This is a genomic window from Xanthomonas vasicola (assembly GCF_000772705.2).
Lineage (GTDB): Bacteria > Pseudomonadota > Gammaproteobacteria > Xanthomonadales > Xanthomonadaceae > Xanthomonas > Xanthomonas vasicola.
On the sequence record NZ_JSBW02000029.1, the window covers coordinates 1 to 56,461 of the forward strand.

Annotated in this window: 49 protein-coding genes, 1 other RNA gene and 4 pseudogenes (1 of these 54 cut by a window edge); 28 read left to right on the top strand and 26 right to left on the bottom strand. The window is 64.9% G+C overall.

Features of this window, described 5'->3' with window-relative positions:
• The first annotated feature begins 325 nt into the window (after window positions 1–325).
• Window positions 326–694 (top strand): hypothetical protein, encoded by a 369-nt coding sequence (locus tag NX05_RS07020; RefSeq protein ID WP_039432090.1) that lies wholly within the window; start codon window positions 326–328, stop codon window positions 692–694.
• Between the two features lie 95 nt (window positions 695–789).
• Here the strand turns inward: NX05_RS07020 and NX05_RS25160 are convergent, their stop codons facing one another.
• Window positions 790–924, bottom strand: coding sequence for a hypothetical protein (locus tag NX05_RS25160; RefSeq protein ID WP_261380743.1), 135 nt, complete (start codon window positions 922–924; stop codon window positions 790–792).
• Window positions 925–1,069: 145 nt separating this feature from the next.
• Between NX05_RS25160 and NX05_RS07025 the strand changes: the two genes are divergently transcribed.
• Both NX05_RS07025 and NX05_RS07030 read left to right on the top strand, forming a co-directional pair.
• Window positions 1,070–1,615 (top strand): glutathione peroxidase, encoded by a 546-nt coding sequence (locus tag NX05_RS07025; protein WP_039432089.1) that lies wholly within the window; start codon window positions 1,070–1,072, stop codon window positions 1,613–1,615.
• A gap of 19 nt (window positions 1,616–1,634) precedes the next feature.
• Entirely contained in the window at window positions 1,635–1,904 is a 270-nt protein-coding gene (locus NX05_RS07030; RefSeq protein WP_039432087.1) for a hypothetical protein, read from the top strand.
• A 316-nt stretch (window positions 1,905–2,220) separates the two neighbouring features.
• Here the strand turns inward: NX05_RS07030 and NX05_RS07035 are convergent, their stop codons facing one another.
• From NX05_RS07035 to NX05_RS07060, 6 genes are read right to left on the bottom strand one after another with little or no spacing between them, the layout of a single operon-like run.
• Window positions 2,221–3,276: an MlaA family lipoprotein gene (locus tag NX05_RS07035; RefSeq protein ID WP_039432085.1), complete on the bottom strand. Its 1,056-nt coding sequence runs from the start codon at window positions 3,274–3,276 to the stop codon at window positions 2,221–2,223.
• 10 nt (window positions 3,277–3,286) lie between these two features.
• The gene (locus tag NX05_RS07040) at window positions 3,287–3,577 is read right to left on the bottom strand and encodes an STAS domain-containing protein (protein ID WP_039432083.1); all 291 of its coding nucleotides are present in this window, start codon (window positions 3,575–3,577) and stop codon (window positions 3,287–3,289) included.
• Entirely contained in the window at window positions 3,567–4,229 is a 663-nt protein-coding gene (locus NX05_RS07045) for an MlaC/ttg2D family ABC transporter substrate-binding protein (protein WP_010364909.1), read from the bottom strand. Before NX05_RS07045 ends, NX05_RS07040 begins: the two co-directional genes overlap by 11 nt.
• Window positions 4,226–4,777, bottom strand: a complete 552-nt coding sequence (mlaD, locus tag NX05_RS07050; protein WP_010364912.1) for an outer membrane lipid asymmetry maintenance protein MlaD — start codon at window positions 4,775–4,777, stop codon at window positions 4,226–4,228. The genes NX05_RS07045 and mlaD overlap by 4 nt, the downstream gene beginning before the upstream one ends.
• 11 nt (window positions 4,778–4,788) lie before the next feature.
• Window positions 4,789–5,538 (bottom strand): MlaE family lipid ABC transporter permease subunit, encoded by a 750-nt coding sequence (locus NX05_RS07055; protein ID WP_039432081.1) that lies wholly within the window; start codon window positions 5,536–5,538, stop codon window positions 4,789–4,791.
• The gene (locus NX05_RS07060; protein ID WP_039432079.1) at window positions 5,538–6,332 is read right to left on the bottom strand and encodes an ABC transporter ATP-binding protein; all 795 of its coding nucleotides are present in this window, start codon (window positions 6,330–6,332) and stop codon (window positions 5,538–5,540) included. The genes NX05_RS07055 and NX05_RS07060 overlap by 1 nt, the downstream gene beginning before the upstream one ends.
• A 187-nt stretch (window positions 6,333–6,519) precedes the next feature.
• Between NX05_RS07060 and recC the strand changes: the two genes are divergently transcribed.
• The 7 genes and pseudogenes from recC to xopQ all read left to right on the top strand — a co-directional run bounded on the left by recC (window position 6,520) and on the right by xopQ (window position 19,467).
• Window positions 6,520–9,933 (top strand): exodeoxyribonuclease V subunit gamma, encoded by a 3,414-nt coding sequence (gene recC, locus NX05_RS07065; protein ID WP_104607758.1) that lies wholly within the window; start codon window positions 6,520–6,522, stop codon window positions 9,931–9,933.
• Window positions 9,930–13,994 carry a UvrD-helicase domain-containing protein gene (locus NX05_RS07070; RefSeq protein ID WP_039432078.1) on the top strand — a complete coding sequence of 1,355 codons (4,065 nt, stop codon included), beginning with the start codon at window positions 9,930–9,932 and terminating at the stop codon, window positions 13,992–13,994. The genes recC and NX05_RS07070 overlap by 4 nt, the downstream gene beginning before the upstream one ends.
• 187 nt (window positions 13,995–14,181) lie before the next feature.
• Window positions 14,182–16,422 (top strand): exodeoxyribonuclease V subunit alpha, encoded by a 2,241-nt coding sequence (gene recD, locus NX05_RS07075; protein WP_039432076.1) that lies wholly within the window; start codon window positions 14,182–14,184, stop codon window positions 16,420–16,422.
• Window positions 16,423–16,523: 101 nt separating this feature from the next.
• Window positions 16,524–16,803: pseudogene (locus tag NX05_RS22010) on the top strand (type II toxin-antitoxin system RelE/ParE family toxin).
• Between the two features lie 17 nt (window positions 16,804–16,820).
• Window positions 16,821–17,111, top strand: a complete 291-nt coding sequence (locus tag NX05_RS07080; protein ID WP_010364340.1) for a HigA family addiction module antitoxin — start codon at window positions 16,821–16,823, stop codon at window positions 17,109–17,111.
• 147 nt (window positions 17,112–17,258) lie between these two features.
• The gene (locus tag NX05_RS24810; RefSeq protein WP_230597740.1) at window positions 17,259–17,603 is read left to right on the top strand and encodes a hypothetical protein; all 345 of its coding nucleotides are present in this window, start codon (window positions 17,259–17,261) and stop codon (window positions 17,601–17,603) included.
• 469 nt (window positions 17,604–18,072) lie between these two features.
• The gene (xopQ, locus tag NX05_RS07090; protein ID WP_026112228.1) at window positions 18,073–19,467 is read left to right on the top strand and encodes a type III secretion system effector XopQ; all 1,395 of its coding nucleotides are present in this window, start codon (window positions 18,073–18,075) and stop codon (window positions 19,465–19,467) included.
• Window positions 19,468–19,568: 101 nt separating this feature from the next.
• On the opposite strand, the gene NX05_RS24380 is transcribed toward xopQ, so the two are convergent.
• The 3 genes from NX05_RS24380 to NX05_RS07095 form a co-directional block, all read right to left on the bottom strand.
• A complete protein-coding gene (locus NX05_RS24380; protein WP_172645723.1) occupies window positions 19,569–19,757 on the bottom strand; it encodes a hypothetical protein in 189 nt (62 codons plus the stop codon).
• Between the two features lie 230 nt (window positions 19,758–19,987).
• Window positions 19,988–20,062, bottom strand: a non-coding RNA gene (locus tag NX05_RS22015) — sX9 sRNA.
• 51 nt (window positions 20,063–20,113) lie between these two features.
• Window positions 20,114–20,452, bottom strand: a complete 339-nt coding sequence (locus NX05_RS07095; protein ID WP_010364330.1) for a hypothetical protein — start codon at window positions 20,450–20,452, stop codon at window positions 20,114–20,116.
• A 214-nt stretch (window positions 20,453–20,666) separates the two neighbouring features.
• Between NX05_RS07095 and NX05_RS07100 the strand changes: the two genes are divergently transcribed.
• Both NX05_RS07100 and NX05_RS07105 read left to right on the top strand, forming a co-directional pair.
• Window positions 20,667–21,017, top strand: coding sequence for a hypothetical protein (locus NX05_RS07100; protein WP_010376500.1), 351 nt, complete (start codon window positions 20,667–20,669; stop codon window positions 21,015–21,017).
• A gap of 169 nt (window positions 21,018–21,186) precedes the next feature.
• Window positions 21,187–21,664 (top strand): annotated as a pseudogene (locus NX05_RS07105) (nuclear transport factor 2 family protein).
• A 169-nt stretch (window positions 21,665–21,833) separates the two neighbouring features.
• On the opposite strand, the gene xopAV reads toward NX05_RS07105, so the two are convergent.
• The 4 genes from xopAV to NX05_RS07125 all read right to left on the bottom strand — a co-directional run bounded on the left by xopAV (window position 21,834) and on the right by NX05_RS07125 (window position 27,506).
• Window positions 21,834–22,532, bottom strand: coding sequence for a type III secretion system effector XopAV (xopAV, locus tag NX05_RS24815; RefSeq protein WP_230597742.1), 699 nt, complete (start codon window positions 22,530–22,532; stop codon window positions 21,834–21,836).
• 328 nt (window positions 22,533–22,860) lie between these two features.
• Window positions 22,861–24,525 (bottom strand): ATP-dependent nuclease, encoded by a 1,665-nt coding sequence (locus tag NX05_RS07115; RefSeq protein WP_039432069.1) that lies wholly within the window; start codon window positions 24,523–24,525, stop codon window positions 22,861–22,863.
• A gap of 123 nt (window positions 24,526–24,648) precedes the next feature.
• Entirely contained in the window at window positions 24,649–25,485 is an 837-nt protein-coding gene (locus NX05_RS07120) for a restriction endonuclease (RefSeq protein ID WP_039432067.1), read from the bottom strand.
• A 470-nt stretch (window positions 25,486–25,955) separates the two neighbouring features.
• A complete protein-coding gene (locus NX05_RS07125; RefSeq protein ID WP_172645722.1) occupies window positions 25,956–27,506 on the bottom strand; it encodes a choice-of-anchor Q domain-containing protein in 1,551 nt (516 codons plus the stop codon).
• A 359-nt stretch (window positions 27,507–27,865) separates the two neighbouring features.
• On the opposite strand from NX05_RS07125, the gene NX05_RS07130 reads away from it, so the two are divergent.
• Window positions 27,866–28,756 carry a pseudouridine synthase gene (locus tag NX05_RS07130; protein WP_039432063.1) on the top strand — a complete coding sequence of 297 codons (891 nt, stop codon included), beginning with the start codon at window positions 27,866–27,868 and terminating at the stop codon, window positions 28,754–28,756.
• Between the two features lie 30 nt (window positions 28,757–28,786).
• Here the strand turns inward: NX05_RS07130 and NX05_RS07135 are convergent, their stop codons facing one another.
• Complete coding sequence (locus tag NX05_RS07135) at window positions 28,787–29,032, bottom strand: helix-turn-helix domain-containing protein (RefSeq protein ID WP_010364309.1); 246 nt, start codon at window positions 29,030–29,032, stop codon at window positions 28,787–28,789.
• 111 nt (window positions 29,033–29,143) lie between these two features.
• Between NX05_RS07135 and NX05_RS07140 the strand changes: the two genes are divergently transcribed.
• Window positions 29,144–29,467, top strand: coding sequence for a hypothetical protein (locus NX05_RS07140; protein ID WP_039432061.1), 324 nt, complete (start codon window positions 29,144–29,146; stop codon window positions 29,465–29,467).
• Between the two features lie 22 nt (window positions 29,468–29,489).
• On the opposite strand, the pseudogene NX05_RS07145 reads toward NX05_RS07140, so the two are convergent.
• A pseudogene (locus NX05_RS07145) lies at window positions 29,490–29,922 on the bottom strand (hypothetical protein).
• Between the two features lie 321 nt (window positions 29,923–30,243).
• Between NX05_RS07145 and NX05_RS07150 the strand changes: the two are divergent.
• A complete protein-coding gene (locus tag NX05_RS07150; protein ID WP_039432096.1) occupies window positions 30,244–30,642 on the top strand; it encodes a DUF2384 domain-containing protein in 399 nt (132 codons plus the stop codon).
• 112 nt (window positions 30,643–30,754) lie between these two features.
• Here the strand turns inward: NX05_RS07150 and NX05_RS07155 are convergent.
• The 3 genes and pseudogenes from NX05_RS07155 to NX05_RS07165 all read right to left on the bottom strand — a co-directional run.
• Window positions 30,755–31,021 (bottom strand): annotated as a pseudogene (locus NX05_RS07155) (enterochelin esterase); the annotation flags it as partial.
• Between the two features lie 47 nt (window positions 31,022–31,068).
• Window positions 31,069–32,181: a type II toxin-antitoxin system RelE/ParE family toxin gene (locus NX05_RS07160; protein WP_039432058.1), complete on the bottom strand. Its 1,113-nt coding sequence runs from the start codon at window positions 32,179–32,181 to the stop codon at window positions 31,069–31,071.
• Window positions 32,168–32,374, bottom strand: coding sequence for a hypothetical protein (locus NX05_RS07165; protein WP_010364297.1), 207 nt, complete (start codon window positions 32,372–32,374; stop codon window positions 32,168–32,170). The genes NX05_RS07160 and NX05_RS07165 overlap by 14 nt, the downstream gene beginning before the upstream one ends.
• A gap of 274 nt (window positions 32,375–32,648) precedes the next feature.
• Between NX05_RS07165 and NX05_RS07170 the strand changes: the two genes are divergently transcribed.
• Window positions 32,649–33,155, top strand: coding sequence for a CcdC protein domain-containing protein (locus NX05_RS07170; RefSeq protein WP_039432094.1), 507 nt, complete (start codon window positions 32,649–32,651; stop codon window positions 33,153–33,155).
• Window positions 33,156–33,170: 15 nt separating this feature from the next.
• Here NX05_RS07170 and NX05_RS07175 read toward each other — a convergent pair whose 3' ends face one another.
• The gene (locus NX05_RS07175; RefSeq protein WP_039432056.1) at window positions 33,171–34,436 is read right to left on the bottom strand and encodes a phospholipase D-like domain-containing protein; all 1,266 of its coding nucleotides are present in this window, start codon (window positions 34,434–34,436) and stop codon (window positions 33,171–33,173) included.
• Window positions 34,437–34,563: 127 nt separating this feature from the next.
• Here NX05_RS07175 and NX05_RS07180 point away from each other — a divergent pair, with 127 nt between their 5' ends.
• Both NX05_RS07180 and NX05_RS07185 read left to right on the top strand, forming a co-directional pair.
• A complete protein-coding gene (locus tag NX05_RS07180; RefSeq protein ID WP_039432054.1) occupies window positions 34,564–35,112 on the top strand; it encodes a YdeI/OmpD-associated family protein in 549 nt (182 codons plus the stop codon).
• A gap of 113 nt (window positions 35,113–35,225) precedes the next feature.
• The gene (locus NX05_RS07185) at window positions 35,226–36,587 is read left to right on the top strand and encodes an MFS transporter (RefSeq protein ID WP_010364289.1); all 1,362 of its coding nucleotides are present in this window, start codon (window positions 35,226–35,228) and stop codon (window positions 36,585–36,587) included.
• Window positions 36,588–36,691: 104 nt separating this feature from the next.
• Here the strand turns inward: NX05_RS07185 and NX05_RS07190 are convergent, their stop codons facing one another.
• The 5 genes from NX05_RS07190 to NX05_RS07210 form a co-directional block, all read right to left on the bottom strand.
• Window positions 36,692–39,007 (bottom strand): FUSC family protein, encoded by a 2,316-nt coding sequence (locus NX05_RS07190; RefSeq protein WP_039432052.1) that lies wholly within the window; start codon window positions 39,005–39,007, stop codon window positions 36,692–36,694.
• A complete protein-coding gene (locus NX05_RS07195; protein ID WP_039432051.1) occupies window positions 39,004–40,452 on the bottom strand; it encodes an efflux transporter outer membrane subunit in 1,449 nt (482 codons plus the stop codon). Before NX05_RS07195 ends, NX05_RS07190 begins: the two co-directional genes overlap by 4 nt.
• Complete coding sequence (locus NX05_RS07200; protein ID WP_039432049.1) at window positions 40,449–41,372, bottom strand: efflux RND transporter periplasmic adaptor subunit; 924 nt, start codon at window positions 41,370–41,372, stop codon at window positions 40,449–40,451. Before NX05_RS07200 ends, NX05_RS07195 begins: the two co-directional genes overlap by 4 nt.
• Window positions 41,369–41,587 carry a DUF1656 domain-containing protein gene (locus NX05_RS07205; RefSeq protein ID WP_017114550.1) on the bottom strand — a complete coding sequence of 73 codons (219 nt, stop codon included), beginning with the start codon at window positions 41,585–41,587 and terminating at the stop codon, window positions 41,369–41,371. Before NX05_RS07205 ends, NX05_RS07200 begins: the two co-directional genes overlap by 4 nt.
• 89 nt (window positions 41,588–41,676) lie before the next feature.
• On the bottom strand, window positions 41,677–42,129 hold the full coding sequence (locus NX05_RS07210; RefSeq protein WP_017121816.1) for a MarR family winged helix-turn-helix transcriptional regulator: 453 nt from the start codon (window positions 42,127–42,129) through the stop codon (window positions 41,677–41,679).
• A gap of 128 nt (window positions 42,130–42,257) precedes the next feature.
• On the opposite strand from NX05_RS07210, the gene folE reads away from it, so the two are divergent.
• The 4 genes from folE (at window position 42,258) to NX05_RS07230 (ending at window position 49,332) form a co-directional block, all read left to right on the top strand.
• The gene (folE, locus tag NX05_RS07215; RefSeq protein WP_010381258.1) at window positions 42,258–42,860 is read left to right on the top strand and encodes a GTP cyclohydrolase I FolE; all 603 of its coding nucleotides are present in this window, start codon (window positions 42,258–42,260) and stop codon (window positions 42,858–42,860) included.
• A gap of 19 nt (window positions 42,861–42,879) precedes the next feature.
• A complete protein-coding gene (locus NX05_RS07220; protein WP_039432044.1) occupies window positions 42,880–44,349 on the top strand; it encodes a DUF3375 domain-containing protein in 1,470 nt (489 codons plus the stop codon).
• Window positions 44,336–45,040, top strand: a complete 705-nt coding sequence (locus NX05_RS07225) for a DUF4194 domain-containing protein (RefSeq protein WP_039432042.1) — start codon at window positions 44,336–44,338, stop codon at window positions 45,038–45,040. Before NX05_RS07220 ends, NX05_RS07225 begins: the two co-directional genes overlap by 14 nt.
• A gap of 275 nt (window positions 45,041–45,315) precedes the next feature.
• Window positions 45,316–49,332, top strand: coding sequence for an SbcC/MukB-like Walker B domain-containing protein (locus NX05_RS07230; RefSeq protein ID WP_039432040.1), 4,017 nt, complete (start codon window positions 45,316–45,318; stop codon window positions 49,330–49,332).
• Window positions 49,333–49,407: 75 nt separating this feature from the next.
• Here the strand turns inward: NX05_RS07230 and NX05_RS07235 are convergent, their stop codons facing one another.
• On the bottom strand, window positions 49,408–50,190 hold the full coding sequence (locus NX05_RS07235; RefSeq protein ID WP_039432038.1) for a sulfite exporter TauE/SafE family protein: 783 nt from the start codon (window positions 50,188–50,190) through the stop codon (window positions 49,408–49,410).
• Between the two features lie 428 nt (window positions 50,191–50,618).
• Between NX05_RS07235 and NX05_RS07240 the strand changes: the two genes are divergently transcribed.
• The 6 genes from NX05_RS07240 to bphP form a co-directional block, all read left to right on the top strand.
• Window positions 50,619–51,008: a YchJ family protein gene (locus NX05_RS07240; protein ID WP_080764591.1), complete on the top strand. Its 390-nt coding sequence runs from the start codon at window positions 50,619–50,621 to the stop codon at window positions 51,006–51,008.
• A gap of 226 nt (window positions 51,009–51,234) precedes the next feature.
• A complete protein-coding gene (locus tag NX05_RS07245) occupies window positions 51,235–51,432 on the top strand; it encodes a hypothetical protein (protein ID WP_039432037.1) in 198 nt (65 codons plus the stop codon).
• A gap of 177 nt (window positions 51,433–51,609) precedes the next feature.
• Window positions 51,610–53,772 carry a lytic murein transglycosylase gene (locus tag NX05_RS07250; protein WP_039432035.1) on the top strand — a complete coding sequence of 721 codons (2,163 nt, stop codon included), beginning with the start codon at window positions 51,610–51,612 and terminating at the stop codon, window positions 53,770–53,772.
• 274 nt (window positions 53,773–54,046) lie between these two features.
• Window positions 54,047–55,312 (top strand): TCR/Tet family MFS transporter, encoded by a 1,266-nt coding sequence (locus NX05_RS07255; protein WP_010380087.1) that lies wholly within the window; start codon window positions 54,047–54,049, stop codon window positions 55,310–55,312.
• A 99-nt stretch (window positions 55,313–55,411) separates the two neighbouring features.
• Complete coding sequence (locus tag NX05_RS07260) at window positions 55,412–56,005, top strand: biliverdin-producing heme oxygenase (protein ID WP_039432033.1); 594 nt, start codon at window positions 55,412–55,414, stop codon at window positions 56,003–56,005.
• A protein-coding gene (gene bphP / locus NX05_RS07265) for a bacteriophytochrome BphP (RefSeq protein WP_039432031.1) crosses the window boundary here: on the top strand, window positions 56,002–56,461 show its beginning. The gene runs 1,445 nt beyond the window's last position; 460 of the gene's 1,905 nt are visible here — the first part of the coding sequence; its start codon is at window positions 56,002–56,004; its stop codon lies off the right edge, out of view. Before NX05_RS07260 ends, bphP begins: the two co-directional genes overlap by 4 nt.

The following is a 56,461-nucleotide window of genomic DNA, read 5'->3' on the forward strand; positions in this document are numbered from 1 at the left end:
CTGGATACCGTGCGGACACCCAGGGCCAGCAAGTACAGATGCAGAGCCGATCTACGATACAAGCTCGAAGCTTCAGGAGCGCATGGGCTTCTTGCATCTGCTCCGATGATCAGTCGGAAGACATACCGCTGTTCGGGGGTGGTGTCCAGATACAAGGAGCGCACCTGGGCGCGATGAAGCGTTATCGGTAAAAGCTGGTCGCGCCCGGGTGCGCTCCTGACGAATGCAGGGCTCCGGCATGTTCTCTTGCGCTGATAGCCAGCACATCACGCAGACATCGCCATCGCGATGCTTGCCCCCACCTGGTCAAAACGAGATTCTCCACATGGCGAGCCGATGGATCCACGCAGTGCTCTGCGCGCTGCTGCTGACCGCATGCAGCAATACTCCGGCAACCAGGCCGGCCGCCGCGGCGAACGCCGCGCAAACAAGCGCCGACGCTGCTGCATGCACCGCAAAAGGTGGCCAAATGCGCCCGGTTGGCCGCATGCAGATTCCGCGCTGCATCGTGCCGTATGCCGATGCCGGCAAGACCTGCAGCGACAATGCGGACTGCAGTGGCGACTGCCTGGCCACCAGCATCGTGCCCACCGGCGCCGCGACCACCGGCACCTGCCAGCGCGACAGCGATCGCTTCGGTTGCCGCCAGGAGGTGGTCGGCGGCAAGGGCCAGGTAGCGTTGTGCATCGACTGATGTCCGCGTGAGGCTGCCGATCTGATCCGGCGTTTCGAACACTCGCTAAGCCAGCACCAGCGTCAACTGGTGCGGAGCGACATCGGCATCGCAGATCATGGCGATGTCGATTCGCCGCCCTGTCGCACTGCGTCGATGTCTTCGGCCGTGTGACGCAACCCGCCGGCACCCAGACGCGAAAGGTCGAGCAGGCCGTCGAGTACTTCTTCGGTGCGCGGCGACGCATCCACGCGTTCGTGAAGCTGCGGGGTAACAGGCCAATACGTGCACACACATCGTCGCCATCACGGCGACCGCGCTGGACGCCGATATCGGTATCGCACTCGTCTGCGCGGGCTTATGCTCGGCGTTCTCTACGGATAACAGGATGCACGCATGAGCCAGACGCTGTACGACATTCCCGTGACCCGCATCGAAGGCGAGCCGGCCACCTTGGCCGACTACCGCGGCAAGGTTTTGCTGGTAGTCAACGTCGCCTCCAAGTGCGGCCTGACCCCGCAGTACGAAGGGCTGGAAGCGCTGTATCGCGACAAGCGCGCACAGGGCCTGGAAGTGCTGGCATTTCCGGCCAACGACTTCAACGGCCAGGAGCCGGGTAGCGAAGCGGAGATCGCGCAGTTCTGCCAGCTCACTTACGACGTCACCTTTCCGATGTTTGCCAAGATCGTGGTCACCGGCGACCAGGCGCACCCGCTGTATCAGACACTGACCAGCACGCATCCGCACACCACCGGCGACGGCCCGATGCGCGAGAAACTGGCCGGCTACGGCATCGCACCCAACCCCGCGCCCGGCGTATTGTGGAACTTCGAAAAATTCCTGATCGGCCGCGACGGCAAGATCATCGACCGCTTCGCCCCGGACATCCCCGCCGACGATGCACGCTTGCGTGCCGTGATCGATGCGGCGTTGGCGGCATAGCGGCACAGGTCGAGTTGCCATGCTGCGCAAGGTGCTTCTTCGTGCCAGTGTTCTGATGCTTGCCCTGAGCAGCATTGTTGCCTGCGTCACCGCTCTGGCGCTGTGGTATTACAGCCGGTTGGTCGGTCCCTGTCCGACCGGCACCGTACCCAATAGCGATCCTGTCAACTGCTACTACCGTGTCGAATGGATGCCAGACCGGCCAGCGGCTGCTGTCGTATTTTTCGCTGGCGCGTCGTTTTGCCTATTGGCTTCTTGGGTGTCATTCCAATTCAAAAAGACCGGATAGGCGGGCTGAAACGCTTGAGTTCTTGGTCGATGTCTCCCGGCTGCTTGTCGAGGTAACTCATCGAACGATCAGCGGCACTGTCGTTGATCGATGCCCGGCACTGCAGTATGCGTAGGAGAGGGTGACGGTCAGGACCTGCAATATCGTTCCAGCTTTGGATACGTGTTGTTCCACGACGTTCGTGAAAGGTTTCCGTTGCATCAACTTGCATTGCGCACATCGTCAGCGCGTCGATCACACAAGACCAAGATCAACAAGAAAGCCCGGGATCACTCCCGGGCTTTTTACGTGCATCACTCACCAAAAACCCAACCGGTCAACGCACCCAGTTCGGGATCGGCATCGCATTACCCGGCACGGTGTTGTCCTTGTCCTCGCGCAGGTAGTCCGGCAGCTCGTTGTTCTTTTCGTTGTGGCTGCGCAGATCGCGGGTGATCTGGTAATTGCGGCGCTGCATCCACGCATCGCGGGTCAGCGCGTATTCGTCCGGTGCCTGGTCGCGCAGCGAATCCAGCGACATCAGCTGCGCGCGCGTGTCCACCAGCTGCAAGCCCTGCAGTGCGAAGCGCGCACCGCTGTCGTCCACATGGCGAATCCACGACAGCGGAATATCGCCAGCCAGCCCGAAGGTGTCGCGCACGGTGCGCGGCCCGAACAGCGGCAGCTCGAAGTAGCGCGAGTTGCGCCAGCCCCACGCGCCCAGCGTCTGGCCGAAGTCTTCGCTACGCCGCGGGATGCCGGCCGCCGAAGCGGGGTCGAATAGACCGGCCACACCCAGCGTGGTGTTCATCACGAAGCGGCCCAGCGACTGCGCTGCATAGACCGGGTGGCCCTGCAGCAGCTGGTTGACCATGGTCAGCGGCGTGCCGAGGTTGTCGAAGAAGTTGGTCACACCAAGACGGGCCGGGCTCGGCACCACCTTGGTATAGGCCGTCGCCAACGGACGCGCCACGCCACGGTCCACCGCCATGTTGAAGCGGTGCATGCCGCGGTTGTAGCGCTCCCACGGGTCGTAGGCCGGCGCCGCGCCTGGTTGCGCCGGTGCGCCATTGGCACCTGCTTGCGGGGTCGTCGAGCCATACAACGCGTCGAAATCGCTTTCGGCATCGGTCGGCGCGCCTGCAGCGGCGGTGTCGGTGCCCGCAGTGGCCTGCGGATCGGCAGGAGCAGCCGCGCTGGCCGGCATTGCGTCCGGGGCGGCCATACCGGCGGTGGCCGGTTGCGCGGTTACCCCAGCGTCGTCGCGTACGGGTGCATCGGCAGCAGGCGCGATGGCAGTGCCGTCCGACGGCGGTGCGGATTTGGGTGCCTGGCTGGCGCACGCACCAAGCAGCAGGCAGGCCAACACTGGAAGAGAACGGAACTGGGTCATGGGGTGGCGCTCAGGCCTGAAAATCGAGAGTGGGGGACAACCGGTAGGCAGCGCGCAATTCGTCCAGACCGGACGCCTCGCCCACTACCGCGCCGCTGCCGGTTTGGCGTAACCGGGCAGCTAGTTCGGCCAGCATTGCAACGCCGGCACTGTCCAGACGTTGTACACCCGCCAGGTCCAGCGCGCGCGCGCCATCCAGTTGCGCAATCGCCTGCGGCCAGGCCGCAGTGACTGCCGCACGGTCGAGCACGCCGGTGATGACCAGCGTGTCGCCCGTACGTTGCACGGTATTACTTGCCATTGGCCGGTGCCGCACCGACCTGCAGGTTGCCGCTACGCAGCTCGGCGGCGACCTTGGCGATGCCCTTCTCGCGCAGCGGGCCGTCGAACTGGGTCTTGAAGGTCTGCACGTAGGAGATGCCTTCGATCATCACGTCGAAGATCTTCCACTGGCCACCGACGTTACGCATCATGTAATCGACCGGGGTCGGGTCGTTGCCGGCGCGCAGCAGGTCGGTGGAGACCTTGACGCCGCGGTTGCCCGGCAGCGCACTCTCGGACTTGGCGCGGAAGGTCGGCTTGCCTTCGAAGTTGAGCAACGCGGTGCCGTAACGCTGCATCAGGTTGTCGGCCAGCGCATCGGCAAACAGCTTGACGTCCGCATCGGAGGCGCCGCGGCCGTTCACGCCCAGCACCAGACGGGCCGAATAGTCGCGGTCGAAGGCCTTGTTCAATTCGCCATTGATGAACTGACGCAGCGCCGCCGGGTTGCTGCGGAACTCGGCGCGGCGTTGGTCCAGCGTGCTCAGGATGCGGGTGCTGCTGTCGATGACGGTCTTGGTCGCCGCGCCCTGCGTCGGCGCGCTGGCAGCCGCCGGCTGGGCCAGCACGGTGGCCGGTGCGCACACCAGCAGGGTCGAGGCCAGGACAGCGGAAAGCAAGGTGGTTTTCATTGGTGTGGTTCCGTAGAGGGAGGAGCGGTCTGGGCAGGCGCGGGCGCCTGGCCATTGGCGGCGGCCGGGGCATTGGCACTGCTGCCGCTCCCGCCACCACTGAACATGTATTTGCCGACCAGCTGCAGCAGATCCACTGCCGGCTGGGTAAAGCCGATTTCGTCGCCCGGTTTGAGGGTGTCCGGGTCGCCGCCCGGCTGCAGCCCGATATAACTCTCACCGAGCAAGCCGCTGGTGAAGATGCCGGCCGAGGTATCGGCGGGCAGATCCTTGTATTTGGTGTCCAGCGACAGGGTCACGATCGAATCGAATTTGGTCGGGTCCAGGCTGATGTCGGAGACCTTGCCGATGGTTACGCCGCCGATCTTCACCGGCGCCTGCGCGCGCAGCTGGCCGATCTGGCTGAAGCGGGCGGTCAGCGTGTACTGGCTGGAGCCAAAGCCCCAACGCTGGTTGGTCGACGCCACCGCCAGCACCAGCAGCGAGGCCAGGGTCAGCAGCAAAAAGGCGCCGACGGCGAATTCGAGTCGTGGTCCACGCATGGCCATAATTATTCCACTCACCTAAACAACATTGCAGAAAGGACGAAGTTGAACATCAGCACCAGCAACGAGGCATTCACCACCGCGCGGGTGGTGGCGATCGAGGTGCCTTCGATGGTCGGTTCGGCATGGAAGCCCACATAGGCGGCGACCAGTGCGGCGGTGCCGCCGAAGATCGCCGACTTGAGCATCGCCACGCCGAAGTCGTCCCAGAAGTCCACGCTGTTGCTCAGCCCGGACCAGAACGTGCCATTGTCGATGCCTAGCACGTGCACGGCTTCGAAGTAGCCACCGGTGATCGCCAGCGAGCAGAACACACCGGTCAGCAGTGGCACCGTCAGCACCGCCGCCCAGAAGCGCGGCGCCACCGCCTTGGCGACCGGGTCGATGGCCATCAACTCCAGCGCCTTGATCTGATCGGTGGCACGCATCAAGCCGAGCTCGGCAGCGATCGAACTGCCGGCACGGCCGATGAACAACAACGCAGTCAGCACCGGCGCCAGTTCGCGGTACAACGACAAGCCCAACAGCGTGGACAACGCATCCGACGCGCCGTAGGTGGTGAGCGTGCGGTAACCCTGCAAGGTGAGCACCAGGCCGACGAAGGCGCCGCCCACGGCGATGATCGGCAACGAGCGCGCACCGACCTTGTAGATCTCGCGCACCAGCTCGGCAATGAAATCGCGCGTGGGCAGCGAGCCGCGCAGCACCGTGAGCGAGAACAGTCCGGCTCGGCCAAAGGCGCGAACGAAATCGGCGAAGGCCATCAGGCAGCACTCCGGTCGCGGCGCGGGGCGGCATCGAAGGCGATTGGGCCATCCGGCTGGCCATGCAGGAATTGCTGCACCAGCGGGTCAGTGCTGTCTTGCAGCTGCGTGGGCGTGCCGGCGAACACGATGCCGCCATTGGCAATCACCACCGCCTGGTCGCAGATCGGCAGCGTCTCGTGCACATGGTGGCTGACGATGATGCTGGTCAGGCCCAGGCTGTCGTTGAGGCGCTGGATCAGGCTCATGATCACGCCCGAGGCGATCGGGTCCAGCCCGGTCAGCGGCTCGTCGTAGATCATCAGCGGCGGGTCCAGTGCCAGCGCACGCGCCAGTGCAACACGCCGCGCCATGCCGCCGGACAACTCGCGCGGCCACGCATCGGCTGCGGCCAGCAGGCCCACTGCATGCAGCTTCATCTGGACCAGGCGCTGCAGCACAGGTGCCGGCAACCGCGTGTGGGTGCGCAACGGCAGCGCGACGTTGTCGGCCACGCTGAGGTCGGTGAGCAGGCCATTGCCTTGCAGCAGCACACCGACGTTGCGGCGCATCTCCAGCAGCGCGCGGCTGCCGCTGGGAATTGCATTGCCGAACAGGGTGACCGTGCCGGCCACCTGGCGCAGTTCGCCGGTCAGCGCCGCAAGCATCGTGGACTTGCCACTCCCGGATGGACCGAGCACGGCCGTAATGCTGCCGTGTGGCACATCCAGCGAGACATCGCGCAGGATCGTGCGCCCGCCGCGATCGATGCGGACACCGGACAACTGCACGACAGGGGAAGCGGAAGCCGTCATCGGTGCCTTTAACAAAATTCCAACGCGATAGAGTAGCCCGTGCACCGCTGAATATAACCAGACTGGCGCGTGCAGTATTGTCGCATTGCGAAGCCTTGAACACCGTGCGTCGCAGTACGTTTCTGCGCAACACAGCATGCCGTGCCACACGCTGTTCTCGCCGGTTACGACTGCCCTGCGGCATCATGTGTTGATGACGCCAGCGCCCGATTTCCGTCTCTATCCATCCAACGCGCTGGATACCTTGGCTGCCTTGCTCGCGCAGGAGTTGCGCCGGCCGGTGCCTGGGCAACCGTTGCTGCAGCCGGAGGTGGTGCTGATTCCGCAGGTGGCGATGCGGCGCTGGCTGCAGTCCACGCTGGCGGCCGAGCACGGTGTTGCGGCCAATCTGGAATTTCTCACACCCGGCGAATTTGTCGCGCGTGCGCTGGAGCGCAACCTCGGCGCGGCCGACGACGACCTGGACATGGCCACCACGCAGTGGCGCTTGTACGCCGCGCTGCAGACCGACCTGGGCAGCGATGCGGCCCTGGCGCCGCTGGCCGGATACCTGGCCGATGGCGATGCGCTCAAGCCGTGGGCGCTGGCCGGCGAGTTGGGCAGCGTGTTCGAAAAATACCAGGCATGGCGACGCGACTGGCTGCTGCGCTGGGAAGGCGGCGCTGATCCGGATGACCCGCAAGCCCGGCTGTGGCGCGGTATCGCCAGCGGCCGGCAATACCGCGCGCGCCGCATCGGCCAGTATCTGGATCGCTACGCGCGTGCCGATGGTCCGGTGCCGCAAGGTCTGCCGCAGCGCTTGTTCGCCTTTGCCATCTTGAATATTTCGCCGGATGTCTTGCGCGTGCTGGCCACGCAGGCGCGTGTGGGCACGCTGCATTTCTATCTGCCCACGCCCACGCAAGGTTACTGGGGCGATCTGCAGACCTTGTGGCAACGCCGGCGCGAAGACGGCGCCGTGCAGCTGTTCGCCGAGCAAGTACAGGAAAACCCCTTGCTGCAGGCCTGGGGCGCGGCCGGGCGCGATTTCATGGCGTTAGTGGGCGATTACGAAGTGGTGCACCCGCTAGCCGAAATTGCGGCGTATGCCGACCCGATCGACTCCGGCCGTCGCACGCTGGCAGATGGCGGGTTGGGCGACAGCTTATTGCGACGCATGCAGAGCGATCTGTTCCATCGTCGCGCACCGCTGGTGCCTGCGTTGTTGCCTGCGGTGAATCTGCACGACCCCAGCCTGCAGGTGCACGCCTGCCACACCCGGCTGCGCGAGTTGCAGGTGTTGCACGACCAGCTGCGCGCGCTGCTCGACGACACGCGCTTCGATCCGCCACTGCAGCCGCGCGAGATTGCGGTGCTATCGCCCAACATCGACCCGTACGTGCCATATCTGGACGCGGTGTTCGGCAGCCATGGCAACGACGACGCGCTGCCCTATGCATTGGCCGATGCCAGCCCATTGGCGAGCGAGCCACTGGCCGAAGTGTTTTTGACCTTGCTCGGTTTGCCGATTGCGCGTTTTGGCCTGCATGAAATTCTCGACCTGCTGGCCAGCGCGCCGATCGCCGAAGCCGCCGGGCTGGATGAAGCCGGGCTGGAACGCCTGCGCAGCTGGCTGCACGCCGCCGGTGCGCGCTGGGGCCTGGATGCCGCACATCGGCGCCAGCACCAGGCACCGGGCGACGATGCCTACACCTGGCGCTTCGCGCTGGACCGCCTGTTGCTTGGCCATGCCAGCGGCGCCGACGTCGATATCGATGGCGTGGCGCCGTGGCCGCAGCTGGAAGGCAGCGCGCTGGCCGCGCTCGATACCTTGTTGCGGCTGCTGCGCGTGCTCGAACGCCATCAAGCGCTGCTGGCCGAAGCGATGACGGCGGTGGAGTGGCGCGAGCGTTTGCTGGGCCTGCTGGAAGCATTGATTCCGACCACGCCCACCGCGCCGCGCGCACAGCGCGCGCTGGATCGCTTGCGCACCTTGATCGACCAATTCGCCCGCGATGCAGTGCGCGCCGAGTACGCCGGCAAGGTGCCGGCCGAGGTAGTGCGTGCGCATTTCGCTGCGGTGCTGGGCGAGTCGGACACGCGCGCGCCGCTGCTCACCGGCGGCATCAGTTTCGGCCGCATGGTGCCGATGCGCTTGCTGCCGTTCCGCGTGATCTGCCTGCTTGGCATGAACGATGGCGACTTCCCGCGCCGCGACCCTGCCGCCGGGCTCAATCGCCTGACCGCAGAGCTGGGCACCGACCGTCGCCGGCATGGCGACCGTTCCACGCGTGAGGACGACCGCTTTCTGTTTCTGCAGTTGTTCGCTTCTGCACAGGAAGTGTTCTATCTCAGCTATCTCGGCGCCGATGCGCGCGATGGCAGCGTGCGCGAGCCGTCGGTGCTGGTCAGCGAATTGCTGGCAAGCGCCGCGCAGTATCACGTTGCCAATAACGCGCTCGACACGCTGGTGGTGCGGCATCCGTTGCAGCCGTTCGCCGCTGCTGCGTTCGGTGCGCTGGGCGATAAGAGCGGCGACGGCGCCGACCCGCGCCGTTTCAGTTATCGCCGGCAATGGCGCCCGGCGGTGGACAGCTTGGTTGGTCAGCGGCAGCCGCTTGCGCCTTGGGTGGCCGGTGCATTGCCGGCCGACGACGTTGCGGTGCCGGCCAGCGTGTCCATCGGAGAACTGCGCCGGCTATTTGCTGATCCGGCCGGGCAGTTCCTGCGCCATCGCCTGGGCATGCGCTTGCCCGACCCGGCCGGCGAAGACAGCGATCTGGAACCGTTGCTTGCACCCACCCGCGGGCTGGATCAATACGGTTTGCAGCAGCAGGTCTTCGAGGCCGCATTGGCCGGCGACACCGAGCGCCTGTACGAGCGTCTGCGCGCGCGCGCGCTGCTGCCATCCGGCCCGTTGGGGCGGCGCCAGCTCGACGAACGCGTGGCGCAATTGCGCCCGTATGCCGACGCATTCCGGCAGTGGCGCGGCGAGTCGCCGGCCGAGTCACGCCGGCTGCAGGTGCAGATCGGCGATATCGAGCTGCACGGCCGTGTGCCGGGCTGGTATGCCAGCGGCGTGGGGCGCGTGCAGGTCGGCGCGCTCAGCGGCCGCAGCGCCATTCGTCATGGTTTGGAATGGCTGCTGTTGCGCGCCGCCGGCGAGCACGCGCCGTACGTGCGTTTCTTTGAACACGACGATGGCCTGGGCCCGCATCCCATCGATGCGCAGCCGCTGTCGCAGCCGCAGGCGCAGACCGCGTTGGCCGAGCTGCTGCAGCTGTATCGCCATGGCTTGCAGGCGCCGCTGGCGTTCGCGCCCTACAGCAGTTGGAAATACCACCAGGCTGCGCGCGGCGACGACTTGGACAAGGCCATCAAGGACGCGGCCGGGCAGTGGCATTCCAGCTTCGGCTGGAGCGAATCGCACAGCCCGGAACTGCGCCTGGTCAACCGCGGCCGCGACCCGTTTGCCGATGCGCAACGCTTCGCCGATTTCGCCACCACCAGCCATCGCGTCTACGCACTGCTCGAACAGGGCACCACCGGCGCACGGCTGGATGCCGAGCGCTTGATCGACAGCTGGCGGCATTGGCACGGCGCGCAGGAAGAGGCCGAATGAGCATCAGCCCCGTCACCGACCCCTACCTGCAGTTGCCGCTGCACGGCGTGCGCCTGATCGAAGCCAGCGCCGGCACCGGCAAGACCTTTACGCTAGCCACGTTGTTCACCCGGCTGGTGGTCGAACGCGGCTTGCGCATCGGCCAGATTCTCGCAGTGACGTTTACCGAAGCGGCCACGCAGGAACTGCGCCGCCGTATCCGCGAACGCCTGGTGCTCGCCGCAAGCCTGGTGCCGGATGCACCTGTAGGAGCGGCCTTGGCCGCGACCGAGTGGTCCGCAACCCAGCCGCCCGACGCCCCATCAGCTTCTGTAGGAGCGGCCCCGGCCGCGGCTGAACTCGCCGACGACCCGTCGCGGCCAAGGCCGCTCCTACACGAAGCGCCCGACGCACTGCTTACGCGCGCCATCCTCGCCACGCATCTGGCCGGCGGCAACGAAACGCCCGCCGCCTTGCGCCGCCGCCTGCAGCAGGCGGTGGAAGAAATCGACCTGGCCGCGGTGTTCACCATCCATGGTTTCTGCGCGCGCGTGCTGCGCGAACACGCGTTGGAAAGCGGCCAGGCCTTTGCCGCGCCGGAACTGCTGGCCAACGACCGCGAATTGCTCGGCGAAGTGGCGGCCGATCTGTGGCGGCAACGCGCCGCCGATGCTGCAATGGCCGAAGACCTCATCGCGCTGTGGTCGGGCGGCCCCGAGGCATTGGCCAGCGATCTGCGCGCGCTGGTGCGGCATCCGCAGTTGCTACCAAGGCCTTCAACGCCAGCACCCGACCCAACACCAATCCGCCAAGCTACCGCGCAAGCCTTGGTCGCTACCCTGCGCGCGCACGGCGACACGGCTTACGACGCCATCGCCTCCGCATTCGACAACAAGGTTTTCGATGGTCGCCGTGCGCGCCGTGCAAGTTTTGACAAGGCTTTTGAAGAGTTGTGGAACGGTAGTGCCGATGCTCACTGGATACTGGACGAGAAGGCACATCTAGACAAATTGCTGCCTACACGCATGCGCGAATTTTGCAGGGATGGGGCGCACGATCGCGTACCGTGCTCACCCTTGTTCGATGCGTTACAAGCGTGGCGACAAGCTGACATACACGTACAACAATGGCAGCAAAACCGCCGTATCGCATTGCTGCACGCGCTACGCGACGACGCCATCGCACGGCTCGCGCTGCTCAAACGGCAACGCCGCGTGCAGACCTACGACGACCTGGTCGATGGTGTCGCGCACGCATTGCAAGGCGCGCAGGCTGACGCGTTGGTTGCACGCCTGCGCATGCAATACGCCATCGCGCTGGTGGACGAATTCCAGGATACCGACGACCGCCAGTGGTCGATTTTTTCCAACGTGTTTGGCGAAGGTCCGCTGGCACACGCCGCAGGACTGGAGCCGGCGCTGTTTCTGATCGGCGACCCCAAGCAGGCCATCTACGGCTTCCGTGGCGGCGATGTGCGCACCTATCTGGCCGCCGCAGTCACCGCCGAACTGGCGCCACCGTTGAGCCACAACTTCCGCTCGCGCCCTGGCGTGCTGGCCGCCATTGACGCGCTGTATGCGCAGGCCGGCTACAGCGATGCCTTCCTCACCGACGGCATCGCCTTTCACCCAGTGCAGGCCGGCACCAAACGCGTTGATGAAGACCTGCAACGCGATGGCGTCACTGCTCCGGCGTTGACGCTGTGGCGCGCACCGGAACCGCCGCCGCCACCTGCCGCGGCAGCGGCAAAGACCAAGCAAGCAGGCAAGCCCAAACCCTGGAGCGCCGGCCGCGCGCGCGAGCTGGCCACCGCCGCCTGCGTTGCGGCGATCCGCGGTTGGCTGGCCGGTGGCCGCGACGGCACTGCCACCATCAACGCGCGCCCGGTGCAGGCCGGCGATATCGCCGTGCTGGTGCGCAGCCACAGCGAGGCCACGCGCATCCAGCAGGCACTCGGCGCGGTGGGCATTCCGGCCGTCGCAGCCGGCAAGCAAAGCCTGTTCGCCACCGACGAAGCGCTGGAATTGCTCGCCTTGCTGCAAGCCTTGCTCGACCCGGGCGACGACAGCCGCCTGCGCGCCGCCTTGGCCACGGTGTTGATCGGCGAAGACGCCATCGCCATCGCCGCACTTGAACGCGACGGCGAGCATCACCGCCGCTGGCAGCAAAAGGCGTTGGACTGGCGCGAACGCTGGCAGCGCGGCGGCCCGCTCGCCTTGATCGGCGATCTGGGCGCCACGCACGGGCAACGTCTGCTTGCCTTGATCGATGGCGAACGCCGCCTCACCAACTATTTGCAACTGGCCGAACAGCTGCAGGAAGCCGACGCCCGCGCGCTCGGCCCGCATGGTTTGGTCGACTGGCTGTCGCGGCGTATTGCCAATGCCGACAAAGAAGACGAAGCCCAGCAACTACGACTTGAATCGGACGCGCGTCGCGTGCAGATCGTCACCCTGCACAAGAGCAAGGGCCTGGAATATCCGCTGGTATTTCTGCCGTATATCGGCATTGGCCGCGGCGACAAGGGTGCCGGCCGCCATTGCGTGGTGCATGCGCCGGAGATCGGCCGTCAGCTGCATTGGAAGACAGAACGGGACGACCCGAGCTGGAGCGCCGCCGAAGCCGCCTGGAAGCAGGAACAACGTGCCGAAGACGCACGCCTGCTCTACGTTGGCCTCACCCGCGCCGAGCACGCGTTGTGGATCGCCAGCGGCCCGTTCCATCAGCACGAACGCACCGCACTGGCCGGCATGCTGAGTGCGCTCGATGCACTGCAGGGCGCCGCGGGCGAGGGCGCTGTGGTGATCGACACGTCCACGCCGCCCGCCAACCTGCCGCGGCTGCCACCACCCATCGAAGTCCAGGTGCCGCCCGCGCGCAATCCGCAGCGACATATCGCCCCCGAGTGGTGGGTCTATAGCTTCACCCAGCTGGCCAATGCCGACGCCGGTGCGGCCACCGACCCGATGGCCAGCGCCACCGTCGTCGGCAGCGGCGGCAGCGACGAACCGTCCGGCAGCGAGGCGGTCGCCGTGGCCGTGGCCACCGAAGCCGAGCCGTTCGATCCGCGCTTCGCCGGCAACCGCTTCGGGGTGGTGATGCACGACGTGTTCGAGCGTTGCGACTTCGCCGCCTGGCATGCCTGGCGGCCGGGCCAAGCCGCACCCGACGGCCAGGCCGCACCCATCCTCGAGGCCCTGCAACGTGGCGGCTACGCCCAGGACGAACTCGACGACGGCCTGCGCATGCTCACCGCACTGATCGGCCACACCCTCACCGTGGCATTGCCCGAAGGCATCCGCCTGGCCGATGTGCCGGAACCGCAGCGCCGCAACGAAATGGAATTCCACTTCGCCATGCGGCCCACCCGCGTCGATGCGTTGCTCGCCTTGCTGCATCGCTTCGGCCTGGTCGGCGACCGCCAGGCCTTCGGCGCGCGCCAGCGGCTGGAGGGGCTGATGACCGGCCTGATCGACCTCACCTACACCGTCGGCGGCCGTTGGTACGTGCTCGACTACAAATCCAACCGCCTGCCCAGCTACGACGCCGACGCCCTGGCCCGCGCCATGGCGCACAGCGAGTACGAGCTGCAGGCGCTGATCTACACCGTGGCCCTGCACCGCTGGCTGCGCTTCCGCCTGGGCGCGGCCTACGACTACGCCCGCGACTTCGGCGGCGTGCGTTATCTGTTCTGTCGCGGCGTGGATGCGGGGCGTAGTACGGTGGTGGCTGCCGCGTCTGAATTCGTTGTCGAAACCGTTGGCACGTCCATGGCGGACCAGCGCACGCCCGAACCCGCCCGCGACGCCACGCTGGACAGACCCGACGCAGCTCGGAACCCTGGCGCCACGACAGCTGGCGCCCCATCAGCGCCCTTGGGCGATCCGGCACCCGGCATCCACGCCTGGCGCTTCGAACCCGCGCTGGTGCAAGCACTGGACGCCTTGTTCGCTGGCAAGCCTTCCGATGCGCTGTCCAACCAAGTGCTAGATCAACTTTCCGCCAACGGAGTCGAGCCCCTCTCCCCCCGGGAGAGGGATTGGGGTGAGGGTACGTCCGCACCAGGAACGCCCACCCCATGAACCACTGCACCACGCCACTCGCATGGCTGACCAGCACCCCATCCAAGCCTCTCAGGGATCACGCCGACAAGGCACCGCCTGCCTGCCACTGGCGCCAACGCGACGGAGCGCTCGCACCGCAAGCCAGGCCAAGTGCGCGGAGCACGACGTGGCGTGAGCGCGCGTTCGCCAAGGGAACGCCCACCCCATGAACCACCCAAACCTCCTCGCCGCCCTCAACCAGAGCGGCGCCCTGCGCACGTTGGATCTGGCCTTCGCACACAGCCTGCAACGCCTGGCCCCGGACACCGATCCACAGGTGCTGGCCGCCGCCGCACTCGCCTCCTTGGCGGTCACCAGCGGCCACGCAGGACTCGACCCCGCCCGCGCGGCCATGTTGCTGGACGCGCGCGATGGCCCATCGCCCACCTTCCCGGACCCCGCCGACTGGCAACGCACCCTGGCCGCTTCGCGCTGGGTCGACCAACCGCAGCCCGAAGCCCCGGCCGCTGCCGATTGCCCGCTCGTCCTCGAACGTGGCCTGCTCTACCTGCGCCGCTACCGCGAGTACGAATGCCGCCTGGCCCTGGGCCTGCAGCGCATCGCCGCGCAAACACCGCCAGCCTTCGACGCCGCCACCCTGGCGCCGCTATTCGCGCAACTATTCCCCAACGCGACCCCCACCCCTCGCGTCGTGGACCGAACCCCTCTCCCCCCGGGAGAGGGTGCCCGGCGCAGGGCGGGTGAGGGTACGGGCCTGCCCGAGCCATCCCTCCAGCAAGAGGGCACACATCCACCCGAACCATCCAGCCAAGGGTCGAACCAAGCCCCACCCCACACCCAAGACCGCCAAGCCCAGGCCGCAGCCCTCGCGCTGCGCCGCGCATTACTGCTGGTCACCGGCGGCCCCGGCACCGGCAAGACCACCACCATCGCCCGCCTGCTGTTGCTGCGCATCGCCCAGGCACATGCATCCAACACGCCGGCTCCACGCATCGCCCTGGCCGCGCCCACCGGACGCGCCGCCGAGCGCATGGCCGAAAGCCTGCGCGCCGCCGTCGCGCGCGCCATCGCCGTCGGTATCGACACCACCCTGGCCGACGCACTGCCCATCGGCGCCAGCACCCTGCACCGTTTGCTCGGCGTCATTCCGGACTCTCCGCACTTCCGCCATAACGCCGACAACCCGCTGCCGTTCGACCTGATCGTCGTCGACGAAGCCTCCATGGTCGACCTGCCGCTGATGTGCAAACTGGTCGAAGCCGTCGCCGATGGCACCCAGCTGATCCTGCTCGGCGATGCCGACCAACTGCCTTCGGTGGAAGCCGGCGACGTGCTCGCCGCCATCCTGCAGGCCGCCGGCCCCGGCGACGCGTTGCAGCCCGACGACGCCCAGGCGCTGCAGCCGCTGTTCGGCAGCGCACCCGGTGGCACTCCATCCGCGGTTATCTCCACCACCCACACCGGCGGCCTGGCTGGTCACCGCGTGCACCTGCTGCGCGGCTATCGCCAGGCGGACGACTTTGCGCTTGCTCCATTGGCCGACGCCATCCGCGCCGGCGATGCCGACACCGTCCTGGCCTTGCTGCGCAGCGGCCAACTGGCCGGCGTGCACTTTCACGAAGACGGCGAAGACCCGTTGGCCCTCGGCCGCGACGCGCTGCTCGCCCACTGGCGCGCGCTGGCCGCTGCCCAAGACCCGGCCGTCGCGCTGCGCGATGCAAGCCGCCTGCGCCTGCTCACCGCGGTTCGCGCCGGCCCGCAAGGCGCACGCGGCCTCAACGCCCGCATCGAACAACTGCTGGCCGAAACAGGCTCCGGCGCCCGTCGCCTCGGCGGCGCCTCGCCCTGGTTCCAGGGCCGCCTGCTGCTGATCACCGAAAACAGCTACCGCCACGGCCTGTTCAACGGCGACGTCGGCATCTGTTTGCGCAGCGACCCGGGCGCCTCGGCAGCGCCCGGCGAACGTGCGCACACCCACGGCCGCAGCGGCGCGACTGCTGGTGCAGCACGCAGCGAAGCCGATCCCCACGCTGGCCAAGCCGGGCAGGGCGCCTTGGTCGCCTGGTTCGAAGGCGACGGCGACGGCCAGGTGCGCGGCTTCCACCCCGCCGCACTGCCCGCGCACGAAAGCGCCTTCGCCATGACCGTGCACAAGGCGCAAGGCAGCGAATTCGACGACGTCTGGCTGCAACTGCCCACCCGCGACGCCCGCGTCCTCAGCCGCGAACTGCTCTACACCGGCATTACCCGCGCCCGCCGCGCCCTGCATTTGGCCGGCAACGAAGCAGTCATCCGCAGCGCACTGGCACGCCATGCCGCGCGTATCTCGGGCTTGGCGTGGCGGTTGGGTGGTAGCAGTGATACACCCCAAGCAAGTGCAATATCGACCAAAGCGCCGCTACCCGAGCCGCCAGCCGGCGTGCCGGTGCAGGGCGCATTGTTCTGACCGACGCCTGCCCACATCGGTGCTCGGCGGCGCAGTACAAAAACAGATCAAAGATCTATAACGGGTTGCGTTATCTAACGCGTCCCGTTATGGCTTGTCCCATGATCAGGAGCGTTATCGACAAAGAAGCCGAAAAGAACTGGCTGGGTGAGCGTTCCCGGCGATTGCCGGCAGACATCCAGACGGTCGCGCGTCGCAAGTTGCGCATGCTCAACGCCGCCGCACCTGGATGATTTACGCATTCCGCCTGCCAACCGGCCAGAAGCATTGAAGGGCGAGCGGCGCGGCCAGTACAGCATCCGGATCAACGACCAATGGCGCATCTGCTTCCGATGGATGGAGGGCGATGTGGCTGAGGTCGAAATCGTCGATTACCCCTGAGCACAAGGCATCTGTCGATGGCCGTCCTACCCAACATCCACCCTGGCGAAATTCTGTTTGAGGAGTTTCTCGAGCCTCTCGGTATCAGCCAGAACGCGCTGGCGCGGGCTACCGGCGTACCACCGCGCCGCATCAACGAAATCGTGCTGGGCAAGCGCGGCATCACCGCCGACACCGCCGTGCGCTTGGCCGCCGCGTTAGGAACGACTGAGCGCTTCTGGTTGGGCCTGCAGGCCGACTACGAACTGGAAGAGGCGCATCGCGCGCTGGGCGATTTGCCGGCGCGGATCAAGCGGCTGGCGGCATGATCCGGACGGCTTCCAGCACATGTTGCCGACCAAGCAATCAGAGCAGCGATCCGGTCTGATCTGAACGTTGCGCGATGTCGCTGCATCGCTTGCTCCGGTATCTAGCAACTGCTTACACGGACGCACTCACAGAGTAGAACCGCACCGATGGACCGACGTCGCCGCAAACGAATGGAGCGCTACTGGGCGCGAGCAGAAGCCAAGGCGCGCGCTGCCGTCGATCGTTTAGATCCGCAGAATTGGTTCGATCTGTGGCATACGCACGTGGACTGGGACGGACGCGGCCATTGCTCATCCGAAGATCGGCGCATGGTGAACGCGGTGGCGGTACGCGTGTTGTGCTACCTGGAGGCGCGCTTGGCGCATCGAGGAACATCGGTGCAGCTGTGGGCAGACCTCAGCCCAGACACGGTCAACACCGGCATCTACGCGCACTCGGCCAATCCCAATGGCTCACCGTTTCCTGCCACATTCCCCAACCTGGACTGGTAGCAGCCACTGCCTGCCGACATCGCTGCGGTGTTGCCTGCCGCGCATCGCGCAGGCGCTGTGTCATGCAACGGCAGTCCCCGCCATATTGTGCAGCGTCGGCCTGTGCCGAGCGAAGCACGCGATCACGACGACATCGGCGCAGCGTGTGCGCTGCGCGTCAACACCGACGTCGGGTTAGGTTGATGCAACGGTGTGCTCGTCCGGCCCAGCCGGTCGGGTGCCTCTTCGTCAGCGCACACAGGAGTTCACCGCTCCGCCATGTCCTTGTGCTGGAGGAGGGTAACGTTGCGAGCCTGGTCATCTGCTCTACCGCGTGATCGCACCCGGGGCCATCGCCGCTGACGCATGCGTGAGCGCTGACACGCGACCGCTTCGTGCAGCGTTGCGCACGCGTAACCGTCAGCACCGGTTCTGTCGTGCTGCCAAGAAGGGCTGCCAGCACCGCCATTCACTGCCAGAGGTCCTTATCATGCAGCCCACCGGAATCCGATCCCCCGCTGGCTTGCCCAGCGCAGACATGACGGCTGACCTGCGCGATCCCTCACCCGTCTGCGTGCCGGCACATTCCGCCGCAGACGCGGCCGCGCCGCCGCCAGGCGCCTTGCAGGCCATCATTGGCCGTCCTCCCCGCCCGGACGCGCCACGGCACCGACGCACGCAGAGCTTGCCCGCAACATTGACGCCTGCCCAGCACAGCATGCTGGCAGAACTCGGCCTTGCCGATACGCCCGTGCTGACGCCGACAGAGGCGGCCGTCCTGCGGGAGTTGCGTCTGCACCGGCCGCAGTTGCCGCTCGACACGCTGCTGTTCACCGACCCGAACAAGGACCCCGACGATGTCGTGACCTACACCATCGCCAAGCAGCTGCAGGGCGAAGGCTTTTTGCGTCTGACCGACGTCGTCGTCACCTTGGGCGATGCCGACATGCGATCGCAACGGGCGCAGCTGGCAAAGGGTGTCTTCGATCGACTGGCACTGCCGGATGTCCGCGTCGCGCGCGGCCAGGACTATCCCATGACGTCCGCCCAGGCCCGGGAGCATTCCAAGTTCCTCGCCGAGGGAGCCCCACTGCGTGCAGCGCCGGACGCCGTCCACACCGATGGCGTCCGTGCGATGCGCGAGCGCCTGGCGACCTCGCCCCACAAGCTCGGCATGGTGGTCATTGCCGGAATGACCGATGCCAACGCCCTGCTTGCCGAGGCGGGCGATCTGGTGCGGGAAAAGGTCGCGTCCATCACCATCATGGGAGGCATCGACCCGACCAAGGATGCCGACGGTTTCGTGCAACCGGATACGCGCGCCTATAACAATGCCACCGACATCCACGCCGCCCGTGCGCTCTACCGGGGCGCGCAGCAACTCGGCATTCCTCTGCGCATCCTGACCAAGGAGGCCGCCTACAAGGCCGCCGTACCGCCAGCGTTCTACGAAGGCATCGCGCGCAGTGGACACCCCGTGGGCGAGTACCTGCACAATGTTCAGAAAAATGCATTGAAGGGCCTGTGGGAAGGCATCCAGGCCAACCTGATCCCCGGTCTGGATATGGCATGGTTCTTCCGCACGTTCGTTGCAGCAGAACCGCAGGATCCAGCGGCAGCGGGTCAGCAAAATGCCATTGCCTTCGACGCCATCTGGCCGCAGGTGACCAAGCTCAATCTCTACGATCCGCTGACGCTGCTGGCGGCGCTACCCGGCACCGCCAACCTGCTGTTCCAGCCAACGCCCATCCACCGTGAGGGAGCCAGCACGGTGGAGCAGGTGGGCCACGCCGAGGTTGTGCGCCCGGAAAAAGCCAAGCTGTTGCTGTCGGCGCTGGCCAAGGCCGCGCTCGCCCCCGAGGATGAGCGGCAACCCGCGCGCTGAGCGCTCCGCAGCATTCGCGGAGTGGCGCCTTCCAGCGTCATCCGCGAAGCGCGAGGTTGGCATCCCCTCCAACGCGTCCGCCTGCTAACAGGCCGGGCGGCTTACTTGCCCTTCTTTTCCTGCTTGGCCGCGCGCTTTTCTTTCAGCGTTTTCGCCGGCTCTTTTTTCTGGTTCTTCTTCTGGTCCATCCCCTTGCTCATGACACCCTCGTAGTTGCTGGATTGATCGGTCTGGCAGCGCCGGACCCGGCGTGCCTGCGCACTGTAAGGCGGTGCGCGATGGAATGGCAGAGGGGTTAGCGAAGTGAGGTGAGTGGCGACAGGCAGTGGCAGGTTGGGCGCCCCCTCTATACGCCTTCAATAAGGCGCAGCCACGGGCACCACAGCGTGAAAGTCCAGCTCGCCGCGGCACATTCACCCACAACGACGACCACGCGCACGTGCGCATAAAGCAAACGCCCGCGTGCGACCGTCAGGGTCTGCACGCGGGCGCTGGTGACAACCGCGGGCCTATTGAGAGCAGTTACTAAACGTAGCCAGCACTCGTCAGGTGGGCGTGGACGACGCGCAGCAATCGCAGTGTACGAGTGGTACATGCCGCACCGGGCACCGGCCGCGCCCACCTGGCGGTGAGCGCAGTCGCTTTGTTAGTTGCTCTTAGCTGGCACGCGCTCGTACTGCTCACCACCGGTATTGAGGTGGCCGTTGCTCTCGTCGATGGCGAAGTTCACCGTCTCGCCATCGTTGGTGACCTGCAGCGCGCCGTCCTTGTACACCGCCGGGTAGCTCTCGGTCTTCGGCTGGCGGCTGAAGAACTTCGGCGTGGTGCTGCGGACCATGAAGGTCTCGCCATTGCGCTCGATATCCATCGTCTCGTCCTGCGACTGCAGGTTGACCCAGTGACCAACGAACTTCTCGCCCTCCACCTTGGCGCAACCGCTCACCAACAGTGCCGCGGCCAGCGCGGTGCCCATCCACTTCATCATCGTGCGTTCTCCAGTTGAGGCTGCAGCGAGCATGGCGGGTTGGGTATGTATGGGAGGTCAAGGAGCAGCCATGATGCATGGCGCGCAGCCCTGATGTACTTTCGAGCGAGATAACAACGCCTCTGGCTGGGTTGACCGCTCTAGTAGTGCTGCGTCTGAAGGGACGACGCAATGGAACAGACACCTGGCGATTCTCCGACCGACGAGTACCAACGTGTCTCTTGTAGACCATATCCAGATCTCGCACCCCTCTCTGGTCCGCGTCGTCCGCTGCGGCAAAGGGTTTGAAGTTACCTTGAGCGATGCCTTCCCTGCAGAATTCCGTGTCTTCGAATTGTGTCCCGCAGCAGAAGTTTGGCCCGGCTACAAAGAAGTCGAAAGCAGCCTTGGCTTGATCGAAGAAGATGGCAGCACTTTTTGGCTATGCGGGACGGGAGGTTCCATGGAGGAGGCCGTGGAAGATGCTTTGATGAAGTTCATCAATTGGGCCGTGCATCCAGCGCATGTCACTGCAAACAACTTCTGCATGCGACCGACGCGTGCTGATGACCTAGGGAAACTCTGAACAACGCACCACAGATACGCGACACTACCCGCCTCATGTAGAGGATCATCTATGCAAATGACGTTCGGTGACGCTGAGGGCCTGGGCAAGCGCAAGCTGCGGCTAGCGGCCTGACGCTCCGTCGCAATCTCAAAACACCGATGTATCCACTTTGATTGGAGGCTTTGCCATGTCCAACGCTCACACTCGCCCACCGCTTTCCCCCATTCACCCGCGAATCGGCGATTGAAAAGGTACGACTTGCCGAAGACGGTTGGAATTCCCGCGATGCCGACAAAGTGTCGCTTGCCTATTCGCTCGACACCCAATGGCGAAACCGTGCCGAGTTCACCAACGGTCGGGAAGAAGCGCGGCAGTTTCTTGCGCGCAAATGGAACAAGGAGCTTGAGTACCGCCTGATCAAGGAACTGTGGGCATTTACCGAAAACCGTATTGCCGTTCGCTACGCCTACGAATGGCGCGACGACTCAGACAACTGGCTCCGCTCCTACGGCAACGAGAACTGGGAATTCGGAGCCGATGGCCTGATGGAGCGCCGCTTCTCGTGTATCAACGACATGCCAATCAAGGAAGGCGACCGCAAGTTCCACTGGCCGCTGGGCCGTCGCCCGGATGATCATCCGGGGCTGTCTGATCTGGGTATGTAAGGGGTTCTAAGCGACTGAGATGCAAGCCCTCGGTGGTGCTTGCGCGCGGGGGCTTTTGTCTGGCCCCGGCTGCGTCATTGGCATGCAGGGGAGGCTTCAAGGAAATAGGGTCAAGTTCACTCAGAAAGTAAACCTGACTCCATTTCCGCCCCGTTTCCGTGGTTGTACCTTATTCGGAAGACGACGCTGTGGCGGCCGCCGTCACTGACCTTCTAAAGGCAAGCAGGCGATCGACCAGCGCGTCTGCGTCATCGCCAACGCCGCTGGCCGCCTCCCACAGGCCCGGTTCCAATCTGGAAGGCTCCCACGTCGCCAACCGCAGCAGATCGTCGGCGAGCATCTTGGTCTCATGCTCGTTCATCGGATGCGCGGCGCGATCGTGCTCCTCGGGCATCGTGACAATGTCGACAGCGCGGTTGATGCAGCCGTCTGTCATTCCCATTGCGCGGGCCCTGGAACTGATGTTGTTTCCATACGCATAAGCGTGTGCCAGGCGCTGGACGGCACTGAGCGCGCAGGTAGTGGCAACACCGGCCAACGCGGCAATTCCGCTGTACTTTGCAAGTTGATCTTTCTCGCTGATATAGCCCATGAATGCGACCATGGGTGGAGGAATCGAAGCGATACCAGTGAGAGCGGCGCCGATGCCGGCGACGGTCGAAACATGGCTTGCAATCCGTTGCCCCGTCGTTCTGGTCGACGCTCTGCGCACCGGTTGTTGTGGTAGGCCTTGCAACTGTGTATCTATCCGTGCATCGGCATGTCGCGGCTCTGTCGCGCCGAGTTCGATCTCGGCACGACCGCTTTCCAGATCGATCTCTTCTCTTCTCGCCATCGGCGACAAGGACGGTAACACTGCGGGATGCATGAGACACCTCACCATGGATGGTCGATGCCAATTTTCTCATCGAAACATCGCCGCGCCTCATCGCGCGCCGAAACGCACGCGCTTTCGACGAAGTCGCAAGAACGGAATCAGGTCCATTTAGAATTCAACCTGACCCAGTTTCTTGTGGTCTGATCTGGTATGTATGGTCCCAAACGAAGGGGAGAAAGCTCCAGGCAGTGGTGCCGCACGGTGCTTTTTGTCTGTCCCCGGCCTGCGTCATTCGCACGCAAGGGAAGGTTGAAGGGAAAATTGGGTCAGTGCACTCGATAAGTCAACCTGACCCCATTTCCGCAGCGGTAACGCGCCATCATTGATCGAGTAGCAGCTCAATGGCGTTCTTGAGGCTTGGTGCCAGTTCTGGGAAGCCCTTGTGACACTCTACACTCGCTTCCGAATAGGCCCTGCCAGGAACCTTGTTTTTTAACTGGCCCATCACGTATTTGCCTTTTGCTCCGCGTAATGGACGATGTTGAAGCTCTGCCCATACTTCGGCATTTGTTGGACTACCGCCGGCGGCGTGCAACTCTTCGTTGTGGGCTGCTCGTTGTTTTGAGAATTGATCACTGATGGGTATCGCATTGGCAGTGACTATCTGAACGATCCAGTCGTCGCACACGGCCAGCGACTCTCCCGTAAGCGATGACAGGAAACTGGGGTTGCAGAACTCAGACTCAAGGTCAGACTGGTCGGTGAGCCATAGGCCAACGCCCTCCACTCCATAGCTGTCCACCAACTGGGTCGCCTCGACATCAGTCAAGGAATCGCGGTCGCGGTGAACCAGGACTTTGAACTTGCCACCGAGGGATGTCCTCAACTCTTCCGCCTCAGACCTAGTCAGCAGATGTTTGTAGCCCCGACCTGGAAGGACAGTCACAGACCGCTCGATCTCGGGCCACTGCTGAATGAGTTTTTTCAACAACTCGTTCTTAGCGTCTTCGCTGACGATGATCACCTGCTTTCCAAACGCACCCCAGCCAAGCGCCAGTTCGACAACGAAACGCTCGTCGGATTTGATCTCTCCGTCAGCGAGCCAGACCACATTCGCATCAACCGGTGCGCCTCTCACAATGAAGGGAGAGTGCGTTGACATGACGATCTTGATCTCCTGCGCTCGTGCAATTTCCAACAGACTACCTGCCAGCTTCTCTTGGATCGTTGGATGAAGATGGATATCCGGTTCGTCAATGAGCAGAATTTTAGGCTTGAAGAGCAAGATGTAGCAAAAGATCTGGATCAGTTGCAGAAAGCCTGTCCCAAGCAGCTCCAAGGGCGTTGAACGGCCGTTTAGCTCTGCATGTGCATGTATGTCGAAATCCTTGGACTCGTCGAACACGATTTTTATTTTGATTGGACCAAGAAGCGGCTCCAACCACTCTTCGATCTTGGCGATGTCAGCGGCTGACAGCAGGTTCAGCGCATTGCGCAGATACACGTTTGAATCGCCGAAGGAGCATGCCTTGAGCACCACACGCTTAGAGTTTTTTTGTTCGACGTTAGGGATGCCTGAAATCCCAGGGATGAATCCGCTAAAAAAGACATTCTGACCACGGAATAAGGGGCGAGCTGACTCAGGTAGTTCACCCTGGACGGAGATTCCCGCGTTCCTAGCAGAGCGCATGACGAGTTTCGCAGTCACAATGTTAGGAGGGACGACTCCAGCAACGTCGTCGAGGAACCGAAACTCCACCTTGGAGGACGGGCTGTTACCTTTATTTCCCCAATCTGCGCCGTGGCCTAACTTCCAATACTGATCACTGGGGAGATAGTCTAAATCATTGATACTGACCATTGCCGTCGATCCGGCACGAATTCGATCTACCTGGCGCATCAGGCATGAAGCAAGATGAAGCGCTTGCAAGATTGATGATTTTCCGCTGCCGTTGGACCCCACCAAGATGTTGAGATATGTAATAGGCAGCTCGATTGCATCGATGCGTTTGAACTTTTCCACCTTAATTGATTCAAGCTTCATGCTTTTAATACCCCTGATTTCAAAACTGAGTTTGAGACAACATGAGCTACTGCGGTCTTTCTAAAAAATATTCAGGTTATTGTTAGTTCAAAGGGAATTTCAAAAAAATGAGGTCAGATTCACTTACGAAGTTCCTCTGCACCCAGGGAACTGGCTGCAACCTAGGAAGTTCTGGCCGGTGCGCCGGTTTGTCCTCTGCACAAGCGCGCTGCCGCAGCGTGGGCAGCCTGGATTGACGAGATTTGCAGAAGTAGAAGAATCAGGTGAAGCAAAGACGGGCTCAATGCGCGCGGATATCGCCATCGGCTGCGCTGTGGCTTGCTGCTGTACTACTTGGATCATGTTCAACAACTGTTCGCCGCCGATCAATTCGATTGGCTTGCCTTCGGCAAAGCGCTCGGCGTCTTTCGTGTAAGTGCCGATGCAGGCGATCTTGACCGCGTGGGCCTGGTGATGGGCCAGCAGGCCGTACATCTCGCGCACAACGCTGACGCCAACCTGCTGGCGCTTCCACTGCTTGCATTGCACCAGCGTGCGGCGGCCGTCCTTGCGCAGGATCAGGTCGATGCCGCCGTCGGCGCCGCCCAGGCCAGTTTCTTCAACGCTATAGCCTTCTCGGCGAAAGGCCTCGCCCACCAACTGTTCGAACTGGCGCCAGCCGCCGGCGGCCAGGCTCTCCAGGGTGGTGCGTGTCTCCAGAAAGCGTCGCCGGCTGCGTGCGCCAAGATAGGAGCACAGCGCAGCGAGCCAGCAGACGCCGAGCAGCATCCACGCCAATGGCGCGAAGATGCCATGCGATTGCTGGGCAAACCCTTGCGACAGCATCCCGCCCTGGTGGGAGAACCACCAGCCGATGCCATAGCGCACCCCGAGATACCCAACGATTCCCGCGACAAGGCCGAGCGGCCACGGTAATGCGGCCAATGCTTCAAACCCGCTCCGCTTCTTTCTGCGTCCCATGCAAGAACCCCCGTTCCAGGTTCGAACATAACCGCTGAGTCGCGCATTGTCAGCAAGCGAACGATGCTATTGCGGTCTGGCCCACGAAATGTTGGGACGGCGTGCTTCCGTGCAAATGGCTTACCCAAATGCCAATGCTTGAGGTTGCTTGCATCGGTCAGTGCAGTTTGTGCACTTATCCGCGGGCGGTAAGCGCTAACGGATGAGTGAAGTCGCAAGCCTCGCAGACATTCTGGAAACCACTCGGTGGTTCCCACGCTCCGTAGCTATCTTTGCCAATAAAGTGCACATGTAGTGTTCGTAGGCGGCAGCAGCCCACGCTGTGCGCGAGTCCTTTTAGCCAAGGCCGATCTGTGTCGACGCGGCATTGCACCGCGACGCGACTACCGCTTGATTGCGTGACCAAGCGGACTTGGCCCGCCCGGTCACACAACGCGTCCTCGCCATGAGACGAGGACGCGCAGTTCGGCTTACTTGATTTCTACCGCGCCTGCGTCGCACACAGCGGTGTCGCGTGCAACACCACGTTGGTCGATGCTGCGGCAGTTGTTGCCGAGATTGCGTACCGGGCTGTTGGCCGCGGGCAATTGGGTGAGCGTGGGCCCACCGTTGGCGGCCGGTGCGCCCAGCAACGGATCGGTGGCGCGTACCAGGCCGGTGGTGAGGCAGCTATGGAACAGGCCGCCTGCAGCGGAGTACTCGATCAGGTTATTACCGGTGTTGCTCTGGTCGCTGCAGAAGGTGCGCTCGGTCTTGGAGTAGAAGATGCTGTTGCGGATGTCGAAGCCGCTACCGAACAACGTCGACCCGGGAGTGTTCTCGGCGAAGGTCACGTTGTTGAAGCGCACCGTGGTCTTGCCTTGGTCGCCATTGGACGGCGACCAGCCGACGTGCTGGATCGCCGCGCCCACACCCTTTGCGTAGTTGCCAGAGAAGGTGCTGTTGCTGACGTTGCAGGATGGGCCGTAGCAGTCCATGTACAAGGCACCGGCATTGCTCTTCTCGGCGCGGTTGGAAAGGAAGCTGGTTTCTTCGACGTTGATGATGCCCGGCGTGGTGATGGTGGTGCCGGAGTGCGTGGTATCGCCGAAGCCGAGGCTGATGCGCGCACCACCGGCCGGGCCGCCGTAAGCGATGTTGTTGGCGAAGGTGGAGTAGCGCACGTCGATGGTGTCGGGCGCATACGCCCACAGCGTGGCGCCACCGCCGCTGTTGGCCGCGGTGTTGTTGCGCACCACCGTGCCGCACATCGAGAGCGTGGCCCCACCGGCGGCAGCGTTGAGGTAACCGGCGAGAGAGGCGCCGTCGGTGTCGATTGCGCCGCTGTTGCCGAACTGGTCGGCACCCGGGAAGCCGGCCGGCGCATTGATGGCCTGGTTGCCGACAAATTCGGAATTGACGATGGTCAGACGACTGAGCTGCGTGTAGAGCGCGCCGCCCAGCCACGAGGTGTTCTTCGAGAAAGAGCTCTTGACGATGGTCACGTCGGTATCGCTGCCGGCGAAGATGGCGCCGCCGCCGATGCTGCTGCGGTTGCTCAGGAACTGGCTGTTGATCACTTCCAGCTTGCCGCGATAGCTGACCTTGATCGCACCACCTCCCCAGGTACTGGGTGCGTATTGGGTGTTGGATGCTGGCTGCACGGAGCTGCCGTTCTGCAGTTTGAGATTGCGCACCGACAGCGCATTGCCGTTCTGCACCTGAAAGATGCGCGCGGCCTGACGGCCATCCAGGGTGATCTTGCCCTGGCCATCGATCACCGTGGGCGTGCTGGCACTGATGTTGATGGTCTGGTTGACGGCGATGCTGGCCGCACGTGTGCCGCAGTTGAAGGTGACATAGCCACCTTGCGCCACCGCAGTGGCGAGCGCGCTGGCGGTACAACTGGCGGCCGTGCCGTTGCCGACTACCACGCCGGCGTTGGAATGCGCCCAGGGCTGAGGCGTGACGCATTGCGCCACCGATGGCACGGCAGCGATGGCCGCGCTGGTGGCGACGAGGACACAAAGTCCGGCCGTCACGACGGTTGCGTGAAGTGTTGAACGCATGGTGATGTTCCTGCTTGAAAAAGGGAGTGGGGGAATGCCTGCTGCCAGCACGCAACATCAACGGTCGCGATGACACGTGTGTTGCAGGCTGCGGGGCTGGTGATCAGGGCGTGGCATGCTGCGCGATCGCACGCGTCGGTGTTCGAACGTAAGTTCCAGAACACCATGCGTCGATGTGGCCGCATCGCGCGAGCGCACATCGCTTCGCGGATGCCAGCGCCTGCAGCGAGCAAACGATGCTGCAGTGCTGCAAGCCATCGCGATGCTGCATGCAATGTGGCGCGGCAGCGCGCGTTACCATGCGGCACTCTCGATCTTTTGCGATCTCGGCGATGCCCGTTGCACCCCGCACGCACGCCGGCACGCCGGCCAGCCGCTTCCAGCTGCCTGCTGGCCCGTGGGTCTCGGTCTTCGATGCGCTGTGCGCGTGCTTCCCGACGATTGCGGCCGAGCGTTGGCGCGAGCGCTTCGCACGCGGCCTGGTGCGCGATGCCAATGACCATGCCTTGGCGCTTTCCGCGCTCTATCGCGTGGGTGCGGAAATCCGCTATTTCCGCGAAGTTGCCGACGAGCCGGTGATTCCGTATGTCGAAACAGTGGTGCACGCCGATGCGGATCTGGTGGTGGCCTGCAAACCGCACTTCTTGCCGGTGGCACCAGCCGGTGCGTATGTGCGCGAGACGCTACTGACGCGCCTGGTGCGGCGGCTGGACAATCCGGCGCTGGTGCCATTGCACCGCATCGATCGCGAGACCGCCGGGCTGGTGCTGTTCTCGGCGAACCCGGCCACGCGCGGAATCTATCAAGCCTTGTTCCGCGAGCGGCGCATCCGCAAGCAATACCTCGCGGTGGCACCGCCCCTCCCAAAACTGACGTTTCCGTATGTGCACCGCAGCCGGTTGGAGCCGGGCGAGCCGTTCTTCCGCATGCGCGAGGGCGAGGGCGAACCGAATAGCGAGACGGTAATCGATGTAGTCGCGCGCGCAGCAGACACCTGGACGTATCTGCTGGAGCCGATCACCGGCCGCAAGCATCAGTTGCGTGTGCACATGGCCGCGCTAGGCGCACCGATCCTGCACGACCGTTTCTATCCCGACCTCGAAGCCCAGCGGCCGGATGATCCCGAAAGGCCGTTGCAGCTGTTTGCGCACACGCTGGCATTTGATGACCCGATCACCGACGAGCCGCGGAGTTTTACAGCGACGGTCCGGCCGAATATTTAGGGACAAAGCAACACGCACTCTCCCTGTGGATCACTTCAGTTCCTTCTCGAACTCGGTAACGAACTTTGTCAGTGAAGTTCCGCAGGCATTGCAGAAGTCCCGCAACTGGAGAAGATCCATCCGGCGACTGCCGCGCTCAACATCACTGACATACGACTGCGGGCGCTCTAGCGCAGTGCTCAGTGCCACTTGCGTTAGCCCGGCGGAGAGGCGAAGTTCGCGCAGTTGCTGCAGCAGGACGTCGTAATGGTCTTTGTGGATCGACTTGATTGGCATGGCGGCGACGGTGATAGGCCGCACTGAAGCTATATCCCCTTTTCAAATATCTGAAAAAGGGATAAATTTGGGGTGCGGATATCCCGTCCGTTTACGTCGAGGATGGGGGGCATGACGACTTCGAAAACACGCAAGACGCCTACGCCAGAGGCCACGCTGCAAACGCAGGGAGAACACTTCACCTTTGGGGTCACCGTCGAGCAGATCGACCAGTTCCACACGCTGTTGCGCACGATCACCGCGCAGAGCGACATGGTGGCGGTGTGCAGCGGCAAGCCGCTGGACGCCAACAGTCTGTCAGTCCTGGGCGAGAGCATCTTCAATGCCGCCCGCGCGGTGCGCGGTGTGGTCGATGAGATTTACGAACAGCGGCTCGGCGGCGACGGTCCGGCCGATGCGGCCGAAGCGTGCGTGCAGCGCGGCCGCATCGCCTGACTGGGCGCCGCGTGCAACAGCGTCAGCGCACCTTGTACAACACCGACGCACGCGGCCGTAGTTCGAACATCGGCACGGTCTGCTGCGTGGCCGCGGTGCCCTTGGCGTCCGACACCAGGGTTTCGGTGGGGCGGTCGTCCTTGCGGCTCATCGTGTCGATCTGTTTGGCGATGACGGTGGATCCGGCTTTCACTTCCGGGTTCCAGGCGAGCACGCACAGGCGGCCGTAGAACACGGCCGGCGCTGCGGCATCCAGGCGGCGGTCGGGGCACATCACCAGGCCGCGTTCCAGCATCACGCGCAGCGCGCCAACCGGTACGGCCCTGACGGTGGGTGCGGTGCGTTCGGTGCTATGGCCGGGGGCAGACGGTGGCCGAGCGAGTGAGCATGTCTTCGACCACTTGGGGGTCGGACTGCGCCAGCGCCGGCAGCGCCGCGGCGGACAGGGCAAACACGGCGAGAGCGGATTCCCGGGGCATCTGACAACTCCTCATGAGGTGAGACTCCAACGCTGCAGCCCATTGGTACCCCAACTGCTGCCAGTGACGCGCCCGGATTCTGGCTACCGTTGCGTTAACGCTGCGAAGGCGTGCGGGCGGCGCGAAAGCATGCAAGTCACGCTCTGGCCCGCCGCATACATCCCGCTGCCGGGCGTGCTGTGCCGTGGCGCGTAACACAATGGCCGCTAACGCCTTCAGCGGCTGTCAGGAGTCTCCCGATTGAGCGCCAGCAGTGCCCCGGTTAGCGTGCGCGCACGTACTCAGCTGGAATACTCCATGGAACGCGCCGACCTCATCGCAGCAGTGCTTACCGGCATGCGGCGCGCCGAAGATTTCCGCGCGCAGGCCTTGATCTACAGCACCGCGCACAGCCAGCAGATGGAGGTCGACCACGGCAAGGCCGCCGATGCCGAGCTGTTGCTGTCGCTATTTGCGTTCACTCCCGAGCACCTCAAATTGCTGGGCACTGCAGGTATCGAAAAGCTGGGCGAAATCGTCTGCCACGCGTGGGCCTTGAACGGCGGCAACAACGAGGCGCTGATCGGCTGGTTCCGCAAACCCATGAATGCCCTCGATGGCCAGACCCCTTCCGCGATGGTGCGCAGCGGCAGTCTCCAGGTGTTGCTGTTGGTGTTGCGGCAACAACTGGAATGGGAACTGCCGCGCTCTGTCTGATGACCGACCGAGAACGCCAACCTTGGCCATGTGGCGTGTTCAGTGAAGTGCGTAAATCTCGAGATGCGTTGCACGTGCTTAGTGCTACGTGCAACGCGATGATTCCAGGCGCCTACCGTTTCGGTCGCGCCACTGCGTACATGTCTGCGGCGATCTTTTTCATCAGCGCGTCGTTGTCATCGCCCTCGACGTAGAGATCGAAGTGGCTGCGGCCTTCCAGGTAGCGGAAGTCGCTCTTGGCGCCCAGGCCATCCAGCACCGCCTGTAATTCATGCGCCGCACCATCCAGGTAGAACGTGTCGGCGGTGCCGACGATCACATGGATCACATGGATCTTGCCGTCCAGATCCGGCTTGAGTGTGGGCCACTGTGCGGCCACGCCCGGAGCAGGTTAAGTGGAACCCGGGCCCGACCTGGCCCCACCACTCACCGATACGGCCCCGGCCCGCGCCAGACCGGTTCGCCCTGGCGGTAGACCTCCATCATGTTGATGACCTCGCGGGCATCGCCGATGGACTTCAACTCCGGCGAATCCGGCGGCAGCAGGCGGCATTTGCTGGAGCCGCGTTTGAGGGCAACATCCAGCGGGCAGATCATGCGTTGCTGGGTGCCGGGCAGGATGATGGCGATTTCCTGCATGCCCTGTTCTTTCCAGGCGCGCAGCTGGGTTTCGCTGCGCACCTCGTAATAGACCTGGAAGCCGCCGATATCCATGCTGGGCTGGGCGTTATTGCGGTCGTTGCGGCGGCCCTGGCTGATGGTGGGGGTGTTGGCCATGCCGTCTTCGGCGCCGTCGGCAGGTTCTTCGAGCATGCCCGGTGGGCGACCGGTCCAGGTTTCCGGGCGGCTCTGGGTAGATGCCGCAGGCGGGGCCGGCGGTTGCGGCGGGGTGGGCCGTTGCTGGCGACGGGGCTGGCGGCGCTCGGCCAGGCTGCCGGGCGCAGTGCTGCCTTGCGGCGGCACCGGGTTCTTGGCTTGCTGCACCAACGTAGACTGCACCGGCGAGGCAGCCGGTGGCGGCTGCACCGGCGTGGGTGTCGGCGTCGGTGGCACAGGGGTGGGCGAGGGCACCGGCTGATCGGGCTGCGAGGTGTCGCCGACGAAATCCACCTTGATGCGTCCACCGCTGGCCGAGCCTTGCGGCGGAGTCATGGTGGGAGTGGAGGCCGACAGCAAAATCAGCGCCATCAGCACGTGCAGCAGCGCGCTGGTCAGCGCGGCAATCCACGGTTCGATGCGTTCGATCAGCGGTTCGGTGCGTGGCAGCCAGTCGCTGGCATCCAGATGGACGTGCAGCACCTGCAGGGCGTCGTCGCGCACGCGGTAGACCAGCACGTACGGAGTTTGCTTGACCACCCACTCGCGGGTACCGGCTACGCGTCCATCGCGGCCGCGGCCGGGTTGTTCGGCCAAGGTGCGGGTGGCGTCCAGCACCTGCCGCGCCATCGCGGCGGCAGCGGTTGGGTTGAGCGCGTGGTAGTGATCCTGGGCGTGTGCAAGCTGCGTGGCGGCCGGGACGGTCCAGTCACGCCGTAACATCAACGCCCCATCTGGCGAACAGTGCGCTCACCTGTGCCGGCGCCGTCAACGCGCCCTGATCTGCCGCGGCAATGCCGTCCTGCACCGCGGCCTGGAAGCTGGCATCGGCCACCACGCGAACCACGTCGCCCCATCCGGCCGTCTCGGGCAGCGTGTCGATCAGCGTATGGGCGTATTGCTTGATGGCGGACATGGCACTGCGGTGGGGAGCACTGCGCGCAAGTCTACCCGCGCAGCTGCTGTTCGCGTGTGGCAACCGCCGGCGTGCGCTCGCGGCGTTCACCGGGCGGGCGGCGAGCGCATCCGCTGCCGCGGTCTCGGTGGCGCATCGCGATTTCGCAGGGTCGGTGCCATGCGACCGCCTGCAACGCTGCCGCCTGCAGAAAGTGACACTTGGCACCTTGTTCGCGTCCTTGGCTGGTTTCATTCTGCCTCTGTCGCTTCACCTCACCCGCAAAGGACTCGCCATGCTAGCTGCTGCCCTCGCACCACTAACGCCGTATCTCTCAATGGCTGCCATCGGCTACTTCTACTACCGGCGCATCCGGCGCAGCTTCGGCCGGCAGCAGTGGAAGCCGGTGGCTACGGCGGTGCGCAGCGTGGTGCTGCTGATCGCGGTGGCAGCGCTGGCGTTCGCGGTCTACGGGTTGCCACAGGTGCGGGTGGGCATTGCCGCCGGCACGCTGGTCGGCATCGGGCTGGGCGCGCTGTCGCTGCGCTATACGCATGCCGAACGGGTGGATGGCCAGGGCTGGTACACACCCAATCCGTGGATCGGCGGCGGCCTGATGCTGGTGTTGCTGGGGCGTCTGGCCTGGCGCTGGGCCGACGGCGCGTTCAATGCGGGCGCAGCGGGGGCCGGTTCGCAGGCCAGCCCATTGACCCTGGGAATTGCTGCGGCACTGGTGCTGTATTCGTTGGTGCACGTGGGTGGGCTGTGGTGGCGCCTGCGCCAGTTGCGCCTGCAGGCCTAACCCATACCGGGCGCTTTAGACCTGCGAGCGAAACGGGCGCACCAGCATCTCGCCCAGCTTCTGCCGCAGCGGCCGTGCGCGCCAACGCTCCAGCGTGTAACGCTCGGCCTGCTGCAGATCGTGCTCGAAGGCAGCGGTCATCTGTGCGGCCAGCGCGCGGTCGTAAACATTCAAACTGGCTTCGTCGTTGAGCCGGAACGAGCGGATGTCGAAGTTGGTGGAGCCCACCGACACCAGCAAGCCATCGATGACCAGCAACTTGGTGTGCAGCATGGTGGGCAGGTATTCGTGGATGTCGATGCCGGCCTGCAGCAGCGGCTCCCAACTGGCTTTGGACGCCAGCCGCACCGAAATCGCATCGATATGCTTGCCCGGTAGCAGCACGCGAATGTTGACGCCGCGGCTGCGGGCTTCCAGCAGCGAGCGGGTGATCAACGCATCGGGAACGAAATACGCCGCTGCCAGGTCGATCGAGGTACGCGCGGCGGCAATGGCGATCAAATACATCAAATGCATGCTTTCGCTGCCGCCCGAGGGCGAGGCCACAAACAGCTGCGCGTCGCTGTCGCCTGCCGGTGCCAGTTCGGGGTAGTAGTCGGTGCCATTGAGCACGCGGCCGGTGGTCTTGATCCAGTTGTCGTTGAAGGCGGTTTGCACCTGCGCCACCACCGGGCCTTCGATGCGGTAATGCGAATCGCGCCAGTGCTCCGGGTCCTGCGCATTGCCCATCCATTGGTCGGCCACACCCACACCGCCGGTGAAGCCAACGCGGCCATCGATCACCAGCAGCTTGCGGTGGGTGCGGTTGTTGACGCGGTGCAGGTTGTACCAGGTCAGCGGACGGTAGCGATGCACTTCCACGCCAGCCTCGGTCATGGCCTCGACCAGCGCCGGGTCCATCTTCAGGCTGCCGCCCCAATCGATGGTAACGCGCACCTTGACCCCGGCACGCGCACGCTCGGACAGCGCCTCACTGACCTCGCGGCCGATCTCGCCGGACCAATAAATATAGGTTTCGAACGTAATGGTGCGCTGCGCGCCGCGGATGGCCGCCAGCATCGCCGGAAAGATCTCGCGCCCGTTATGCAGCACCTCGATCTTGTTGCCGGGCAGAATGGTCGGGCCCAGCAACACCGACATCTCGCGTTTGAACTGCGGGTCGGCGACGTCGTAGCAGTGACTCGGAATGTGCTGCAACTTCTTCTCGGGCGTGGCGAAGTTGAGCGCCAGCAGACCCACCACCAACGTGCTGATGACCGTGGCCACGATGATCCATGTCATGCATCCAACTCCCGTTCCCGTGCCACCGCGGCCTCAAGCGGCCGGCATTCTGGCAAGGGTGACGGCATGGGGGTTGTGAAAGGTCGAACGGCGGGGCGCGCTGCAGTGCGCTGCTATTGTTCACGGCATGAGCAAGCCCGCCGCGATTCGCTGCAAGGCCACGTTGCTGGAGCCGGCAGCGCCTGCCGGTGCGGATTGGCTGTTGCTGTCATTGCCTGCAGCCGCGAGCGCTAAGTTGCCGAGCCGCAGCATGGTGAGCGTCACCGGCATGTTTGCCGGGCATCGGCTGCAGACAACCTTGCAGCCAGACGGGCAGGGTGGGCATTGGCTCAAGGTCGACAAAGCGCTGCGGCAGGCTGCCGGCGTGTCCGCCGGCCAGACGGTGGCGCTGGAGATTGAGCCAGTTGCCGAAGAGCCCGAGCCGCTGGTGCCGGACGATCTGCATGCGGCGCTGGCAGCGCATCCGGCCGCGCGTGCGAGCTGGGACGACATCACTGCCGTGGCGCGGCGCGACTGGATCTTCTGGGTTGTGTCTGGCAAAAAAGCACAGACGCGTGGCCAACGCATCGCCACTGCGTGCGACATGCTGGCGTCCGGCAAACGCCGTGCGTGCTGCTTCGATCGTTCCGGGATGTACCGTAAATCGCTTGCGGCACCCACGCCGAAAGCGGGCTGAAGCGACCGGCGTGGTGCTTGATTTGCGGCTGTATATGCGCCGAAATGCTTACATGCGTCACACAAGCGCGCACCTATACTCCGGGGCTGTCCCACCGCAGAGGTTCTGACCGCATGAGCGCACCCCCATCGTCTCCGATCGCCGCCGGTTCTGGCACAGCTTCCGGTAGCCTTCGCCGCTCGGTGTCCAACACGCTCAAGGGCTCGGCCGGTAACCTGGTCGAGTGGTACGACGTTTACGTCTATTCGGTGTTCGCCACCTACTTCGAGTCGCAGTTCTTTTCCAAGGAAGACAAGAACGCCACCATGTTCGTGTGGGCGATCTTTGCGATGACGTTCTTGATGCGGCCGATCGGTGCGTGGTATTTCGGCCGCTTCGCCGACCGTTACGGCCGCCGCCTGGCGTTGACCATTTCGGTGTCGATGATGGCGCTGTGCTCGTTCGTCATTGCCATCACGCCGACCGTGGCGACGATCGGCATCGCTGCGCCGATCATTTTGTTGATGGCGCGCCTGCTGCAGGGCTTTGCCACCGGTGGCGAATACGGCACCAGCGCCACGTACATGTCTGAAGCGGCGATTCCCGGCCGGCGCGGCTTCCTGTCGTCGTTCCATTACGTAACGCTGGTAGGCGGCCATGTGCTGGCGCAGACCACCTTGCTGATCATGTTGCATTTCTTCGATGCGCCGCAGGTCTCCGAATGGGGCTGGCGCGTGGCGTTCGGTCTGGGCGGCATTGGCGCGTTGGTGGTGTTCTGGTTGCGCCGCACGATGGACGAGTCGCTGAGCTCCGAATCCATCGCTGATTCGCGTACCGGCAAGGCCAAGGCGTCCGGCTCGATGCGCGAATTGTTCGTCAATCAGTGGCGCCCGTTGCTGCTGTGCTTCCTGATTACCGCCGGCGGCACGATTGCGTTCTACACCTATTCGGTGACCGGGCCGAAGATGATCCAGACCGCGTTCGCCGGTGGCGACGTGATGGCCGGCACCATCATCAATCTGGTGGCGCTGACCGTGCTGATGTTGATGCAGCCCATCGGTGGATGGTTGTCCGACATCGTGGGGCGCAAGACCTTGCTGGTGTTCTTCGGCATCGGCGGCGTGCTCTACACCTGGTTCCTGGTGATGGAACTGCCCAAGCAGACCGATTGGCTGACCGCATTCGCGATCCTCACCGTGGGCTTTGTGATCCTGACCGGCTACACCTCGATCAATGCGGTGGTGAAGGCGGAATTGTTCCCCATCCATGTGCGCGCGCTGGGCGTTGGTCTTGGCTATGCGTTGGCCAATTCGGCATTTGGCGGAACCGCGCCGTTGCTGTATCAGGCCTCGTTGAAGACCGGCCACGTGACCGAGTTCGTGATCTATGCAACTGCGGTGATTGCAGTGTCGTTGGTGGTCTACATGTTCTTCCTGACCAACAAGGGCAGCAATTGGCTGGACGATGAAGCGGCGATGCATCAGCGCAAGCGGTGAACTTTTGCCCTTCTCCCATCGGGAGAAGGTGCCCCGTAGGGTCGGATGAGGGTATGCGCGAAGCCTCGTGTAGTTGAGTCGTGTAGTGGCCTCGCCCCATACCCTCACCCCAACCCCTCTCCCGAGGGGAGAGGGGCTAACGGCGGCCGTGTATCGGCGTTCCCATGGGGATACGGCGCCTTTTGCGCAAACACGCTGTAACGCAGCCCAATCAAACCCAACAACGCCTCATCACGATGCGCGCCCGCCGGCACGTTACCCACACGCGTCAGTGACGCATCCAGTCGATCACGTAGCGCATCCGGCCCAGGCAATGGCCGCTTCTGCGCAACCTGCTGCCGGTAGTGCGCAGCCACCTCGCGCAGAATCGCGTCTACCGCATCGCGGCTCGACAAAGGCAAACCGTGCCGCGCGCTGCGTAGCTGCAGAATGTTCAAGCCCACGCGGACTTCGTTGAGCATATCTACCGACGCCAGGTCGCTGCCTTCCGGTGTCAACGCCAGCCGTGGTGCAAGCAAGCCGAGCAGATCCAGCATGCGTGCGGCAAATTGCTGGCGATCCTGCGCGCCGTGTCCATCGGCGGCATCTGCCAGCGTGCGCCAGCCCTGTCGCACCAGGCGGCGTGCGCTCCATTCGGCACCCACCGAGCGGAACAGACGCGTCAACACCACTGTAAACCCAATCCCCAGCACCATCGCTATCGCGGCATTGACGAAGCTCTGCAGGTTGGCGCTATAGGTGTTCTGCAGGCTCAGCAGCGCAGTGAGGTTCACCACCAGCGGCAGTGCGATCAGCATGCTCTTGGGCCGATGCAGCAGCGCGCCCAATGGCAGGAACCCCGCCGCCAGCACCAACACCAGCATCGGGAAATCGTGGATGGCCGGGAAGATGCCGAACAGATAGATGCCGGCGACGACGCTGGCCACCACTGCCCAGATCAGGAACGACAGCATGCTGGGCGCGGGGTCGTCCTGCGCGGCGAAAAAAGCAGCAGTGACTGCGGCCATCATCGCGCCGTTGCCACCGCCCTCCCAACCGATGCCGATCCACAACACGCAATACGCCATCAGCGCGAAACCGGCGCTCAGTGCGGAAAACGCGGCCATGCCGAAATCAATGTGGCGCAGTGTGCGTGCAGGTGCAGATACATCAGACACCTGTGGCGAGGGCCAACGCGATTGCTGCGGCGACGCGTCGGACGTTGAAGAAGGCAGCTCAACATCGTGCTGCGTTGCGTCCAACTGCACAGGCGAGCGTGCAGGCGCAGCTTTGCCGCGCCACCAACCCAGGCGCTGCAGCAGCGACACAGCGATTGCAGAACGCGGAGTTGCATTGTCCGATGTATTCTCGGTCTGCATGGATGCCGCACCTGTCGTAGACGGCATTGCACGCAGCGCAACCGGGGCGGTGCCCTGCACCAGCGCCTGTTGCAGCGCGCGGCAGTCTTGCCACAGGTCAAGCAGCTCTTGCAGGCGCAGCAGCAGACTATTCAGCAGCAGATGATCAATCGCCTGGTCCACCACCGGGCGCAAGCCGTCGATGCGGGCACGCACTGCATCAGCCTTGGCATCAGCATTAGCATCACTGGCGTCGTCTTCCTGGTCCACCCACGCAGCAACATCCTCCAGCAAGGCCGCAAGCGCCGACGCATGCGCCGCACCATCGCGCTGCAAGGCATCCAGGCGGTCGGCAATCGACGACAGCACTGGCAGCAGCATCAGCATGCGCGCGCGTAATTGCTCCAGCGTGGGAGCGGCGCCGGCGTGGCGTGGGTCATCGTGGCGCACGAAGGCGATCAAGGCTTCGAACTGCACCAGATCGGCCGCCAGCCGATTGCGTGGCGCCTGCGATGGGCCGCGCTGCAGCACCTGGCGGCACCACTGCGCGGCGTCCTGCATCCAGTTGCCGATCCGCGCGGTGAGCATCGGCTTGACTGAAGCCGGAAACAACAGCGACGCAAACAGCACTGCCATCACCGTGCCCAGGATGATCTCTTCGCTACGTGCCACCACCGTATCGAAGATGCCTTCGGGTGTGTTCACCGCCGGAAAGCCGATGAAGGCGGTGGTGTAGCCAGCCAGCAGAAACGCATAGCCACGCGGGCCGCGATTGAGCAAGGCCAGGAACAGGCATACCGAAAGCCACAACGCCATCGCCGCGCTCAGCAGCAAGGGCGTTTCCACCAGATTCGGCAGCATCACCAAGGTCGCCACGCCGGCCATCAAGGTGCCGAGCACGCGGTACACGCCCTTGGCGCGGGTGGGGCCGAGCAGCGGTTGCGACACGATGTAGACCGTGGCCATCGCCCAGTACGGCCGCGACAGATTGCCCGCCAGCGCGACATACAACGCCGCGATCGAGGCGGCGAAGGTCTTGACTGAAAACAGCCAGGCCTGGCGATCGCGCAGTAACGTGCTCATCGCGCAGCCGTGGCAGCCGTGCCTTCCCAGCCGCCGCCCAGCGCCAGAAATAGCTGGATCTGATCCTGCGACACCTGCGCCTGTGCGTTGGCCAGCGTCATGTCGGCGGTGGCCAGGGTGCGCTCGGCATCCAGGCTGGACAGGTACGGCGTGCGCCCACCTTGATACAAGCGCCGGTTTTGCGATGACGCCAACTCGGCCTGCTGCTGCGCCTGTTCCAGCAGATGCAGGCGGTCCATGTCCTGCGCATAGCGCGACAGCGTGGTCTGCACTTCGCGCAGGGCCTGCAGCACGGTATTGTCGAATTGCGCCAGCGCAGCATCGGCGCCAGCTTCGGTAGCGCGCACGCGTGCATGCGCACCGCTGGAGGGCAGCGTCCAGGAGATCAGCGGGCCGAACGACCACGCATGCGTGGCCGGCTCGCCGAAGTCCGCCAGCAGGCCGGTGGCGCCGATCGAACCACCCAGGCGGATGTCCGGATACAACTCGGCCGTGGCCACGCCGATGCGCGCAGTGGCGGCTGCGAGCCGGCGCTCGGCCTGGCGCACATCCGGGCGGCGCGCCAACAGCGCGCGGCCATCGCCGATGGGAATCGGTTGCTGCACTGCAGGCGCGTGCGCGCAGCTGTCCACACCGGTCGGTACCTCGCCGGGCGTCTTGCCCAGCAGCGCGGCCAATTGGTAACCGGCGGCCTGGCGGCGCGCGCGCAACGGCGGCAGCGACGCTTCCAGCATCGCCACCTGCGCGGTGGCGCGCGCCAGATCGGGCGGCGTGCCGCGGCCGGCAGCGATCAGGCGTTGGATGATCTCGCGGCTGTGCTGCTGCAATTGCAGCGAATGCTCGGCCACCTGCAGCTCATGGTTGGCGTTGCAAATTTCCACATAACTGCCGGCCACCTGCGCGGCCACGCTGACGCGCGCCAGATCGATCGCCGCCTGCGCCACCTGGGTATCGGCATGCGCGGCCTCGGCGCCGCGTTGCAGCTTGCCGAATAGATCGAACTGATACGACACACCGAACCTGCCATCGGCCAGGTTGAACACCGGCAGCTTTTCTTCCTGCAAAAACGCTTCGGCCGAGACCTGTGCGCGGCTGACGCCGGCCTCCACCTCGTAATCGAAGCCGCCGGCATCCATGGCCTGCTCGTAGACCGCAGCGGCGCGGCGCAGGTTGGCGCCAGCGACCTTGAGCTCAACGTTGTCGCGCAGTGCTTGCTCGATCAGGCCATCCAGCATCGGATCCTGATACAGCGCCCACCAGCGCGCCGGCAGCGCCGCGCCGGGTTGTACCTGGTCGTTGCCGGTATCAAGGAACGCAGCATTAGCGGCCGGCCGCTGGTAGGCCGACTCCGCCGGCACGGCGTAGTTGGGGCCGACCGTGCTGCAGGCACTTAGCGTGGTCAGCAGTGCGGCCAATCCCAGCGGACGAAACACAGTGCGGTTCATGGTGCCGCCTTGGCCTGCGCACGGGCAGGCGCGGCGGCCGGGGTTGCGTTGGCCGTGTCGGGCAGGATGCTCACCGTGGCGGTGCGCCCGGCGATCAAGTGCACATGCGCCGGCACCTGATCCAGTGCGATGCGCACCGGGATGCGCTGCGCCAGCCGCACCCAATCGAACGCCGGGGTGACATTGGGCAATGCGCCAGCGCTGCCGCTGCGGTAGCGGTCTTCGATACCTGCGGCGATGCTCTGCACATGTCCGTGCAGCGTGACCGGCTCGCCCATCAGCTGCACGTCCACGCGCTGGCCGGGGTGCACGCCCTGCAGGCGGGTTTCTTCGAAATAGCCGTCGACACGGAACGAACCGGTGTCCAACACCGCCACCACCGGGCGCCCGGCAGTGACGTAATCGCCCACGCGCACGGTGCGGTCGCTGACATGACCATCGGCTGGGCTGCGCACTTGAGTGCGGTCCAGGTTGAGCTGGGCCAGGTCTACCGCCGATTGCGCGGTGGCCACCGCCGCCTGCGCCTTTTGCACATTGGAGCGGCGCACTTCGGCATCTTCGGCGGCGACCAGATCCTGCAGGCTGCGATCGCGCGCAATCTCGCGGCGCAACTGGGTCAACGTGGCCTGGCGCTCGGCCAATGCGGCGCGCGCCTGTTCCAGGGCAATCGCGTAGCGCGCGCGGTCCACCACGAACAGCAACTGCCCGCGCGTGACCGGCTGGTTGTCTGCCACCGCCACCGACTCCACCAACCCGGAGACATCCGGCGCCACCTGCACCAGATCGGCGCCCACGTGCGCATCGCGCGTCCACGGCGCCTGCATGTAATAGCGCCACAGGTGCTGCAACACCAACGCGGCCACCACCACCATTGCCAGGGTCAGCAGTGCCGGCCCCGCGGTCTTGATCAGCTTTTTCACGATTGCATCCAACGGGTAAGGAAAAAAAGGCCGCCCAGCAGCGCGATGTACAGCGCAAGGTTGAACAGCGCCGGGTGCCAGATGTAGCGATACGCACCGGCGCGGGTCAGCAGCGCGGCAACCGTGCTGTTGAGCAGGTAGGCCAGCGTCATCAACGCCAGCAAGGTGGGCACGAACACACCGTAGAGACTGAATTCGCCGTACATCGGGCACATCCTGGGGAAAGAAACAGCAACGCCCGGCGCAGCGCGCCAGGGCATCGAACAGGTCACAACGGGCGCCGCACCCGACGCCGACAGCCGACTCAGTCGGCCTGGCTCAGCCGCGCATGCGCCTGCGCGATCTGCTCCCACAAGGTCAGCACCACCTGCACGTCGGCATCGCTGAGCGTGCCGAACACCTCGGCGCGCAGCGCATCCAGGCGGATCTCGATACGGCCGGCCAGCGCCTGGCCTTCCTCGGTGAGCCACAGCTGGTTGGCACGGCGGTCGCTGCTGTCGGCTTCGCGGCGCAGCAGGCCCTGGCCTGCCAATTTGTCCAGCAAACGCACCAGTGAGGGGCCTTCCATGCCCAGTTGCTGGGCCAGCGCCACCTGGCGGATGCCGCCACCGGAGCGGCCGATCATCAGCAACGGGCCGGTGCAGGCGCTGGACAGGCTGAATGTGGCAAATGCCTGGTCGGCCAGCCGTTGCCATTGGCGGGCAGCGACCAGCAGGCCGGAGCTGAGCTGGGCGCGTGGAGAAAGAGGAACTTTCATAATAGATAGTATGCTATCAATTCATAAATGAATCAATAGTCACTGAATATTTGCAAGCTGGCAAACCCGCACCTGAGGCAGCCGCTCCGTCCTCAGGTACCATGCTCGCCCCCTTTGGGTGCACTTGCATGAGCCAGTCCGACCAGCCCGATTCCTCCGTGACCCAAGCCCAGGCCGAAGAGGCCGTGCGCACCTTGTTGCGCTGGGCGGGCGAAGATCCGACGCGCGAAGGCCTGCTGGACACCCCACGCCGGGTGGCAGAGGCCTATGGCGACTGGTTCAGCGGCTACCGCATAGAACCGCGCGAATACCTGGAACGCACCTTCGAAGAAGTGGCCGGCTATGACGAACTGATCGTGCTGCGCGACATCTCGTATGAAAGCCATTGCGAGCACCACATGGCGCCGATCATCGGCAAGGTGCACGTGGGCTATCTGCCGCGCGGCAAGGTCGTCGGCATCAGCAAGCTGGCCCGCGTGGTGGAAAGCTACGCGCGCCGCTTCCAGGTGCAGGAAAAGATGACTGCGCAAATCGCCCAGTGCATCCAGGACGTGCTGCAACCGCTCGGCGTGGGCGTGGTGGTGGAAGGCGCACACGAGTGCATGACCACCCGCGGCATCCACAAGCGCGACGTCAGCATGGTGACCTCCAAGATGCTGGGCAGCTTCCGCGAAGACGCGCGCACCCGCGCCGAATTCCTGCAATTCATCGACGTGGGCGGCAAGCGTTGAGGCAGTCGCAGCAGCGCCTATGAAACATCAGGCACGTATCGCAGGCTACCGGCAACTGCGCGAGCAGCCGGTGTGGAAACTGCTTGCCGCCGACCACGCACCCGAGTTGATCGGCCTGCTGCAGACGGTGCTGATGGATGGCGAACGCCGCCTGCCTTCGGCCGTATTGCACGCGCGTTTGCAGCGCCAGCTGGATGCCTTGCGCGCCGACGAGCTGTCGCGCGAACTGCCGCGCACCGCGCAGGCGTATCTGGCGCATTGGTTGGCACAGGGCTGGCTGGAACGCCGCCTGCCCGAAGGCGCCACCGAAGAAGAATACGAACTCTCGCGTGCCGCGACCCAGGCCATTCGCTTCATCGTGGGCTTGCGCGAAAGCAGCAGCAGCGCTACCGAAAGCCGCCTGTCGCTGGTGATCCAGCAACTGGTGCAGCTGGCCGGCCAGACCGAAGCCGATCCGGAAGTGCGCCTGGCCGCCTTGCGCGACGAACGTGCCCGCATCGATGCCGAAATCGAACGCGTGGCCTCCGGCCGCGTGGCGGCATTGGATGGCAAGCGCGCGCTGGAACGTGCCCGCGACCTGATTCATCTCTCCGACGAGCTGGCCCAAGATTTCCATCGCGTGCGCGACGACTTCGAGCAGCTCAATCGCCAGTTCCGCGAGCGCATCATCGACGACGAAGGTGCGCGCGGCGATGTGCTCGAACAACTGTTCAACGGCGTGGATGTGATCGCCGACAGCGAGGCCGGTCGCACCTTCGAGGCGTTCTGGAGCCTGCTCAACGACACCCAGCAAAGCAGTCAACTCGATCAAGCCCTGGACGCACTGCTCGCACGCGGGTTTGCGCGCAAGCTCGATCGCCGCGAACGCGCGTTTCTGCGCGGGCTCACCGGCACGCTGCTGGAGCGCGGCGGCGAGGTGCACATGGTGATGCAGCACTTCGCGCGCAGCCTGCGCGGCTTTGTGCAGAGCCGTGGTTATCTGGAGCAGCGTCGGCTCAATCAATTGCTCAAGCAGGCGCAGGGCGAAGCCTTGCAACTGCGCGACAGCCTGCATGCCACCACCGCCACCGGCTACACGCAGGCGCTCAGTGGCAGCCGCCTGCGCTCGTTGTCGCAATGGCGGTTGCACGACCCGCGGCTCACCCAGGTGGACGGACGTGTGCAGGCGGCCGATGCGGCCGAGATCTCGCTGGACAGCGTGGGCGATCTGGTCGCGCAATCGGAGATCGACGTGCGCAGCCTGCGCCGCGACCTGCATGCGCTGCTTGGCCAACGCCCGCGGTTGAGCATCGGCGATGCGCTACAGCAGCGCCCGGCGATCCAGGGGCTGGGCAGCGTGATCGGATACCTGTCGCTGGGCACGCGCCACGGCATGGTGATCGAAGGACAGATGGAAACGGTGCAATGGGAAGGCAGCGACGGCGCCGTGCGGCGCGCGCGCATTCCCTTGGTGTGGTTTACCCGGGAGAAACGCAATGAACTGGTCTGAGCAGCTGCCGTCCGACAAATACGAGGACGACGAGGACGCAGCCGACAGCACCCCGCCGCTGCGCGCAAGCGATGCGGCCGGCGATCTACCAGGCGGTGCGCTGTTCCTGGGCGACACCGGCACGCTGCCGTTCGACGCGCGGCGCGCGCTGTGCCAGTTGCTGGCAGGGCCCAGCATCGATGCGCAACGTCACGGCGCGCTCTGGCCGGCGTTGCTCCGCAACGAGGTGGCGATCCGTCAGTTGTTGTGCGAGCTGTTTCTGGAGTTGGTGCTCGACCGCGAGGGCGGGGTGGCTTTCACCCGCCAGGCCGACACCGCCGAACTGGAATCGCCCACCTTGCTGCGTAGCGCGCCGCTGACCTTTATCGAATCCGTGTTGCTGCTGTTCCTGCGCCAACAACTGGCCGAGGCCGATACGCGCGGTGAGCGCGCAGTGGTGGACGAAGCGCAGCTGGTGGAAGCCTTGTCGGTGTACGAAAAGAACGTGTCCACCGATCGGGCGGGCTTCGCGCGGCGGGTGATGACGGCGATCGGCAAGATGCGCGACAACCAGCTGCTGTCGCGCTTGCGCGGCAGCGAAGAGCGCTACGAAGTCTCGCCGGTGCTGAAGTTGTTGTTCTCTGCAGAGGATGTGCAGGCGTTGGTGGTGGCCTATCGTGGTTTGCGGGAAGGGGATGTGGCTCTCGAGTAATGTTCCGTCTCCCGCGACAGCGCGCCGGCTCCGTTCTCCCGTTGGGACATTGTGCTCCTTCATGGGGAAAACGTGCCCGCAGTGCGGATGAGGGTACGGCGTGGCGTGGTGCTTGGGAGCGTGTCGTATGTGTGCATCTTCCGCGACGACAGTTATTAGGAATGGCAACAACAACAGCACCAGCGGCACCGCAGCAAAACACCACACAACACCGCTCCACCCTGCGTAATCCGGTTTTTTTGCATTACCCGTCGTCCCGTTTTGATGAGTGAGCCATGACTTCGCAGCCCAATCTTTCGCCAGTGCAGCCGGGTACGTCCTTGTTTGCCGAGACGCTTGCCGAGCAGCGTGCGCAGCAGTTCCGGATGCGGCGCTTGCAGGTGCACAAGTGGGGTACCTTCAACGGGCTGACCGAAGTGCCGATCGCGGAGAAAGGCTTCCTGTTCGTCGGCCGCTCGGGTTCGGGCAAATCGACCTTGCTGGATGCGATGTCGGCCTTGCTGACGCCACCGAGCATCGTCGATTTCAACGCCGCCGCGCGCGAGGCCGAACGCAGCGGGCGCGATCGCAGTCTGGTGTCGTATGTACGCGGCGCCTGGGCCGATCAGCAGGACAGCACGTCTGGCGAAATCGCCACGCAATACCTGCGCAAGGGTGCCACCTGGACCGCATTGGTGCTGGAATACGCCAACGCGCACGGCGAGGTGGTGAGCCTGATCCGCCTGTTCTGGATCGCCGGCAGCGGCAACGCGGCAGCCGATGTGCGACGCCATTACATGGTGGCGCCGCGCAGCTTCGACGTGGCGACCGAGCTGGACGGCTTCGATCTGGACCTGCGCAAGCTCAAGGCGCGGCTGGGCCAGGAGATCGCGCATTTCGATGGCTTCGCCGGCTATGCCGAACGCTTCCGGCATGCGCTGGGCATCGGCAACGAGATGGCGCTGCGGTTGCTGCACAAGACCCAGTCGGCCAAGAATCTGGGCGATCTCAATGCGTTCCTGCGCGGCTTCATGCTGGACGAGCCGCGCACCTTCGAAGCGGCCGATCGGTTGGTGGAGGATTTTGCCGAACTCAATGGCGCGCACCACGCGGTGGTCACCGCGCGCCGCCAGGTGGAAACGCTGACGCCTGCGCGCGAGCACCATGCGGCGTTGATGGCATTGCGCCACAGCGTTGGCGAGTTGCGCGAGCTGCAGTTGGGCGTGGACAGCTATCGCGAACAGCAGCGGCTGGCCTTGCTGGAAGAGCGGCTGCAGGAGCTGGACAACCAGGACCGCGGCCTTGCCGGCGAAGAAGGCCAGCGCCGCGAATCGCTGGATAACCACGAACAAAAACTGGTCGGCCTGGAGCGCGAGCAGCGCGCCGCCGGGGGCGAGCAGATCGAAGAGCTGGAGCGTGAGCGTGCGCGTGTGGAACGCGAGCGCGACGAACGCCTGCGCCGCCGTGCGCAGATCGAGCAGGCTTGCCGTCAACTCGGTACCGCGTTAGCTGCCGGTGCCAGCGGCTTTGCTGCGCAGATCGCACATGCGCAAACCGTGCTGGATAACGGCAAGCACGACGCCAGCGCACTGGATGACGCCATTGCCGAGCGCATGGGTGCGCGCCGCGATGACGAACGCCGCTTTGCCGAGATCCGCGCCGAACTGGATGTGCTGAAACGCGCGCCGTCGAGCATGCCGGCCCCGATGCAGGCCCTGCGCGCGCGGCTGTGCGAAGACATCGGCCTTGCCGAAGCTGCGCTGCCGTTCGTTGGCGAGTTGGTGCAAGTGCGCGACGACCAGATGGCCTGGCGCGGTGCGATCGAGCGCGTACTGAACGGCTTTGCGCAATCGCTGCTGGTGGATGAGCGGCATTACGCGCAGGTCAGCGAATGGGTCAACCGCACCCACATCGGCACGCGCCTGGTGTACTTCCGTGTGCGCCGTAACGACGATTTGCACGCGCGGCGCGTCGATCCCGATGCGCTGCCTGGCAAGCTCCAATTGCGCGAGCACGCCTTTACCGACTGGTTGCGCAACGAACTCACCCGTCGCTTCGACTACGCCTGCGTGGACAACGCAAACGCGCTGCGCAACGCCGACCGCGCGATCACCCGCGAAGGGCAGGTCAAGCATCCCGGCGATCGCTATGAAAAGGACGACCGCCACGCGGTCAACGACCGCAAGCGCTGGCTGCTCGGTCACGACAACCGCGACAAGCTCAAGGTGTTCGAGCGCGAAGCGCAGGCGCTGGCCCAGCAAATCGCCAGCTGCGATGCCGATGTGGCAGCGCTGCGCAAGCAGCGCGAGCAGGACCAGGAACGCCAACTCGCTGCGCATACCCTGGTGGAGCGCGACTGGGACGAGATCGACGTCGGCCCCAAGCTACAGCGGCTGAGCGATATCGATGAGCAGTTGGTGCAGCTGCGCGAAGACAACAGCGGCTTGCGCGCGCTCGGTCAGGCGATCGACACCGCACGCACCTTGCGCGACCAGGCCAAGCGCACTTACGACGATGTGCGGCTGGAACGCGCGCAACTGGCGCGCGAGCGTGTGCGGCTCGAACAGCAGCACGCAGCGTGTGCTGGCCGCGCCGGTACCGCCACGCTCACCCCCACGCAGTTGCAGGGTTTGCGGGAACGGCTTGCTGCATTGACGCCGTTGTCGCTGGACAACCTGGAAGCACACTTCCGTGTGGTCGAGCGTGGCCTGGCCGAGCAGCTTGCCGAAAGCCAGGGCCGCGACAGCCGGCTCAGCACGCAGTTGCTGGAATGCTTCCGCCGGTATTGCCAGCAGTGGCCTGAAGACAGCGGTGACTTCACCGTGAGTCTGGCCAGCGCCGACGATTTCCTCGCGCGCCTGGACCGACTGGAAAGCGATGGCCTGCCGCGCCACGAGCATCGCTTCTTCGACCTGTTGCAGACCCAGAGCAAGAACAATCTGCTGGCCTTGCAACGCCACACTGCCGAGGCCCACAAGGGCATCAAGCAGCGCATGGACGAGGTCAACGCCAGCCTGGAGCAGGTGCCGTTCAATCGTGACACCGTGCTGACCATCGAAGTCAGCGACCGCCGCCTGGCCGAGGTGCAGGAATTCCAGCAGCAGTTGCGCGCGGTGCTGTCGCATCAACAGACCGAAGACCGCGCTTTGGCCGAAGCGCAGTTTTCCACCTTGCGCGCGCTGGTGGCGCGCCTGGGTGCACAGGAACCGGAGGCACGCCGCTGGCGCGAACAGGTGCTGGATGTGCGCCTGCATGTGGAATTCATCGGTGTGGAACTGGATGCGCAAACCCGCGCGCAGGTGGAGATCTACCGCAGCGGCGCCGGCAAGTCCGGCGGTCAGCGGCAGAAGCTGGCAACCACCTGCCTTGCAGCGGCGCTGCGTTATCAGCTCGGTGGTGAAGACGGCGAATTGCCGCGTTACTGCGCGGTGGTGCTGGACGAAGCCTTCGACAAGGCCGATAACGAATTCACCGCGCTGGCGATGAATATCTTCGAAAATTTCGGTTTCCAGATGGTGGTGGCCACGCCGTTGAAGTCGGTGATGACGCTGGAGCCCTTCATCGGCGGTGCGTGCTTTGTCGAAATCAGCGGTCGCCACAACTCCGGCGTGCTGTTGATCGAATACGACGAGCAGGCGCAGCGCTTGAAGTTGCCCGAGCGCTCGCGTGGCGATGAGGCAGCGGTGGCCGATGCCACTGACGCCGCGCCATCGATCAAGGCTGCGAGCGAGCCTGAAGAAGTGCAGGGTGCTGCAGCCGCAGATGGCATTGCAGCGGACGACCTTCCAATGCACGAGGCATCGCCTGTGCCGGGCCACGCAACGCCTGCGGTAAAGAACAAGCGCAGTGGCAAGCGTGTTCCCGCAGTGGCGACGACGAACAAGCAGAACAAAAACGAGCAGAACAAGAAGGCCAGGACCGCATCTTCCACGCGCGCGGTGGCACAGCCTCAAGCAACCCAGCCGAAAAAATCGCCCGTGCGCACATCGGCTGTGACTGGCAAGCCGGCATCGGACAACCGCACATCAGGCGCGCAGCAAGCGCCGGTGGTGTCGTCAGGAGCTGCGTCCAAATCCAACGTGGGCAAGACCACGCGCTCTTCAAAAACCCAGGGTAAGCCGATGACGGCGACGCGCGCTTCCAACGCCACATCCAAGAAGGCCGCCGCCAAGCCACGTGCATCAACCGCGTCGACGGGGCAGCCAGCACGTGGCGCCGGCAAGACAACCTCGGCACGCGCGGCGGTGAAACCGTCGCCGGCTAAAAAGCGCGGTGCGAAGGCAGGTACTGTCCAGCCGCGCGGCAAGCGCTGAAAAAAGTGCACAGGTGATGCCATCTGCACGGTGGCGTCGCCGCATCGGTTACGCCGCGCTGGCAGCAAGTTGCCATTATTGGTGCAGCAGATCCCAGCCCATCTTGCCGATCAGCACGATCACCAGTACCAGGAACAATTTGCGGATCAACGGGGTGCCACCGCGTAACGCCATCCGCGTGCCGGCCACCGCGCCGGCCACGTTCGCCGCCGCCATCGGAATACCGATCGCCAACATCACCTGCCCGCTGGGCAAAAAGAACGACAACGCTGCAAGGTTGGTGGCCAGGTTGACCACCTTGGCCGCCGCCGAGGCACGCAGGAAATCCAGCCCGAAAAAGCGGATAAACAGAAAGATCAGAAAGCTGCCCGTGCCTGGGCCGAAGAACCCGTCGTAGAAGCCAATCGCCGCGCCCATCGCCAATGCAGTCGCCAGCTCGCGCCGGCCGATGTCGCGTGGCCGATGCAGTGCGCCGAAGTCCTTCTTGATCAATGTGTAGATCAGCATCGCGATCAGCAGCAGCAAAATCAGCGGCCGCACCGCTTGCTTGGGCATCAGGCTGACGGCGGTCGCGCCCAAGAATGAAAACGTAAACGCTGCCGCCGTTGCATACAGCACCGGCCGCCACGGAAAGCGCACGTTACGCGCATACCGCCACGCCGACGCACCGGTGCCGAACATCGCACTGAACTTGTTGGTGCCTAAAATCAGCGATGGCGCCTGTTGCGGCAGCGTCGCAAACAAGCCCGGCAACTGGATCAACCCACCGCCGCCGACCGCCGCATCCACCAGCCCGGCCACGAACGCGATGCACAGCAGCCACGGCAATTCGGTGGGAATCAATTCCGGCAAGGTCACGCTCCGCAAGACGGGGCCGCCAGCATAGACGCAGCGCACTCGCACAGGCCCGCCCAGAGTCAGAGCCCCAATACCGCGACAGCAGCCCCTCTCCCAGCGGGAGACGGGTTGGGGTGAGGGTAGGGCACGAAGCCCTCGTGCCGTGCAATTGCAAGAGGCTGTTATCCGTCGCCCTGAACCCTGCAAGAAGCATTCTCCTAACCAAAGCCTCAAGCCGCTTGCATGAGAGCGTTCTTGCAAACCAACTCGTCAATCAATCACTCAACCTCCCGCAACTCTTCAGCAACGCGTACACATCCGCATTCCGCATTCCGCATTCCGCATTCCGCATTCCGCATTCCGCATTCCGCATTCCGCATTCGCATCCCCAATCCCCAATCCCCAATCCCCAATCCCCAATCCCCAATCCCATCCCGCACAATCCCCGCATGCCAACCTCCACACCGACCGACCCCTGTCCCTGCGGCCGCCCCGCCGATTACGCACGCTGTTGCGGTCCGTACCACTCCGGTACCGCCGCGCCCGATGCCCAAACCCTGATGCGCGCGCGCTACAGCGCCTATGTGCGTCGCGACGCCGCGTACCTGCTGGCAAGCTGGCATCCGTCCACGCGCCCGGCTGAGCTGTCGCTGGACGAGGGCGGGCGCACCACCTGGCTCGGCCTTACCGTGCAGCGCACGCTAGACACTGGTCCCGACACGGCCGAGGTGGTCTTTCTGGCGCGCTATCGCATCGGTGGCGGCAGCGCGGTGCGCATGACCGAGCACAGCCGGTTCGTGCGCGAAGGCGGCCACTGGTACTACCTCGACGCCCGCTGAGCATCACGCCGGCCAGTCGTCACCGCGGCCAGCAATACAACCACTGCCGCAACCGTATGCGGCTCACCAACACACGCCCCGTTCAATACGCAGCCCAGCAAGCCCGTTCAGCCCGACGAACGGTCTCCAGGCCCGCGGTTTGTCGACGCCACGTTCGCAGCCGATCCCCGAAGCTTGCCGCGCAGGCGAACTCCGCCGCGGGCGGTGGGACTCGGAGCATGCAACCTTGAATCTCTGGCAATGGGCGATTTTGGCGGCGGTCGTGTTTGCGATCGTGCTGCCCGCGTGCGTGGCCACCGCATTGATTCGGTTCGGCCCGCGCCACGATGCACCGCGCCGTGCTCGCACGCGCCGACTGGCCGAAAGCGCTCCCTCCGCGCCGGCCCTGTCGCTGCTGACCGGGATCGCGGGCGAGAGCAGCTAAGCCAGCCAGGCCGGCGGCAACATCGCCCGCACTGAGCCGCAGGCCTCCCCGAAGACGCATTACCCATCGCCATCCTGCCCCCCTGTCGCCAGCCAGGTTGGCTATGCTCGGCGGCTCGACTTGCCGCGCAGGAGCACTCCACCGCATGACGTCCGCCCACCCGCCGGCCACCGCGCCATGACGCTGCCCCGGTGCGCATTGCCGTTAGTGCTGGGACTGCTTCCGCTGGCCGCTTGCGCCGATCCGGCCTTCGACCGCTGCCTGGCTGGCCTGCAGAGCCAGGCAGCGGCCAAGGGCGTGGACGCTGCCAGCTTTCAGCGCTTCACCGCCGGGCTGGTGCCCGACCCCAGCGTGTTACCGCTGCTGGATGCGCAGCCCGAGTTCACCACGCCGATCTGGGATTACCTGGCCAGCCTGGTCGACAGCCAGCGCGTCACCGATGGCCAGGCCATGCTGGTCACTCACCGCGAGCTGCTGAGTCGCCTGTCCGAACAGACTGGCGTGGACCCGGCCACCGTCGTGGCGGTGTGGGGCGTGGAGAGCGACTACGGCCGCGTCACCGGTAAGCGCCCGTTGTTGGTGTCGCTGGCCACGCTGTCGTGTGCAGGCCGCCGCCAGCCGTTCTTTCGTGGCGAATTCCTCGCCTTGCTCAGCTTGCTGCAGCAAGGCGATCTGTCTGCCGATGGACTCACCGGCTCCTGGGCCGGCGCCTTCGGGCAGACCCAGTTCATGCCTTCGACCTACGCCCGCATCGCGGTGGATGGCGACGGCGACGGGCGCCGCGATCTGGTTGCCAGCATTCCCGACGCACTGGCCTCCACCGCCAATTACCTGGTCAAAGCCGGCTGGGAACGCGCCCGCCCGTGGGGCATGGAAGTCACGCTGCCGCGCGGGTTCGACGCCAGCAAGGCCGGGCGCACCCGCCGCCAACCGCTGCAGGCCTGGCAAACCGCTGGCCTGCTCGGCACGGATGGTAAACCGCTGGCGCCCACCGGGTTGCCGGCAGAGACACCTGCCGCCTTGCTGCTGCCGGCCGGCGCCACCGGCCCGGCGTTCCTGGTGTTCCGCAACTACGACGCGATCTACGCCTACAACGCCGCCGAAAGTTACGCGCTGTCCATCGCCCTGCTCGCCGACCGCCTGCGCGGAGTCCCTGGCCTGGTGGCGGCCTGGCCCACCGACGACCCCGGCCTGGGCCGGCCCGAACGGCGCGAATTGCAGCAGTTGCTGCTCGCTCGTGGCCACCAGATCGGCGAGGCCGACGGCATGGTCGGCAGCGCCACCCGCCGCGCCATCCAGGTCGAGCAGACCCGCCTGGGCCTGCAACCGGCCGACGGCCGCCCCGGCCAACGCATCCTCACCGCCCTGCGCGCCGCCCCGCCGGTCGCCGGCGCTGCCGCCATCCGCGCCACCGCTTTCAAGCTGCCGGCCGCATACCCCGCCTTCGCTCAATCCCCCATCGTCCACAAGGCATCCCCCATGTCCGACATCACCGGCCTGACCACAGGCGATTTCCACGGCTTTCCGTCGCTGCTGATCGATACGCCGTTCTCCACCGCCGCCATCAGCCTGTTCGGCGGCCAGCTCGTGTCGTTCGTTCCCAAGGGCGGGCAGGACGTGATGTGGCTGTCGCCCAGCGCCCAGCAACCGCCCACTCCGATCCGCGGCGGCGCGCCGGTGTGCTGGCCGTACTTCGGCCGCCAGGACCAGACCGGCGACGTGCCCGCACACGGCTTCGTGCGCACCGTGGCGTGGCAGCTCACCGAAAGCCGCCGCGAAGACGACGGCACCGTGGTGCTCACGCTCACCCCGCCGCGCTTGGACGACCTGGCGCTGCGCCTGCGCATGACACTGCGCATCGGCCGCACGCTGGAGCAACGCCTGATCACCGAAAACATTAGCGGCGCCTCGGTGCGTTTCACCCAGGCGCTGCACAACTACTTCCACGTCGGCGACGCGCTCAATGTCAGCGTGCAGGGCCTGGACGGCCTGGACTATCTCGATAAATACGAGAACTACGCTACCGCTCACCGTCAGCAAGGCGACTGGAGCCTGCGCGACCCACGCGACCCTGGCCGCAGCGACCGCATCTACACCAACGCTGGGGGCCGCTACACGCTCACCGACCCGGTGCTTGGCCGCCGCATCGTCATCGCCACCGAAGGCAGCCGCTCCCTGGTGGTCTGGAACCCGGGCGAAGAGGCCGGCAAGAAGATGGCCGACGTGGGCGACGGCTGGCGCGACTATGTCTGCCTGGAAGCAGCCAACGCCGGCCCGGACGTCATCGAACTCGCCCCCGGCGCCAGCCACACACTGAGCCAGACGATCAGCGTCGAGTAACCGCAACACCGGCCGCCGACACGAACGGCACAGCAGAGCACGAACATCAGCCTCAGCCCTTCTCCTATCGGGAGAAGGTGCCCGCAGGGGCGGATGAGGGTGCGGGCGTAGCCACGTGCAGTTGACCAACCCGAACGCCTTGCGCGGAATCTCACCGCCAACGCATCTCATTTAAGTTAGAGGAGCTCCAACTCCATCACGTTGATCCTGCTTCACCCAACAGACCCAGCGTTTCCCTCGCTACACTCGCCGCTTCGCCCAACTGCGCCGCGCGATGTCTCTCTCTCCTGATTCCGCTCCCATCCCGGGGCGCCGCCGCGCCGCGCTGATCTTCATCTTCATCACCGTCTTGATCGACGTGCTGTCCTTCGGGGTGATCATTCCGGTGCTACCGGATCTGGTGCGTCACTTCACCGGCGGCGACTATGTGGTGGCCGCCGGCTGGATCGGCTGGTTCGGCTTCCTGTTCGCTGCCATCCAGTTCGTCTGCTCGCCGTTGCAAGGCGCGCTCTCCGACCGCTTCGGCCGCCGCCCGGTGATCCTGCTCTCGTGCCTGGGTCTGGGCCTGGACTTCATCCTGATGGCCATCGCCCACAGCCTGCCGATGCTGCTGCTGGCGCGGGTGATCTCCGGCGTGTGCTCGGCCAGCTTCTCCACCGCCAACGCCTACATCGCCGACGTCACCCCCGCCGACAAACGCGCCGGCGCGTTCGGCATGCTCGGTGCCGCGTTCGGTATTGGCTTTGTCGCTGGCCCGTTGATCGGCGGTTGGCTGGGCAGCATGGGGTTGCGCTGGCCGTTCTGGTTTGCGGCCGGCCTGGCTTTGTTGAATGTGCTGTACGGCTGGTTCGTGCTTCCCGAATCGCTGCCGGTTGAACGCCGCACCGCACGGTTGGAGTGGTCGCACGCCAATCCGCTTGGCGCACTCAAGCTGCTGCGCCGCTATCCGCAAGTGTTCGGCCTGGCCTCGGTGGTGTTCCTGGCCAACCTGGCGCACTACGTCTATCCCAGCATCTTTGTGCTGTTTGCCGGCTACCAATATCACTGGGGCCCGCGCGAAGTGAGCTGGGTGCTGGCCGGGGTTGGCGTGTGCAGCATCATCGTCAACGTATTGCTGGTCGGCCGCCTGGTGCGTTGGCTGGGCGAGCGCCGCGCCTTGTTGCTGGGGCTGGGCTGCGGGGTGATCGGCTTTGTCATCTATGGGTTGGCCGATAGCGGCGCCGCGTTCCTGATCGGGGTGCCGATCAGCGCGTTGTGGGCGCTTGCCGCCCCTTCCGCGCAGGCACTGATCACCCGCGAGGTCGGCGCCGATGCGCAAGGCCGCGTGCAAGGCGCGCTCACCGGTCTGGTCAGCCTGGCCGGCATCGCTGGACCGTTGCTGTTCGCCAATGTGTTCGCCTGGTTTATCGGCAGCGGTGCGCCGCTGCATCTGCCCGGCGCACCGTGGTTGCTGGCCGGTGTGTTGCTCGCAGCAGGCTGGGCCATGGCCTGGAGACGGGCAGGGCGGGGCGCTGGCACCGCGCCCGCCGCGCAGGCATAACGCCAACCTATTCAGCTTGCGCTCGCGTCCGCTTTTTCTGATTTGCGTGCGCGCTGCTAGGCTGGTGTTCTTCGTGCCGCGGCACTGCCTTGAGTTCTTATGCCTTCCGACGCCCTGGCAGTTCCGCCATCGGCCGCGCTCGCGCTGCGCCACGCCACCCAGGATGCCCATCGCCTGGTCGAGGCGGTCCCGCTGATGCAGGCGCTGGGGCAGGGGCAGATTGATTCGGCGGCCTATGCGCAGATCCTGCGTCGCCACCATGGCTTGCTGGCCGGCTTCGAAGCGCAACTCAGCGACTGGCTCACCACCCTGGTCGCCAACGGCTGGCATTACCGCCGCCGCGTACCGGCTTTGCGCGAGGACTTGCGTGCGCTCGGCCAGCAACCGGACTTGCCGGTGGCCTTGCCCAGCGTCGCCGACGATGCCGCGCGCTGGGGCATGTTGTATGTCATCGAAGGCTCGCAACTGGGCGGGCGGATGATCGCGCGCAGCGTGCGCAAGCAGCAGCCCGCGCTGGCTGGCGCCCTGCGCTATTTCGAGCTGGCCGACGACGACCCGGCCGGCTGGCGCCGCTTCCAGGCAGCGCTGGATCGACGCCTCGACACCCCATCCGCGCGCGACGCCGCCATCGACGGCGCGCAGGCCATGTTCGCCCACTTCCATACCTGCCTCGCAGCGGAGCCGCACCCGTGAATCAGCCCATCGAACCCCTGGATATGGATGTCTGCGCGCGCGAGCCGATCCATATTCCCGGCCTGATCCAGCCCTACGGCGTGTTGCTGGTGATCGAACCGGCCGATGGCCGCATCGTGCAGGCCAGCAGCACCGCCGCCGAGTTGCTCGGCGTGCCGATGGATGCGCTGTTGGGCATGGCCTACACCCAGGTGCTGCAACTGCCGGACGCACAACCTTATGCGGTGGACGATCAACCACAGCATCTGCTGCATGCCGATGTGCGCTTCCCACAGCGCAGCGCGCCCACCGATCACCCCTGGGTCGCCGCCTGGCATTTGTATCCGGAGCAATGGCTGATCGAGATCGAGCCGCGCGATGCGCGCCTGATGGACGTCACCCTGCGTGAAGCGCTGCCGCTGTTGCGCAGCATCGAGCGCGATGCGGGCATCGACGAAGCGGCCGTGCGCGCGGCCA

What these genes read in the sequence shown, in the direction of transcription:
- NX05_RS07020 (WP_039432090.1), top strand. Translation starts at nt 326, where the DNA reads ATGGCGAGCCGATGGATCCACGCAGTGCTCTGCGCGCTGCTGCTGACC.
- NX05_RS07025 (WP_039432089.1), top strand. Translation starts at nt 1,070, where the DNA reads ATGAGCCAGACGCTGTACGACATTCCCGTGACCCGCATCGAAGGCGAG.
- NX05_RS07030 (WP_039432087.1), top strand. Translation starts at nt 1,635, where the DNA reads ATGCTGCGCAAGGTGCTTCTTCGTGCCAGTGTTCTGATGCTTGCCCTG.
- NX05_RS07035 (WP_039432085.1), bottom strand. Translation starts at nt 3,276, where the DNA reads ATGACCCAGTTCCGTTCTCTTCCAGTGTTGGCCTGCCTGCTGCTTGGT.
- NX05_RS07040 (WP_039432083.1), bottom strand. Translation starts at nt 3,577, where the DNA reads ATGGCAAGTAATACCGTGCAACGTACGGGCGACACGCTGGTCATCACC.
- NX05_RS07045 (WP_010364909.1), bottom strand. Translation starts at nt 4,229, where the DNA reads ATGAAAACCACCTTGCTTTCCGCTGTCCTGGCCTCGACCCTGCTGGTG.
- mlaD (WP_010364912.1), bottom strand. Translation starts at nt 4,777, where the DNA reads ATGGCCATGCGTGGACCACGACTCGAATTCGCCGTCGGCGCCTTTTTG.
- NX05_RS07055 (WP_039432081.1), bottom strand. Translation starts at nt 5,538, where the DNA reads ATGGCCTTCGCCGATTTCGTTCGCGCCTTTGGCCGAGCCGGACTGTTC.
- NX05_RS07060 (WP_039432079.1), bottom strand. Translation starts at nt 6,332, where the DNA reads ATGACGGCTTCCGCTTCCCCTGTCGTGCAGTTGTCCGGTGTCCGCATC.
- NX05_RS07070 (WP_039432078.1), top strand. Translation starts at nt 9,930, where the DNA reads ATGAGCATCAGCCCCGTCACCGACCCCTACCTGCAGTTGCCGCTGCAC.
- recD (WP_039432076.1), top strand. Translation starts at nt 14,182, where the DNA reads ATGAACCACCCAAACCTCCTCGCCGCCCTCAACCAGAGCGGCGCCCTG.
- NX05_RS07080 (WP_010364340.1), top strand. Translation starts at nt 16,821, where the DNA reads ATGGCCGTCCTACCCAACATCCACCCTGGCGAAATTCTGTTTGAGGAG.
- NX05_RS24810 (WP_230597740.1), top strand. Translation starts at nt 17,259, where the DNA reads ATGGACCGACGTCGCCGCAAACGAATGGAGCGCTACTGGGCGCGAGCA.
- xopQ (WP_026112228.1), top strand. Translation starts at nt 18,073, where the DNA reads ATGCAGCCCACCGGAATCCGATCCCCCGCTGGCTTGCCCAGCGCAGAC.
- NX05_RS07095 (WP_010364330.1), bottom strand. Translation starts at nt 20,452, where the DNA reads ATGATGAAGTGGATGGGCACCGCGCTGGCCGCGGCACTGTTGGTGAGC.
- xopAV (WP_230597742.1), bottom strand. Translation starts at nt 22,532, where the DNA reads ATGCATCCCGCAGTGTTACCGTCCTTGTCGCCGATGGCGAGAAGAGAA.
- NX05_RS07115 (WP_039432069.1), bottom strand. Translation starts at nt 24,525, where the DNA reads ATGAAGCTTGAATCAATTAAGGTGGAAAAGTTCAAACGCATCGATGCA.
- NX05_RS07120 (WP_039432067.1), bottom strand. Translation starts at nt 25,485, where the DNA reads ATGGGACGCAGAAAGAAGCGGAGCGGGTTTGAAGCATTGGCCGCATTA.
- NX05_RS07130 (WP_039432063.1), top strand. Translation starts at nt 27,866, where the DNA reads ATGCCCGTTGCACCCCGCACGCACGCCGGCACGCCGGCCAGCCGCTTC.
- NX05_RS07135 (WP_010364309.1), bottom strand. Translation starts at nt 29,032, where the DNA reads ATGCCAATCAAGTCGATCCACAAAGACCATTACGACGTCCTGCTGCAG.
- NX05_RS07140 (WP_039432061.1), top strand. Translation starts at nt 29,144, where the DNA reads ATGACGACTTCGAAAACACGCAAGACGCCTACGCCAGAGGCCACGCTG.
- NX05_RS07150 (WP_039432096.1), top strand. Translation starts at nt 30,244, where the DNA reads ATGGAACGCGCCGACCTCATCGCAGCAGTGCTTACCGGCATGCGGCGC.
- NX05_RS07160 (WP_039432058.1), bottom strand. Translation starts at nt 32,181, where the DNA reads ATGTTACGGCGTGACTGGACCGTCCCGGCCGCCACGCAGCTTGCACAC.
- NX05_RS07165 (WP_010364297.1), bottom strand. Translation starts at nt 32,374, where the DNA reads ATGTCCGCCATCAAGCAATACGCCCATACGCTGATCGACACGCTGCCC.
- NX05_RS07170 (WP_039432094.1), top strand. Translation starts at nt 32,649, where the DNA reads ATGCTAGCTGCTGCCCTCGCACCACTAACGCCGTATCTCTCAATGGCT.
- NX05_RS07175 (WP_039432056.1), bottom strand. Translation starts at nt 34,436, where the DNA reads ATGACATGGATCATCGTGGCCACGGTCATCAGCACGTTGGTGGTGGGT.
- NX05_RS07180 (WP_039432054.1), top strand. Translation starts at nt 34,564, where the DNA reads ATGAGCAAGCCCGCCGCGATTCGCTGCAAGGCCACGTTGCTGGAGCCG.
- NX05_RS07185 (WP_010364289.1), top strand. Translation starts at nt 35,226, where the DNA reads ATGAGCGCACCCCCATCGTCTCCGATCGCCGCCGGTTCTGGCACAGCT.
- NX05_RS07190 (WP_039432052.1), bottom strand. Translation starts at nt 39,007, where the DNA reads ATGAGCACGTTACTGCGCGATCGCCAGGCCTGGCTGTTTTCAGTCAAG.
- NX05_RS07195 (WP_039432051.1), bottom strand. Translation starts at nt 40,452, where the DNA reads ATGAACCGCACTGTGTTTCGTCCGCTGGGATTGGCCGCACTGCTGACC.
- NX05_RS07205 (WP_017114550.1), bottom strand. Translation starts at nt 41,587, where the DNA reads ATGTGCCCGATGTACGGCGAATTCAGTCTCTACGGTGTGTTCGTGCCC.
- NX05_RS07210 (WP_017121816.1), bottom strand. Translation starts at nt 42,129, where the DNA reads ATGAAAGTTCCTCTTTCTCCACGCGCCCAGCTCAGCTCCGGCCTGCTG.
- folE (WP_010381258.1), top strand. Translation starts at nt 42,258, where the DNA reads ATGAGCCAGTCCGACCAGCCCGATTCCTCCGTGACCCAAGCCCAGGCC.
- NX05_RS07220 (WP_039432044.1), top strand. Translation starts at nt 42,880, where the DNA reads ATGAAACATCAGGCACGTATCGCAGGCTACCGGCAACTGCGCGAGCAG.
- NX05_RS07225 (WP_039432042.1), top strand. Translation starts at nt 44,336, where the DNA reads ATGAACTGGTCTGAGCAGCTGCCGTCCGACAAATACGAGGACGACGAG.
- NX05_RS07230 (WP_039432040.1), top strand. Translation starts at nt 45,316, where the DNA reads ATGACTTCGCAGCCCAATCTTTCGCCAGTGCAGCCGGGTACGTCCTTG.
- NX05_RS07240 (WP_080764591.1), top strand. Translation starts at nt 50,619, where the DNA reads ATGCCAACCTCCACACCGACCGACCCCTGTCCCTGCGGCCGCCCCGCC.
- NX05_RS07250 (WP_039432035.1), top strand. Translation starts at nt 51,610, where the DNA reads ATGACGCTGCCCCGGTGCGCATTGCCGTTAGTGCTGGGACTGCTTCCG.
- NX05_RS07255 (WP_010380087.1), top strand. Translation starts at nt 54,047, where the DNA reads ATGTCTCTCTCTCCTGATTCCGCTCCCATCCCGGGGCGCCGCCGCGCC.
- NX05_RS07260 (WP_039432033.1), top strand. Translation starts at nt 55,412, where the DNA reads ATGCCTTCCGACGCCCTGGCAGTTCCGCCATCGGCCGCGCTCGCGCTG.